Origin of the sequence: Sphingobium sp. TCM1, assembly GCF_001650725.1 — a bacterium.
Classification (GTDB): domain Bacteria; phylum Pseudomonadota; class Alphaproteobacteria; order Sphingomonadales; family Sphingomonadaceae; genus Sphingobium.
On the sequence record NZ_LXVX01000011.1, the window covers coordinates 173,015 to 230,685 of the forward strand.

40 protein-coding genes and 3 pseudogenes (2 of these 43 running past the window's edge) are annotated in these 57,671 nt (G+C 64.7%); 18 read left to right on the forward strand and 25 right to left on the reverse strand.

Annotated features, from left to right (window positions below; all coding sequences use genetic code 11):
- A protein-coding gene (locus A7Q26_RS08375) for a carboxyl transferase domain-containing protein (RefSeq protein ID WP_066858925.1) crosses the window boundary here: on the reverse strand, positions 1-1,088 show its 5' portion. 514 nt of this gene lie to the left of the window's left edge; the window shows 1,088 of its 1,602 coding nt (coding positions 1-1,088); its start codon is at positions 1,086-1,088; the stop codon falls past the left edge of the window.
- Positions 1,085-2,230 carry an isovaleryl-CoA dehydrogenase gene (locus A7Q26_RS08380; protein WP_066858926.1) on the reverse strand — a complete coding sequence of 382 codons (1,146 nt, stop codon included), beginning with the start codon at positions 2,228-2,230 and terminating at the stop codon, positions 1,085-1,087. Before A7Q26_RS08380 ends, A7Q26_RS08375 begins: the two co-directional genes overlap by 4 nt.
- Before the next feature lie 85 nt (positions 2,231-2,315).
- Between A7Q26_RS08380 and A7Q26_RS08385 the strand changes: the two genes are divergently transcribed.
- Positions 2,316-3,185: a LysR family transcriptional regulator gene (locus tag A7Q26_RS08385; RefSeq protein ID WP_066858927.1), complete on the forward strand. Its 870-nt coding sequence runs from the start codon at positions 2,316-2,318 to the stop codon at positions 3,183-3,185.
- 70 nt (positions 3,186-3,255) lie between these two features.
- Here the strand turns inward: A7Q26_RS08385 and A7Q26_RS08390 are convergent, their stop codons facing one another.
- The 4 genes from A7Q26_RS08390 to A7Q26_RS08405 form a co-directional block, all read right to left on the reverse strand.
- Positions 3,256-5,310 carry a glycoside hydrolase family 97 protein gene (locus A7Q26_RS08390; protein ID WP_443018153.1) on the reverse strand — a complete coding sequence of 685 codons (2,055 nt, stop codon included), beginning with the start codon at positions 5,308-5,310 and terminating at the stop codon, positions 3,256-3,258.
- Positions 5,310-6,923, reverse strand: coding sequence for an alpha-glucosidase (locus tag A7Q26_RS08395; RefSeq protein ID WP_066858928.1), 1,614 nt, complete (start codon positions 6,921-6,923; stop codon positions 5,310-5,312). The genes A7Q26_RS08390 and A7Q26_RS08395 overlap by 1 nt, the downstream gene beginning before the upstream one ends.
- A gap of 18 nt (positions 6,924-6,941) precedes the next feature.
- Entirely contained in the window at positions 6,942-8,771 is a 1,830-nt protein-coding gene (locus tag A7Q26_RS08400; protein WP_066858929.1) for an alpha-amylase family glycosyl hydrolase, read from the reverse strand.
- Positions 8,772-8,839: 68 nt separating this feature from the next.
- Positions 8,840-11,560: a TonB-dependent receptor gene (locus A7Q26_RS08405; protein ID WP_157102498.1), complete on the reverse strand. Its 2,721-nt coding sequence runs from the start codon at positions 11,558-11,560 to the stop codon at positions 8,840-8,842.
- 289 nt (positions 11,561-11,849) lie between these two features.
- Between A7Q26_RS08405 and A7Q26_RS08410 the strand changes: the two genes are divergently transcribed.
- Together A7Q26_RS08410 and maiA are read left to right on the forward strand one after the other, a co-directional pair.
- A complete protein-coding gene (locus A7Q26_RS08410) occupies positions 11,850-12,884 on the forward strand; it encodes a LacI family DNA-binding transcriptional regulator (RefSeq protein ID WP_066859053.1) in 1,035 nt (344 codons plus the stop codon).
- A gap of 77 nt (positions 12,885-12,961) precedes the next feature.
- Positions 12,962-13,597: a maleylacetoacetate isomerase gene (gene maiA, locus A7Q26_RS08415; RefSeq protein WP_066859054.1), complete on the forward strand. Its 636-nt coding sequence runs from the start codon at positions 12,962-12,964 to the stop codon at positions 13,595-13,597.
- Between the two features lie 72 nt (positions 13,598-13,669).
- On the opposite strand, the gene A7Q26_RS08420 is transcribed toward maiA, so the two are convergent.
- Complete coding sequence (locus A7Q26_RS08420; protein WP_066859055.1) at positions 13,670-15,445, reverse strand: tetratricopeptide repeat protein; 1,776 nt, start codon at positions 15,443-15,445, stop codon at positions 13,670-13,672.
- A 175-nt stretch (positions 15,446-15,620) separates the two neighbouring features.
- Between A7Q26_RS08420 and A7Q26_RS08425 the strand changes: the two genes are divergently transcribed.
- The 4 genes and pseudogenes from A7Q26_RS08425 to arsB all read left to right on the forward strand — a co-directional run bounded on the left by A7Q26_RS08425 (position 15,621) and on the right by arsB (position 18,006).
- A complete protein-coding gene (locus tag A7Q26_RS08425) occupies positions 15,621-15,971 on the forward strand; it encodes an ArsR/SmtB family transcription factor (protein WP_066858930.1) in 351 nt (116 codons plus the stop codon).
- Positions 15,968-16,390: pseudogene (gene arsC, locus A7Q26_RS08430) on the forward strand (arsenate reductase (glutaredoxin)); the annotation flags it as partial. The gene A7Q26_RS08425 and the pseudogene arsC, both read left to right, overlap by 4 nt.
- Positions 16,391-16,939, forward strand: a complete 549-nt coding sequence (locus A7Q26_RS24540) for a GNAT family N-acetyltransferase (protein ID WP_084439055.1) — start codon at positions 16,391-16,393, stop codon at positions 16,937-16,939.
- Positions 16,936-18,006, forward strand: coding sequence for an ACR3 family arsenite efflux transporter (arsB, locus tag A7Q26_RS08435; RefSeq protein WP_066858931.1), 1,071 nt, complete (start codon positions 16,936-16,938; stop codon positions 18,004-18,006). The genes A7Q26_RS24540 and arsB overlap by 4 nt, the downstream gene beginning before the upstream one ends.
- An 8-nt stretch (positions 18,007-18,014) precedes the next feature.
- Here the strand turns inward: arsB and A7Q26_RS08440 are convergent, their stop codons facing one another.
- Both A7Q26_RS08440 and speB read right to left on the reverse strand, forming a co-directional pair.
- The gene (locus A7Q26_RS08440) at positions 18,015-19,460 is read right to left on the reverse strand and encodes an APC family permease (protein WP_066858932.1); all 1,446 of its coding nucleotides are present in this window, start codon (positions 19,458-19,460) and stop codon (positions 18,015-18,017) included.
- Entirely contained in the window at positions 19,457-20,500 is a 1,044-nt protein-coding gene (speB, locus tag A7Q26_RS08445) for an agmatinase (protein WP_066858933.1), read from the reverse strand. The genes A7Q26_RS08440 and speB overlap by 4 nt, the downstream gene beginning before the upstream one ends.
- Positions 20,501-20,607: 107 nt before the next feature.
- On the opposite strand from speB, the gene A7Q26_RS08450 reads away from it, so the two are divergent.
- Positions 20,608-21,612: an Ldh family oxidoreductase gene (locus A7Q26_RS08450; RefSeq protein WP_066858934.1), complete on the forward strand. Its 1,005-nt coding sequence runs from the start codon at positions 20,608-20,610 to the stop codon at positions 21,610-21,612.
- Positions 21,613-21,633: 21 nt separating this feature from the next.
- Here A7Q26_RS08450 and A7Q26_RS08455 read toward each other — a convergent pair whose 3' ends face one another.
- Positions 21,634-22,515: a helix-turn-helix domain-containing protein gene (locus A7Q26_RS08455; protein ID WP_066858935.1), complete on the reverse strand. Its 882-nt coding sequence runs from the start codon at positions 22,513-22,515 to the stop codon at positions 21,634-21,636.
- Positions 22,516-22,671: 156 nt separating this feature from the next.
- Between A7Q26_RS08455 and A7Q26_RS08460 the strand changes: the two genes are divergently transcribed.
- A complete protein-coding gene (locus A7Q26_RS08460) occupies positions 22,672-23,526 on the forward strand; it encodes an amidohydrolase family protein (RefSeq protein WP_066858936.1) in 855 nt (284 codons plus the stop codon).
- Positions 23,527-23,566: 40 nt separating this feature from the next.
- Here A7Q26_RS08460 and A7Q26_RS08465 read toward each other — a convergent pair whose 3' ends face one another.
- The 7 genes and pseudogenes from A7Q26_RS08465 to A7Q26_RS08495 all read right to left on the reverse strand — a co-directional run bounded on the left by A7Q26_RS08465 (position 23,567) and on the right by A7Q26_RS08495 (position 31,320).
- The gene (locus A7Q26_RS08465; RefSeq protein WP_066858937.1) at positions 23,567-24,862 is read right to left on the reverse strand and encodes an MFS transporter; all 1,296 of its coding nucleotides are present in this window, start codon (positions 24,860-24,862) and stop codon (positions 23,567-23,569) included.
- A 24-nt stretch (positions 24,863-24,886) separates the two neighbouring features.
- Positions 24,887-25,447, reverse strand: a complete 561-nt coding sequence (locus tag A7Q26_RS08470) for a DUF3237 domain-containing protein (RefSeq protein WP_066858938.1) — start codon at positions 25,445-25,447, stop codon at positions 24,887-24,889.
- A 107-nt stretch (positions 25,448-25,554) separates the two neighbouring features.
- Complete coding sequence (locus tag A7Q26_RS08475; RefSeq protein WP_066858939.1) at positions 25,555-26,655, reverse strand: helix-turn-helix transcriptional regulator; 1,101 nt, start codon at positions 26,653-26,655, stop codon at positions 25,555-25,557.
- Positions 26,656-26,737: 82 nt separating this feature from the next.
- Positions 26,738-27,338: pseudogene (locus A7Q26_RS24545) on the reverse strand (phosphotransferase family protein).
- Entirely contained in the window at positions 27,338-27,505 is a 168-nt protein-coding gene (locus A7Q26_RS25850) for a hypothetical protein (RefSeq protein ID WP_232313729.1), read from the reverse strand. Before A7Q26_RS25850 ends, A7Q26_RS24545 begins: the two are co-directional and overlap by 1 nt.
- Positions 27,502-27,711, reverse strand: a pseudogene (locus A7Q26_RS08490) (acyl-CoA dehydrogenase family protein); the annotation flags it as partial. The gene A7Q26_RS25850 and the pseudogene A7Q26_RS08490, both read right to left, overlap by 4 nt.
- Positions 27,712-27,714: 3 nt before the next feature.
- Positions 27,715-31,320: a TonB-dependent receptor gene (locus tag A7Q26_RS08495; RefSeq protein ID WP_066858943.1), complete on the reverse strand. Its 3,606-nt coding sequence runs from the start codon at positions 31,318-31,320 to the stop codon at positions 27,715-27,717.
- Positions 31,321-31,606: 286 nt separating this feature from the next.
- Between A7Q26_RS08495 and A7Q26_RS08500 the strand changes: the two genes are divergently transcribed.
- Positions 31,607-32,356, forward strand: coding sequence for an SDR family NAD(P)-dependent oxidoreductase (locus A7Q26_RS08500; protein ID WP_066858944.1), 750 nt, complete (start codon positions 31,607-31,609; stop codon positions 32,354-32,356).
- 10 nt (positions 32,357-32,366) lie between these two features.
- On the opposite strand, the gene A7Q26_RS08505 is transcribed toward A7Q26_RS08500, so the two are convergent.
- The 3 genes from A7Q26_RS08505 to A7Q26_RS08515 form a co-directional block, all read right to left on the reverse strand.
- Positions 32,367-35,408 (reverse strand): glycosyl hydrolase family 28-related protein, encoded by a 3,042-nt coding sequence (locus A7Q26_RS08505; RefSeq protein ID WP_066858945.1) that lies wholly within the window; start codon positions 35,406-35,408, stop codon positions 32,367-32,369.
- Positions 35,409-35,485: 77 nt separating this feature from the next.
- Positions 35,486-38,458 (reverse strand): TonB-dependent receptor plug domain-containing protein, encoded by a 2,973-nt coding sequence (locus A7Q26_RS08510; protein WP_066858946.1) that lies wholly within the window; start codon positions 38,456-38,458, stop codon positions 35,486-35,488.
- Positions 38,459-38,593: 135 nt separating this feature from the next.
- A complete protein-coding gene (locus A7Q26_RS08515) occupies positions 38,594-41,617 on the reverse strand; it encodes a glycosyl hydrolase family 28-related protein (protein WP_066858947.1) in 3,024 nt (1,007 codons plus the stop codon).
- 170 nt (positions 41,618-41,787) lie between these two features.
- Here A7Q26_RS08515 and A7Q26_RS08520 point away from each other — a divergent pair, with 170 nt between their 5' ends.
- A complete protein-coding gene (locus tag A7Q26_RS08520; RefSeq protein WP_066858948.1) occupies positions 41,788-42,318 on the forward strand; it encodes a gluconokinase in 531 nt (176 codons plus the stop codon).
- Between the two features lie 252 nt (positions 42,319-42,570).
- On the opposite strand, the gene A7Q26_RS08525 is transcribed toward A7Q26_RS08520, so the two are convergent.
- From A7Q26_RS08525 to A7Q26_RS08535, 3 genes are all read right to left on the reverse strand, one after another.
- The gene (locus A7Q26_RS08525) at positions 42,571-42,756 is read right to left on the reverse strand and encodes a hypothetical protein (RefSeq protein WP_066858949.1); all 186 of its coding nucleotides are present in this window, start codon (positions 42,754-42,756) and stop codon (positions 42,571-42,573) included.
- A 240-nt stretch (positions 42,757-42,996) separates the two neighbouring features.
- Entirely contained in the window at positions 42,997-43,674 is a 678-nt protein-coding gene (locus A7Q26_RS08530) for a FadR/GntR family transcriptional regulator (RefSeq protein WP_066858950.1), read from the reverse strand.
- Positions 43,675-43,757: 83 nt separating this feature from the next.
- Positions 43,758-45,104, reverse strand: coding sequence for a GntP family permease (locus A7Q26_RS08535; RefSeq protein ID WP_066858951.1), 1,347 nt, complete (start codon positions 45,102-45,104; stop codon positions 43,758-43,760).
- Between the two features lie 311 nt (positions 45,105-45,415).
- On the opposite strand from A7Q26_RS08535, the gene A7Q26_RS08540 reads away from it, so the two are divergent.
- From A7Q26_RS08540 to A7Q26_RS08550, 3 genes are read left to right on the forward strand one after another with little or no spacing between them, the layout of a single operon-like run.
- Positions 45,416-45,697: a helix-turn-helix domain-containing protein gene (locus A7Q26_RS08540; protein ID WP_066858952.1), complete on the forward strand. Its 282-nt coding sequence runs from the start codon at positions 45,416-45,418 to the stop codon at positions 45,695-45,697.
- A 34-nt stretch (positions 45,698-45,731) separates the two neighbouring features.
- Positions 45,732-46,835 (forward strand): Gfo/Idh/MocA family protein, encoded by a 1,104-nt coding sequence (locus tag A7Q26_RS08545; RefSeq protein WP_066858953.1) that lies wholly within the window; start codon positions 45,732-45,734, stop codon positions 46,833-46,835.
- A complete protein-coding gene (locus A7Q26_RS08550) occupies positions 46,832-47,836 on the forward strand; it encodes an SMP-30/gluconolactonase/LRE family protein (RefSeq protein ID WP_066858954.1) in 1,005 nt (334 codons plus the stop codon). The genes A7Q26_RS08545 and A7Q26_RS08550 overlap by 4 nt, the downstream gene beginning before the upstream one ends.
- A 7-nt stretch (positions 47,837-47,843) precedes the next feature.
- On the opposite strand, the gene A7Q26_RS08555 is transcribed toward A7Q26_RS08550, so the two are convergent.
- Both A7Q26_RS08555 and A7Q26_RS08560 read right to left on the reverse strand, forming a co-directional pair.
- Positions 47,844-48,182, reverse strand: coding sequence for a hypothetical protein (locus A7Q26_RS08555; RefSeq protein WP_157102499.1), 339 nt, complete (start codon positions 48,180-48,182; stop codon positions 47,844-47,846).
- Between the two features lie 127 nt (positions 48,183-48,309).
- Positions 48,310-50,715 (reverse strand): zinc-dependent metalloprotease, encoded by a 2,406-nt coding sequence (locus A7Q26_RS08560; RefSeq protein WP_232313730.1) that lies wholly within the window; start codon positions 50,713-50,715, stop codon positions 48,310-48,312.
- Positions 50,716-50,874: 159 nt separating this feature from the next.
- Here A7Q26_RS08560 and A7Q26_RS08565 point away from each other — a divergent pair, with 159 nt between their 5' ends.
- The 4 genes from A7Q26_RS08565 to A7Q26_RS08580 form a co-directional block, all read left to right on the forward strand.
- Positions 50,875-51,369 carry an Lrp/AsnC family transcriptional regulator gene (locus A7Q26_RS08565; RefSeq protein WP_066858957.1) on the forward strand — a complete coding sequence of 165 codons (495 nt, stop codon included), beginning with the start codon at positions 50,875-50,877 and terminating at the stop codon, positions 51,367-51,369.
- A 364-nt stretch (positions 51,370-51,733) separates the two neighbouring features.
- A complete protein-coding gene (locus A7Q26_RS08570) occupies positions 51,734-54,631 on the forward strand; it encodes a TonB-dependent receptor plug domain-containing protein (protein ID WP_084439043.1) in 2,898 nt (965 codons plus the stop codon).
- A gap of 31 nt (positions 54,632-54,662) precedes the next feature.
- Positions 54,663-56,237 (forward strand): amidohydrolase, encoded by a 1,575-nt coding sequence (locus A7Q26_RS08575; RefSeq protein WP_066858958.1) that lies wholly within the window; start codon positions 54,663-54,665, stop codon positions 56,235-56,237.
- A gap of 17 nt (positions 56,238-56,254) precedes the next feature.
- On the forward strand, positions 56,255-57,671 hold the 5' portion of the coding sequence (locus tag A7Q26_RS08580; protein WP_066858959.1) for an amidohydrolase. The gene runs 170 nt beyond the window's last position; 1,417 of the gene's 1,587 nt are visible here — the first part of the coding sequence; its start codon is at positions 56,255-56,257; its stop codon lies off the right edge, out of view.

Consider the following 57,671-nt stretch of genomic DNA (forward strand, 5'->3'; position numbering starts at 1 on the left):
TCGATGAAATGCGCGCCCTTGAGTGCACTTTCGCTGAAAAGTACGCCGTTATTGGCCAGGATCGCGACCGGCATCCCCCAGATATGGGCGAAGCCGCAGACCAAAGTCGTGCCATAGAGCGGCTTGAACTCGTGGAATTCGCTGGCGTCGACGATGCGGGCGATGATTTCGCGTACATCATAGGGGGCGCGGACATCGTCGGGGATGATGCCGTAGAGATCAATGGCGTCATATCTGGGCGGGCGGGGATCGCGCAGGTTGAGATCGGCTTTGCGATCGGGCTGGAGCGTCGATACGATGTCGCGCACGATGGTGATCGCATGGTCGTCATTTTCCGCGACATGGTCGACCACGCCCGACTTGCGGCCATGCAGGTCGCCGCCGCCCAGATCCTCGGCCGATATGATTTCGCCGGTGGCGGCCTGCACCAGCGGCGGACCGGCAAGGAAGATGGTGCCCTGATTGCGCACGATCACCGTCTCGTCCGACATGGCGGGGACATAGGCGCCGCCCGCCGTGCAACTCCCCATGACGCAGGCGATCTGGGGGATGCCCCGCGCGCTGAGGTTCGCCTGATTGTAGAAGATGCGGCCGAAATGGTCGCGGTCGGGAAACACCTCCGCCTGGTTGGGCAGGTTGGCGCCGCCGCTGTCGACCAGATAGATGCAGGGCAGGCGGTTTTCGAGCGCTATTTCCTGCGCACGCAGATGCTTCTTGACGCTCAGCGGATAATAGGTGCCGCCCTTTACCGTGGCGTCGTTGCACGCGACCATCACCTGTCGCCCCGACACGCGGCCGATGCCGGCTATGATGCCGGCGCCGGGCACTTCATCATGATACATGCCATTGGCCGCGAGTTGGCCGATTTCCAGGAATGGCGAGCCGGGATCGAGCAGCCGCTCGACCCGGTCGCGGGGCAGCAGCTTGCCGCGCGCGACATGCTTCTCGCGGGCGGCGTGTGATCCCCCCCGCGCGGCGGCTGCGACTTTTTCGCGCAATTCCTCCGCCAGCGCGCGGTTGTGCGCGGCATTGGCGCGGAAGCTCTCGCTGTCGGGCGCCAGCTTGGTGTCGAGGACAGGGGCGGTCATGCGCCGATCAACTCGCGACCGATGAGCATCCGGCGAATCTCGTTGGTGCCTGCTCCGATGTCCAGCAGCTTGGCGTCGCGCATATAGCGTTCGACCGGCCAGTCCTTGGTGTAGCCCGCGCCGCCCAGCGCCTGTACCGCATCCAGCGCGACCTTCATCGCATTCTCCGATGCCAGCAGGATCGCGCCAGCGGCGTCGAAGCGGGTCGTCTTTCCGGCGTCACAGGCGCGAGCGACCGCATAGACATAGGCGCGCGCCGAATTGAGCGCGACATACATGTCGGCGACCTTGGCCTGCATAAGCTGGAAGGCGCCGATCGGCTTTCCGAACTGCTGGCGTTCGCGGACATAGGGGACGACAGTGTCGAGACAGGCTTGCATGATGCCAAGCTGAATGCCGGCAAGAACGGTGCGTTCATAGTCCAGCCCCGACATCAGGATGGCCGCGCCGTCATTGAGCGCCCCCATGATATTCTCTTCCGGCACCTCGCAATCGTCGAAGATCAGCTCGGCGGTGGGAGAGCCGCGCATCCCCATCTTGTCGATCTTCTGCCCGATGGAAAAGCCCTTCATATCCTTCTCGATCAGGAAGGTGGTGATGCCTTTCGATCCTTCGCCGGTCTTGGCGTAGACGACCAGCGTGTCGGCATAGGCGGCATTGGTGATCCAGAACTTCGTGCCGTTGAGGATGTAGCGATCGCCCTTCCTTTCCGCCTTCAGCTTCATCGAAACGACGTCGGACCCGGCTCCTGCCTCCGACATGGCGAGGCTGCCGACATGCTCGCCGGAGATGAGTCTCGGCAGGTAGCGCGCCTTCTGCTCCGCATTGCCCCAGCGGCGGATCTGGTTGACGCAGAGATTCGAGTGGGCGCCGTAGGAAAGGCCGATCGAGGCGGAGGCGCGAGCGACTTCCTCCTGCGCGACGACATGCTCCAGATAGCCGAGGCCCAGGCCGCCAAACGCCTCCTCGACGGTGATCCCGTGCAGGCCGAGTGCGCCCATTTCGGGCCAGAGTTCGCGGGGAAACCAGTCCTTCGCGTCGATCTCCGCTGCGAGCGGGGCAATCCGGTCGGCAGCGAAGCGGGCGGTGCTGTCGCGGATCATGTCCGCGGTCTCGCCCAGGGCGAAGTCGAAATTGCTCATTGGCCTCTCCTTTGCCCGTCAGGCTAACAAAGCGGCCAGCCAAATCAAAATTGAAATATTTTTGGGTCTGTTATAGATAGCATCTATGATAGAACGCTATCAGCTCCGTTATTTCCTGGCCGTGGTCGATCAGGGCAATTTTTCGCGCGCGGCGGCACATTGCAATGTCGCGCAGCCCACATTGTCGGTCGGCATCGCCAAGCTGGAACGCGCGCTGGGCGGCCCCTTGTTCCTGCGTTCGGGGCATCGGGTCGAACTGACGCAGGCAGGATCGCGCCTGCTGGCCCATGCACGGCGGATCGAGGGCGAGTTCAACCTGGCGCAACAGGCGATGGCGGGCACGGCGCAGGGTCCGCTGACGCGCATGGGGGTGCTGAAAAGTCTGCCCGGCGCGACCATAGGCGCCATCGCGCGGGAAGCTCGCCGGATCGACCCGTCGGCACGGCTCGAACTGGTGGAGGGGACGGAGCGCGAACTGCTGGGCCATGTCGCGCGGGGGCGGGTCGATTGCGCGCTGACCCTGGTGGAGCGGGGGAGCGACCGCTTCCTCGAGGAGCCGTTGCGGCAGGAGGGCTATGCGCTTGCCGTTCCGCTCGATCATCCGGCCGCGGCGCAGGCATCCGTCGCAGCCGAGACGCTCAACGAGGATGTCATGATTGTGCGGCGCCATTGCGAGGCGCTGTCGGAAACCAGCCGCTTCTTCACTGAGCGCGGCGTCCGGCCGCATTTCGCCTATCGGTCGGTCAATGACGAGCGGGTTATGCAGATGGTCGCCGCGGGCATCGGGATCACATTGATGCCTGAATGCTATCAGGCGGGCGACGTCGCCCGGCCCAGGCTGGCCGGCTTTGACCTGCGGCGGACGATCGGCCTGGTCTACGCCGCGACGGCCGAGGCACTCGCCGCATCGCCGTCCGCGATGGTGAAGGCGTCGCGCGCGCTGTTGGGCGGATGAAAAGGGCGCCGCCGGATCGGCGTGCAGTCCAATCCGGCGGCGGGGAAGACCGGCCTCAAAGGCCGGAAACTTATTTCGCTGCGGCGACCAGCCGCATCGCCGCGCCGCCGCCTGGCGCGAGCCAGAGGTCATAGCGGTCGCCCTTGCGGATGGTCCGCGTCTCATAGGCGATCTTGTGCCGGGCATCGGTCAGGTAGGTCGCGCCGTCGCCATCCTTGTAAATGGTGGCGGTGTAGCTCTTGCCCGGCTCCAGATAGTCGAAATTCAGCGTTACCGTCCGTGCGGTCGCATCGTTGACACCGCCGACATACCAGTTCTCGCTCTTGCGATCCTTGCGCGCGAAGATGGCATAATCGCCCACCTCGCCGGCGATCAGATGGCTTTCCGCCCAGTCTGCCGGCACCTTTGTGATGAAGTCCAGTTCCTTCGGATATTTGGCGAGCGTCTCGACAAAGTCCGCCGCCATCTGGATCGGCGAATAGAGAGCGAGGTAGAGTCCGAGCTGCTTGGCCAGCGTGGATGCCAGCGGCACATGCTCCGCCCCCTCCAGGCTGAGTATGCCGGGCGTGAAGTCCATCGGCCCGGACAGCATCCTTGTGTAGACCAATGTCGGTTCATGGTCCGGGCCGTTCGCGAATTGGCCCCAGGCATTATATTCCATCCCGCGCGCGCCCTCGCGTCCGACCCAGTTGGGATAGGTCCGGCGCAGGCCCGTATCCTTGATCGGCTCATGTGCATTGACTGCGACCTTGTATTTCGCCGCCGTTTCCACGACGCGCAGATGGTGCTGCGCCATCCGCTGCCCGTCATGATATTCCATGCGCGTATCGCCCGGCGTGTCTCCGGGCGCGATAATGCCGCCCATGTCCGCGACATAGCCCGTCTTCACCACATCGACGCCAAGCCCGCCGTAGAGCTTCATCGCATCATCCAGCTGCGCTTCATAATTGGCGATATTGCCGCCGGTCTCATGATGGCCGATCAGGTGAACGCCCTTCCTCTTCGCGTATGCGGCAAGGCCCGGCAGGTCGAAGTCCGGCGTCGACTGGGTGTAGCTGAATTCATCGCCATGGCCGAACCAGTCGCCGTTCCAGCCCTTGTCCCAGCCTTCGACCAGCACGCCGCGGAAGCCATGTTTGGCCGCGAAGTCGATATATTGCTTCGTCCGCGCGGTGGTGGCGCCATGTTTCGGCCCTTCGGCCCAACTCCAGTCGCCGCGGATCATCCCCCACCAGATGCCGATATATTTGGCCGGCTGGAACCAGCTGACGTCACCCAGCTTGTTGGGTTCGTTGAGGTTCAATTCCAGGTCGTTTTCGACCAGCCCGGCCGCGTCGTCGGCGATGCGGATGGCCCGCCAGGGGGTGTTGAAGGGCAGGTCGCGGATCACGCGCGGTCCGCGCGAGGATGGCGACAGGGTGGTGCGGAAGGTCTGGCCCGATGCACGCTTCAGCCAATAGGCCGAATAATCGACCAATGCCGCCTCATGGAAGCTCAGATGCGTGCCGTCGTCCAGCCGCATGGTGATGGGCGTGTGCGCGGTCGATACTGCATCGATCGGGCTGTTCTGGTAGACCTGTTCATAACGGTTCCATTCGCCGCCCGGAATCCACCAGGCCATTCCCTTGGGTGCGATGTCGAACTCGGTCGTTTCATCCGCGATCTTCATCGTCTTGAGATTGGGCTGATCGGGCAGCTCATAGCGGAAGCCGACGCCGTCATCGAACAGGCGGAACCGGACATTCATCAGACGCGCGCCCTGCACGTCCGACTGCTTGAAGCGGACCAGCAGCTCATTATGATCGTCCGTGACGAAACGGCGTTCGCCCCACGGCTGTTCCCATGTCTCCTTGCTGCTGCCTTTTTCCGATCCGGCGATCGAAAAGCCGCGCACCATGTTGAGGCCGTCGGTCAGGATGAAACCCAGCTTCGACGGCGCAATCAGCAACTTGCCCTTGCGCGACAAGGACCAGGTGGGTCGGCTGTCATTGTCGGTTGTGACGGAGAGCGTGATGCTGCCGTCCGGCGAGGTCGCTGAGACAGAAGGCCTGGCCTGCTGCGCGACAGCGGGCGTGGCCGCAAGCATGGCGAGCGTGAACATGCCCTTCGTGACGACATGACCCATCAGTTGCTCTCCTCGATCAGAACCGCGCCATAGGGCGGGAGCGAGCCATTGTCGGCTCCATTGATGCAAACGTTTGCCATTCCCATGACAGCCTTGTCAAGCGGCCATTCGAGGGCCTCGCCGGACAGGTTGAAGACGCAGAGCATGGATTGTTCCGCGACGCGCCGGCGAAACACCAGCCGGGCCTCATCAGCCACGATGATCTCCAGGCTGCCCAGTCGCAGCGCCGGATTCTCCCTGCGCAGCGCCAGCATTGCGCGGCTGTGATTGAGCAACGACGCGGGGTCGGCTTCCTGCGCATCGACCGCCAGCGCCAGATGATCCTCGCCATGGGGCAGCCAGGGGTCCACTGTCGAGAAACCCGCCTGTGTCGCGTCGGCGGCCCAGGGCAGTGGCGTGCGCGCGCCGTCGCGCGACAGGGTCAGCGGCCAGTTGGCGATCGCTTCTGGATCCTGAAGCCGCTCGAACGGAATATCGACCTGGGTGAGGCCCAATTCCTCGCCCTGGTACAGGATCGCGTTGCCGCGCAGCGCGACCAGCAGCGCCATCTTCATGCGCGCGAAGGCGTCCCGGTCTTCGGGCGCACACCATCGTGAAAGCGCGCGGGGCGCGTCGTGATTCTCGAAGGCCCAGCTCGGCCAGCCCATCCCCGGCTCGTCGGGCCAGCGCGCGACCGTATCCGCCACCAGCTTCGGCGTCAGTTTGTCGGCGTAGAGGAAGTTGAACCCATAGGCGCTGTTGAGATGGGCTTCGCCTTCCGTATAGGCCTTCATCTCCCTCTCTGACAGGTCGCCGCCGACCTCGGCCACGGTGAAGATCGCGCCATATTCGTCGCACAGCGTGCGGATGCGCTTGATGAAGTCGACGACGCCGGGATGCGACTGGCTATAGGTCTTGGTCTGGAAGTCGAAGGGGCGGGTGCGCGGCTTGCCGGTGTCTGGCGCGGGCGGATTGTCGCGCAGCAACGGGTCATGCATGGAATGGTTGAGCGCGTCGAGCCGGAACCCATCGACGCCCCGGTCCAGCCAGAAGCGCATGGCGCCCAGCAACGCATCCTGCACTGCTCCGTTGTGGACATTGAGCTGCGGCTGGCTGCTCAGAAACTGGTGCATATAATATTGCCCGCGCCTTGCGTCCCAGGTCCAGGCCGGACCGCCGAACACCGACTGCCAGTTGCTGGGCGGGGTGCCGTCGGCCTTTGGATCGGCCCAGACATACCAGTCGGCCTTGTCGCCAGTCCGGCGCGCGCGACTGTCCCGGAACCAGTCGTGGAGATCGGATGTGTGGGCATAGACCTGGTCGATCGTGACCTTCAGCCCCAATTCGTGCGCCCGCGCCACCAGCGCATCGAAATCGGCCAGCGTGCCGAAAATCGGATCGACATCGCAATAATCGGCAATGTCATAGCCGAAGTCGCGCATCGGCGAGGTGAAGAAGGGTGAAATCCAGATCGCGTCAGCGCCCAGCCGCGCGATATGCTCCAATCGCTCGGTGATGCCATTGAGGTCGCCGATGCCGTCATGATTGCTGTCCTGGAAGCTGCGCGGATAGATCTGGTAGATCACCGCACCCTTCCACCAGGGCTGATCGGTCGATGTCGTCGCAAGCGTCATGATGGGGCGTTCCGGCGGTTAGGGGTTGGCGGCGCAAACGGCGTAACCGAAAGCGGGGAGGGAGAGGGCAAGGCTGCCCGGCGCTTGCGGAGCGGCCGGGCAGGTGCCGGCCAGCGACGTAAAGCCGCCGCTGGCTGGATCGACCGCGACATTGCCCGACAGCGGAGCGGCCGATGTATTGAAAGCGACCAGAACCTCCCGCCCCGTATCGGGATCGATGCGGGAGACGGCGAAGAGGCCGGGCTTGTCCGAACCGGAGCGCAGGATCGTCGCGCCGCGCGACAAAGCGGGCGTGTCGCGGCGGACCTTCGCCAGTGCCGCGATCGCGCGATAGAGCGGGTGGTCGGCGTTGAAATTGTCAGCGGCCGTGGTCGCCTGCGTGCCGACCAGCCGGTCCGCATTATATTCCGCGACTTTCGACGCGAACATGTCCTGCCGTGCCTGCTGGTCATTGCCGGTGCCAGCAAAGCCCTGCTCGTCGCCATAATAGATGGTCGGAACTCCCCGTAGCGTCAGCAGCATCGCATGGCCGAGCAGGGCGCGCGCCAGTTCCTCCTGCGCGCTCATGCCGGGCTTCGCCTGACGCAGGAAGAAGGCGAAACGGCCGGCATCATGATTGCCGAGGAAGGTGGGCAGTTGCATCGCCGCCGTCTTGCCGCCGTCGTAGAGCGCATCATCCTCGCCAAGGCGCGCAAGCATGTCGGTGCCGGTCTTGCCGCTAGCCGCATCGACGGCGGCGCGCATGAAGGCGAAATCCAGCACGGCGGGGAAGGCCGCGTTGCGGGTCCAGCTTGCCAGCAGCGCGGGATCATAATCGCCGGTCGCGACCTCGCCGAAAACATGGAAATTGGGGATTCCCTTGCTCGCCGCATGGGCTCGGATGGCGGGGATGAAGGCGCGCCAGAATTCGGGATTCACATGGCGCGCGGTGTCGATGCGATAGCCGTCGATGCCGAACCGATCGATCCAGCCCTTGTAGATGGCGATGAAGCCTTCGACCACGCGCGGGTCTTCTGTGGCAAGGTCGTCCAGACCGACGAAATCGCCATATTGCGAACTCTCGCCCTTCCAGTCGGTATCGCCGCGATTATGATAATAGATAGGGTCGTTGAGCCAGGCGGGGACTTTCACCTTTGCCTCGCCCTTGGGCACGATCGGCGTATAGGCGAAGGACGGGTCGGTGAGCTTGCTCCAGTTGGCGGCGCTGCCATCGCGGTCCCCGACGAACCCCGTGTTGATGGGCTTGTCCGCCGCGCCGCCCCGGCGCGACCAGGGAAAGTCGCCCTTGCCGCGATAGGGCGCCGCGCTGGTCGGGCTTTCGGCATATTGGATCACATCCGCCGTATGATTGGCGATGATGTCCATATAGACTTTCATGCCTCGCGCATGGGCGGCGTCGACCAGCGCCTTGAAGTCCTTGTCCGTTCCGAAATGCGGATCGACGGTGGTGAAGTCCGTCACCCAATAGCCATGATAGCCCGCGCTTTCCTGGCCCTTGGCGCCTTGCACCGGCTTGTTCCTGAAGATCGGCGCCAGCCAGATCGCGGTCGCGCCCAGCCCCTGGACATAATCGAGCTTCGCCGTCAGGCCCCGGAGGTCGCCGCCATGATAGAAGGCGCGTGATGTGGGATCATAGCCGGTCTGGAGCGGGCCGCCCTTGAGGCCGCCCTTGTCATTCTTCGGATCGCCGTTGGCGAAGCGATCTGGCAGGACGAAATAGACGATCTCCTGCTCCGGGGTGCGCGCGCGCAGATCGCTCAAGCTGTCCGCCTGCGCGCTCGTGACGCCCATCAGGGCCGCGCCGATCCCGGCGGCCGTCACGAGCAGTTTCGTGGCCGTTCGACCCATAGGGCATCCCCTTTGATTTGAACCTGTGAAGGCCCGGCGGCGGCGCGGCCGCCGGGTCAGTCTACACATCAGAAGCGGTAGTTGAAGCCCGCCATGAAGCGGCGGCCATAGCTTTGATAGTTGCGGATCTGGATCGACGCGCCGGTGTCCACCGACACGAACGGCTCGTCGGTCAGGTTCTGGCCCTGGAGGAAGACCGACAGGCCTTCCAACGCGCTGCCCTTCTGGAAATCATAGCCGATCTGGGCGTCGACGATCGTTTCCGCCAAGGCCCGGCGCAGCTCGCGCTCGCCCCCGAAGCCGACGAACTGGCCGACGAAAGCGGAACGGTAGCGGACCGATCCGCGCGCCGAGAAGCCCCATTTCTCGAAGAAGAGCGTCCCGTTGGCGACCCAGCGCGAATAGTCGGGCAGGTCTTCCGCCGATGCACCGACGCCCGGCTTGATGCTGGTCTTGGTATAGCCCGCGCCGCCCGTCAGGCCGAAGCCTTCCAGCGCCGGCGTGATGACGTCGAACGGAACGGTGCCGGCGACCTCGAAGCCGTAGAGCTTGCCGCCCTGGCCGTTTACCGGCCGGGTGATGGTGCCGACCATGTTGGTCACGCCGGGCGGCAGGGTGACGGGCAAGCCGGTATAGTCATAGGGCACGGTTTCGCGATAGACGTAGCTTTCCAGCTTCTTGTAGAAGAACTGGAGGCCCAGATAGCCCTTGGTCCCGAAATATTTTTCGAAATTGAGGTCCGCTGCCCAGGCGCGATAGGGACGAAGCGTCGGGCTGCCGCCGGTGCCGGTGATGACCCCGCTGGCCGTGTTATAGCCATAGTCGAGGCTCACCTTCATATCCTCGAAACGCGGGCGCTGGATCTCGCGCGCGCCCGACAGGCGGATGACGAAGTCGGTCGGGAAACGCAGCGACAGGTTCATGCTGGGCAGCACGTCCCAGTAATTGGCGCCGCGCGTGGTCGGCACCAGGTCGGCCGCGGCCAGGTTCACGAAGCCGCGCGACTTCTGCTCGGTATTCTGGGCGAGCACGCCGACATTGCCGGTCAGTTCGGCCGATCCGACGGCCGCTTTGATGTCGGCCATCAGATAGGCGGACATCACGCGCTCCGTCACCGAATAGGCCTTGGCCGGCACGTCCTTGCTGGGATTGAGCGTCTTCACATAGACGCCATCGGCCAGCAGCTGGAATGGATCATAGGAAAGGATCGGGCCGACACCGATGAAGCTCAGGTCCGTGGCGCTCAGTCGATATTGCTGCGGTAGGACGAGCGAGGTCGCGCCGTTCGCCAGGTTCAGGAAATATTCTTCCGGCGTCTTGGACTTGGTTCGGTCGGTATAGCCCAGGCCCGCCGTCACCTTCGACAGGAAGCCGCTGTCGACTTCCTTGCCGAACTCCAGCTGGTAGCTCTTGAGTTCGTCGTCGATGATACGGTCGTTATAATAGCCTTCCTGGTGGCCGAGCGGCGCGCCTGCGCCCCAGCCGAGCGGATCGGTCAGCACCATCAGGTCCGGGTTGCTGTAGTCCAGCTGGCTCGACGTGAAGCGCGTACCCTTGCTGCCGCTGACGAAATCGAGCGTGTCGGTCGCGCCATTGCCCGCGCCCGCCCCGGTGCCCGCATTGGATTCGAGCGACAATTCGCTGCGGTCGGTGCGCGAATAGCCGAAGTCGAAGCTGGCCGACCAGCCGTCATCGCCAGTATATTTGGCATTGAAGCCGCCTGAGAAGATGGTCGACGTGCGCTCATAGCCATGGTTGTTCACCACGGCCTCGACATTGGTGAAGGTGCCGCTCTTGATGAAATTGCCGTCGAGCGCGGTGCTGCCCGGCACCAGGCTCGCGCCGCTCCAGTAGAGCGGGAATTCTACGCCGCGCTTGATCTGCTTGTCCGTGAAGTCGCCGTAGAAACCGTCGAAGGTCAGCATCAGCGTATCAGTCGCCTGCACCTGCACGGCGCCCTGGATGCCCAGGCGCTTGAGCTGGGTCGACACGCCGAACGGCTTGATGCCCCCGATCACCTTGTTGCCGTCGGCGGTGTCGGCATAGCCCCAGGCTTCGAACTCCTTGGACTGATAGGGTTCGTCGCTATAGGCGACGGACAGGGCGACGCCGATCCGGTCGCCAGCGAACTGGTCGACATAGGTGCCGGTCAGGCGATAGCCCTTGTCCTTGCTGTCGGCATTGACTTTGCCCAGGTCCGCATAGACGCCACGCGCACCGACGGCGATCAGCCGCTTGCCATAATCGAGCGGGCGGATCGTGCGGATGTCGACGGTGCCGACCAGACCCTGGTGAATGAGGTTCGCCTGCGGCGTCTTGTAGACGTCGACGCGGCTCACGACTTCGGCGGGATACTGGTCGAACTCCACATTGCGCTGTTCGCCGGTCGATGTCTGGGGACGACCGTTCAGCGTGGTGGAGGACAGGTCCGCGCTGGCGCCGCGGATCGCGATCGAGTTGGCGCGACCGAACAGGCGCTGCGACGTCAGGCCGGGCAGGCGGGCGATGGATTCGCCGATCGATGCGTCCGGCAGCTTGCCGATATCCTCGGCCGACACGGATTCGACGATCGTCTGCGCGTTCTTCTTGACGTTGACCGCGCTTTCCAGCGCCGCGCGGAAGCCGGTGACGACGATGGTGCTGTTGGGATCATCCTGGGGCGCGGTTTCGGCCTGCGGTGTTGCGGCTGGCGCCGTCTCCTGGGCGAAGGCGGGAGCCGCCCCGGTCGCCGCGACGATCGCAAAGATGGAAGCGCCCAGCAAATGAGCGCGGTCGAACTGGTTGGCCACTTAATCCTCTCCCCTGTGACACCGGACGGACCCTTATCGCCGGCGCGGAAACCCTTGCGTTCCGCGAGCATGGCCGTGCAGCGCCACTTCCCCGCGGTGGCGCCGTCTTACGCCCCGTCCGGCCCGCCAGGCCATATGGCATACGTATACGCATAATATGCGCCCGCGCTTCGACAGCGCCGACTGTGGCCGGGATGCCACGACGCCGTCTGCCCGAAAGGACGCGATTGCCTTGTTTTCCGCAGGCTTCTACCATGGCGGGGCGCAGGGCATCGCGCGGGAGACACAGATGGGCCGCCAGCCGAGCAGCAAGCCGACCAGCTTCGACATCGCCTATCTGGCGGGCGTGTCGCAGCCCACCGTCAGCCGTGCGCTGCGCGGTTCCCGGTCGGTAAGCCTCGCCACGCGCGAGCGGATCGAGGCGATCGCACGCGAACTCAACTATTCGGTCGACAAGAATGCGTCCTCGCTCCGGTCGCAGCGCTCGAACACCATCGCGCTGCTCTTCTTCGAGGATCCGACCCCCGACGAATCCAATATCAATCCCTTCTTCCTCTCGATGCTGGGATCGATCACCCGGCAATGCGCCGCGCGCGGGCTGGACCTGCTGATCTCCTTCCAGAAAATGGAGGATGACTGGCATGTCCGCTACCAGGACAGCCACCGCGCCGACGGATTGATCCTGCTCGGCTACGGCGATTACACGCTCTACAAGCAGCGGCTGGAGCAGCTCGTCGGCCACGGCACGCATTTCGTGCGCTGGGGGTCGGTGGACGATCGCAATATCGGGGCGACGGTGGGATCGGACAATGTGGGCGCGGGGCGGCTGGCGGGCGGGCATCTGCTGGGGCAGGGCCGGCGGCGGATTGCCTTTCTCGGTCATGCCGACGAACATTATCCTGAATTTGCCGATCGTTATCGGGGCCTGTGTGACGCCATGGCGGAGCAGGGCATCGCCCCGGACCGGGCGTTGCAGGTCGACGCGCTGACCGCCGAGGATGCCGGCCATGCCGCCGCCCGGACGCTGATCGCGCGCGGCGCGACGTTCGACGCCATCTTCGCGGCCAGCGATCTGATCGCCATCGGCGCGATGCGCGCGCTGGCCGAAGCGGGGCTGGCGGTGCCGCAGGACGTAGCCATCGTCGGCTTCGACGACATCCCCGCCGCCAGCCTGACCAGCCCGCCGCTCACCACCATCATGCAGGACATGAAGGGCGCGGGCGAATTGCTGGTCGACACGGTGCTGGCGCAGGTCGAGGATCGGCCCTTGCCGCCGACCATGCTCCCGGCGCGGCTGGTGGTGCGCCGGAGCACGGTCGGTTGAGCGCGCGACGTTACCCCTGGAAGGAGTCGAATGCGTGACCACATTGTCGGAGCGGCAGGCACATGGGCCAAAAGCCGATGACTGAGCCCGTCCTTCACGGCTATTTCCGCTCGACCGCATCCTACCGGGTGCGGATCGCCCTCAACCTGAAAGGCGTCGCCTATGCCGACGCCTTTCACCATCTGCGCAAGGGCGAGCAGCGGGCGTCGGACTATCTGGCGCTCAATCCGCAGGGACTGGTGCCGACGCTGGAGATGGACGGGGCGGTGCTGATCCAGAGCCTCGCCATCTGCGAATATCTGGATGAGACGGTCGCCGGACACAGGCTGTTGCCCGACGAACCGATGCGCCGGGCGAAGGTCCGGGCGGCGGCGCAGATCATCGCCTGCGACATCCACCCGGTGCAGAACCTTAGGATACTCGACCGGCTGCGCGGCTTGGGCCTTGCGGAGGGGCAGGTGAAGGCGTGGGCCGCCCAGGTGATCGACGAAGGGCTGGATGCCTTTGATCGGTTGATCGCGGGGGAGGAAGGGCCGTTCTGCTTCGGCGATCAGGTGACATTGGCTGACATCTTTCTCGTCCCGCAACTGGTCAATGCCAGGCGTTTCGGCGTCACACTGTGCTGGCCGCGTCTGGCGGCGGTGGAGCAGGCCTGTCTGGCGCTGGATGCCTTCACCAAAGCCGCACCGCAGAATCAGCCCGACGCGGAATAGCGGCGGCATGTCGAGCCGCACGGACCGGGCGGTCTCTTCACCAGACACCCCAATAACCGGTTTCGCGTGCGCCTACAGCCGGTCCATCTTCAGCCAGTCGGGATCGCCCACCCACGCGCGCTTCAGCGCGCCGTCGGCCGCTTCGGCGTGCGCCTTGCGCCCCAGCGACCGTTGCGAGGCAGCGACGCCGTAAAGCGCCCACCCATTGTTCGGCGATTGCATCAGCGCGGTGTTGAATGCCTGCGCCGCTTCGTCATATCGGCGTTGCCGGTACAATGCCGCGCCTAGCGACTGGTGAACGGGATAATACCAGAAGGGCGGCTCCATATAGGGTATCTTCTCTTCGGTCGCGATCGCCTCGCGGTAGAGATTTTCCGCCTGCCGATATTCCCCATTGGCATAGGCCCACCGGGCGCGCGCGACGGTCTCGGCCAGTTGCATCAGGTCGCGGGCCGGCACGCCCTGCGCGATCATCGGCAGGACGGCGTCGCCGTCGCGCACCGCGCGCAGCGCGGTCAGTTCCTGCTCGAAACCCGCCTTGTCGCGTTGCCGCGCGCGCGCGACGGCTCTGGCATAATGACGCATCGCCACGGCATAGGGCAGCCGCGCATCGGGCGGGCGCATCCCCAATATCTGTTCGGGCGTGGCGAATTGCGCCGCCGCGAAATAGGGCGACGCATGGATCGCCTGTATCCAGGCGATCTTGCCGCTGATGGCCGGACTGAGGATCTGGTTCAGCTTGCCCGCTTCCCGCAGCGCGGTGCCCATGTCCCCGGCCATTTGCGCCGACGTGACGATGAAATGGACATTGTGCGGATAATAGCCGTAGCGCACCAGTCCGGTGTCGCCGCTTGAGCGGATCCACGCCTCGTCCGCGCGTGCCGCCGCGATATTGACCCGGATCGAATCCTGCCAGCGACCCAGTCGGTAGTAGATATGCGCCGGCATATGGACCAGGTGCCCGGCGCGGGGCGCCAGCGGCTTGGAGAGCCGGTCCGCGGCCGCTTCCGCCCGCTTCGGGTCGGGGCCGTTCTCCATCAGGTGGATATAAAGATGGGCCGCCTGGGGATGGTCGGGATTGCGGGCCAGCACGGTTTCTACCAGCGCGATTGCATCGCCCAGTCGGGGTTGGGGCGTCCGGCGGTCCGCCAGCCAATAATCCCAGGGCCGCGTGTCCATCGCGGCTTCGGCGGCCAGCAGGCCGACATCGTCATGGGTGGGATGGGCAGCCGCCGCAGCGAGCATCTCGTCGGCATAGGCGGCGTCCAGCGCCGGTCGGTCCGCGTTCGGCTCGGCCGAATAGCGTGTCGTCATTGCCGCGGTTAGAGCCTGCTCGGCGGGAGTGGCCTTGCGTGCGAGCCAGTCGGCATAGCGCGCGAGGCCCACCGCCCGCGCGTTGGCGGCGGGGTCCATCGGCGCATTGATGTTCGGACCGTGCGCCAGCGCCTCGCCCCAGAAGCACATCGCGCAGTCGGGGTCGAGCCGCTGCGCTTCACGGAAGGACGCGATCGCCCCGGCATGGTTGAAGCCGTAGGCGAGTGCGAGTCCCTGATCGAAGTATCGCTGGGCGAGGGGATTGGCGGTCGTGATCGGGAACCGGACCGTTCCCAGTTCCTCATAGAGCGGCGCACGCCCTTCCGGCGTGGCCGACACCACAGTGGCGGCCAGCGCGATCCTCGAACGCATTGAAATACCGGCGGTCTTTCCGCCGCAAAGCGTGCGGACCAGCCGGGTCGGATCGAGCGACGCCATGACTGCGGGTGAATAGCTTGCTCCCGGTGTCGCATTCACGCTCATCAACAGGCCGGCTCCAGCCGTGAGCGCCACCGAATGAAGGATGTTCGTCATCGCCATCTCCCAATCCAGAGCGGGTCGATGGTCGGTTTCCTTAGCATGAAACCAGCCGGACCAGTAGTCCATTCGATCATGGCGGGCGCTTGGCCATTGCCCGCTTCACCGAAACAGGATGGACTGCGCGCCTATATTACGATATTTCCGCAATCATCGAATCGTGAGGTGCGATATGGATCAGGACAGGGCTGTCGGGGCGCTCGGCGCACTCGCGCAGCATACGCGGCTGTCGGTGTTCCGCCTGCTGATGCAAGCCGGTCCCGATGGCATGATCGCCGGCGCTCTGGCGGAGGCGATGGACGTCCCCCCCTCCACCATGTCTCATCATCTGGCGAAGCTGGAGCAGGCCGGGCTCGTCACCTCCCGGCGCACAAGCCGGCTCATCCATTATGCCGCCGATTATTCCGGGATGCAGGCGCTTCTCGCCTTCCTCACCGCCGATTGCTGTCAGGGTGATCCGCGCGCCTGTGCCGATCTTCTGACGACTGCGGCCTGCGGCGTCGCGGCGGAGGCCGGTGCATGACGGCCGACCTCATCATCTATCATAATCCGGAATGCGGCACGTCGCGCAACGCGCTCGCGATGATCCGCAATGCGGGGATCGAGCCGCATGTCGTCGAATATCTCAAGACGCCGCCGTCGCGTGCGATGCTCGAAGACCTGATCGCCCGGTCCGGCATGACCACCCGTGCGCTGCTGCGCGAGAAGGGGACGCCCTATGCCGAATTGGGCCTCGCCGATGAAAGCCTGTCGGACCAGGCCTTGGTCGATGCGATGATGGCCCATCCCATCCTCATCAACCGGCCGCTGGTCGTTTCGCCGCTGGGCGTGCGGCTCTGCCGCCCGTCCGAAGCGGTGTTGGCGCTGATCCCGGCGGCGCAACGCGTCGCTTTCGCCAAGGAAGATGGCGAACGGGTGATCGGCACCGATGGTGGCCGCATAATGGCGGATGTTCGACCGACGGTCATGGTTCGTCCGGCGACACATGCCGATGCGCCCGCCATTGCCGCCATCTATGCCCATCACGTCCGGCATGGCACAGCGAGCTTCGATACGGTGCCACGATCCCCGGCCGAGACCGAGGCAAGGGTCCGGGACTGTGTGGCGCGCGGATGGCCCTTCCTTGTCGCGGCAGCGGACGGCGAGGTGGTCGGCTATGCCTATGCGACCCAGTTTCGCGATCGTCCCGCTTATGCCTCGACCTGCGAGAATTCGATCTATGTCGATCCCCGCCATCTCGGCCAAGGCGTCGGCAAGACGCTGCTCGCGGCCCTTCTGGCGCGGGCGGAGGCTGCCGGCTTCCGCCAGATGATAGCCGTAATCGGGGGCGGCGAACCCGCGTCGGTCGCCCTTCACGCCAGCCTCGGCTTCCAGCATAGGGGCCGGATGCGCTCGGTGGGACGCAAGTTCGGTCGCTGGCTCGACACCGTCTATATGCAGATTCCGCTGGGTGCCGGCGATGCGGCTCCCCCTCCCGAGGAACCCGAATGACCCCTTGCCCACGGCCGCGCCTGTCCTTTCTGGACAGATATCTGACCCTGTGGATCTTCCTGGCCATGGCATTGGGGGTCGTCCTCGGCACGACGGTGGAAGGATTGCCTGCGGCGATCGACAGCCTGTCCTGGGGTGCCACCAATATCCCGATCGCCATCGGCCTCATCCTGATGATGTATCCGCCCCTCGCGCGGGTCCGCTATGAGGAATTGCCCCGCGTGTTCGAAGACCGGCGGGTGCTTGCGATCTCGCTGATCCAGAACTGGATCATCGGCCCGGTGCTGATGTTCGCACTCGCCGTGATCTTCCTGCGCGACGAGCCGGAATATATGACCGGCCTCATCCTCATCGGCCTCGCCCGCTGCATCGCCATGGTGATCGTCTGGAACCAGCTGGCGCGCGGCGACAATCAATATGTCGCGGCGCTGGTGGCCTTCAATTCCCTCTTCCAGATCCTGTTCTTCAGCGCCTATGCCTGGTTCTTCCTCGCCTTCCTGCCGCCGCTGCTCGGCTTGGAGGGCAGCGTCATTGACGTCAGCTTCCGGACCATCGCCGAAGCGGTCGGCATCTATCTCGGCATCCCCTTTCTTGCCGGCTATCTGACCCGGACATGGCTCGCCGCCGCCAAGGGCCAGGACTGGTATGAGGGGGTGTTCCTGCCCCGGATCGGGCCGATCACGCTGGTCGCCCTGCTCTTCACCATTCTCGCCATGTTCAGCCTGAAGGGCCGGGACATCGTTACCCTGCCGGTGGACGCCATCCGCATCGCTATCCCACTTGCTGTCTACTTCGTTGTCCAGTTCACGATCAGCTTCGTCATGGGCAAGCTGATTGCCAGCGACTATCCACGCACGACCGCGGTCGCCTTCACCGCTGCGGGCAATAATTTCGAACTTGCGATCGCCGTGGCCATCGCGTCTTTTGGCCTTGCCTCACCGGTCGCCTTTGCCGCCGTCATCGGCCCGCTGGTCGAAGTCCCCGTGCTCGTCCTGTTGGTGAGCGCAGCCTTCTGGTTCGGGCGGCGATGGTTTCCCGATACGCTCTCGGCCCGCGAAGGGGCGTGATATGGCGATCAGGCGCGCGACATGCCTTGCCGGTCGATGCGGGTCAGAACCATCGCGGCCCAGAGCCGACGCAGCGAAACGAGCATCGCACCCAGTAGCGCCCAGCCAAGCATCAGCCAGATTTCCACCGGGACGCCCGCAGCCACTCCAAAGGGCGCGACGACGGCGGCGATCGCGACGATCGTCGCGCCCAGCGTGATCGACAGCAGGAGGGGCCGGCCACCCGGCAGGACATAGGCGGGCGCGCTTCCGCCCTCGTTCATCGCCCGCAGGCGCATCAGCACCAGCAGCGCGACCGCGGCAATGGCGGTCGTGCAGATGGTGCCCATCGCGATGATCGGGCTGATGGCGCCGCGCCCGGCCAGCACCCCGACGCAGGTCCATCCGCCGACCAGCAACGCCGCGCGGCGCGGCGCCCCGCTTCTGGCATCGACATGCGCCAGCATGGAGGGGAGGAAGCCCGCGCGCGCCTGCGCCAGGATGACGCGCGTTGCGGACAGGTGCATGGCGTTCCAGGTCTTCAGCAGGGATGCCATCGCGACCAGCAGGATGCCCTTGGTTGCGATGCCGCCGGCCAGCGCCTGATCGAAGGCGGCCGCGACGGGCAGCGCGCCGGTCGTAAGTGCGCGCCAGGGGAGCAGTGAGGTGGAAGCGAGAATGATGAGGCTGTAGAAGAGGGCGGCCATCAGCACTGCCAGCGTCATGGCCTTGGCGACGGTGCGGAAACTTGTGCCGGGGGCACGTTCCTCTACCGCCGAGGCCGCGGTCTGGAAGCCCGACAGCCACATGCCCGCGACACCCAGCATGACGAACATGCCGCCGATGAAGCTCCGATCCTGCGCCGATTCGAACAGGGGACGCCAATTGGCCGGATCACCCTGCGCGAAACCCAGAAGGACAAGCATGGCGGATGCGGCGAGAAAGCTGAACGTCACTACCTTCTGGAAACCCACCGCGATCGTTGCCCCGGCCGCGTTGAGGACCGTCATCACGGCCGCCCCGGCCAGTCCTATGGCGAGGTCGAGGATGGTGATCGGCTTGCCCAGCAATGTGTAGAGCGGCGGCTGTCCGGCGACCGAGGGCAGGAGATTTTCGAGGAACCAGGACAGCGCCAGCCCCTCGAAGGCGCAGATGCCGACGAAATAGAGGGTCAGGAACCATCCGGTGATGAATCCGGGCCAGGGACCAAAGGCCTTTTCCACGAAAACGAACTCTGCCCCCGCGCGGGGTACGCGCGCGACCAGTTCGGCATAGGCCGCGGCGACCGGCACCATCAGCAAGGTCATGCCAAGGAACGCGAGTACCGCGCCTCCCGGACCGGCCGGGCTGACCCATTCGCCCATCAGCACCATCCAGGCCGACCCGACGATCGTGCCGAAAGCCAGCGCGAAGAAGCCGGGGCCGGTCACGCCGCGCCGCAGCGCTGGTCCGGCGGGCGCACTGCCCTCGCTCATCGCCGCAACTGCACCAGACAGAGCAACTGGAACAGCATCTGCGCGGCCGCCTGCGCCGTCACCGTGCCGGGATCATATTCGGGCGCGACTTCCACTACGTCGCCGCCTATGATGTCGATGCCGGCAAGCCCCCGCAGCAGATGCAGCGCCTCGCGCGTGGACAGGCCGCCGACTTCGGGCGTGCCCGTTCCCGGCGCATAGACGGGGTCGAGCCCATCGACATCGAAAGTGACATAGGTCGGTCCGTCGCCCACAACCTCCAGCGCCTTCGCGATCACCGCGTCCATGCCCATCGCCGCGCAGTCCTCTGCGTGGATGACCGTCATCCCGGATGCGTAGGAAAATTCCCACAGATATTCCGCGCCGCCGCGAATGCCGATCTGGATGGAGCGCCTCGGGTCCAGTACACCCGCCAGAACGGCCTCGCGGAAGGGTGCGCCATGATGGAATTTGGAGCCTTCGTAGATGCCGCCGGTGTCGCAATGGGCGTCGAAATGCACCATCCCCATCGGCCCCTTGGCGCGGGCCAGTCCCTTCATGATCGACCCGGTGATCGAATGGTCGCCGCCGACCGACAGCGGAATCGCGCGGGTCTCGCCGATCATGGCATAACAACCTTCGATATCGGCATGGCAGAGCGCCAGATCATAGCGGCTCTGCATCGGCACGTCGCCCACGTCCGCGACCTTGAGCTGGTTCATCGGCGCGACCCGCAGCGCATGTTCGTAGGGACCGATCCGATCCACCGCGCGGACCGCGCGAGGACCGTAACGTGCCCCCGGCCGGTTCGTTACGCCCAGGTCCATGGGCACGCCGATCAGCGCGACATCCAGCGCATCCAGCGTCAGGGCCGTCAGTCCGTCCGCGATATAGGGCGCGTCGAGCAGCGTGGAAGGTTGCGCGAAGGGCCAACGCCGTTTGTCGCCGTTCTTGAACTGCAACCCGGCGACTTCGCGAAAATGAGGATCATGAATGTCCGCCCCGCCGCTCCCGGCATAGAGGCGGCGAAGGTCGTCGAGATCGAGCGGATCGGTGGGCATGGCGACCAGTCTGTACGGCGCCGAAGGGGCGGCAATGGGGCAAATGGCGTATGGCTTCATGCAGGCAGGGCGTTGCCTCGCCGGCCGAAGCGGGGGAGGGTAGTGGCATGACGCACATGGATTTCGAAGCGCTGGTGGCGTTGCTGCGTCGCATCTTCCTGGCGAACGGCACGTCGCCGCTGGTGGCGGATAGTCTCGCCCGCAACTGCGCGGGCGCGGAGCGCGACGCTGCCATGAGTCATGGCCTCTTTCGGATGGCGGGCTATGTCGCGACCCTGCGGAGCGGTTGGGTTGACGGGCGGGCAACGCCAGTTGTCGAGGATGCCGGCGCGTCTTTCCTGCGGGTCGATGCCGCCAATGGATTCGCCCAGCCCGCACTGGCCGCGGCGGCGCCGCTGGCGATGGCGATGGCGCGAAAGACCGGCGCCTGCGTCGTGGCGATCCGCCGTTCGCATCATTTCGCGGCGCTCTGGCCCGATGTCGAGCCTTTCGCGGAGGCGGGCCTGGTGGCGATCGCCATGGTGGACAGCATGGCCGTGGTGGTGCCGCCCGGCGCCCGGCGTCCGGTCTATGGCACCAATCCGCTTGCCTTCGCCGCGCCGCGCGAAGGTGGGCGCATCCTTGTGTTCGACCAGGCGGTCAGTGTCCTCGCGCATGGCGATGTGCAGATCGCCGCGCGCGACGGGCATGAACTGCCGCCCGGCGCGGGCGTGGATGCGGCGGGCCAGCCGACCCGTGATCCACGCGCGGTTCTGGACGGCGGCGCGCTGCTGCCTTTCGGCGGGCACAAGGGCGCCGCGATCGCGATGATGATCGAGATCATGGCGGGTGCGCTCACCGGGGGTCTCTACTCGCACGAGGTCGACTGGTCGGCGCACCCCGGCGCGCAGACGCCCTGCACCGGCGAGTGTCTGATCCTGATCGATCCGGCGCGTGCTGGCCCCGCGGCAGGTTTCGCCGCCCGCGTCGAGCATCTGGTAGCTACGCTGCGTGCGGCAGGGCAGGACCGTATGCCCGGCGATCGTCGCTTCGCCGCGCGGGAAAAGGCGCTGCGCGATGGCGTCCTGGTCAGCGCCGCCATGCTCCATCATCTGGAGAGCCTGATGGGGTGATCCGGCCTGGCGCGTCGACGGTCAGGACGATCTCGTCTGCCGCTCCATGCGATAGGCGCGCGGCGAGCGGCCGATGTGGCGGGTGAAGAAGCGGGAGAAATAGGCCGAATCCTCGAAGCCTACGGCATAGGCGATCTCCGTCACCGACAATTGGGAGTAAAGGAGCAGGCGTCGTGCTTCCAGCAACGCCCTGTCGTCCAGCATCTGGGCAGGCGAACAATTGGCGACGCGGGCACAGGCCTGGCGTAGTGCGGTCAGGCTGGTCCCCAGCGCCTTCGCATAAACCGGGATCGCCTCACGCTGCCGGAAGCGCTGTTCGATCCGTTCGCGCAGGCGTGCGACCAGCGCGGCCTGGCGCGCGGTGCCCGGTTGCGTGCTTCTGGCAAGGGTCGCGTGGCGGACAGCCAGCACCATCAGCAGGAGCAGAGTGGATTCCACCGCGGAACGCTGGCCTGGCCCCGACCAGCCAAGCTCTTTCGCCATTCGGGCGATGATCGCCTCGGCATCCGGACCTTCCTCCTGGGGCAGGGTGACGGCATGGGCGTGGGTGAATAGCGGGGTCAGGTCGGGATCGCGCGCCACAAGGTCGCGCAGATAGGTATCGGCGATGGTCGTGACATAACCGCGCGATTCCCGGTACCAGGTGAAGCCATGGACGACGCCGGTCGGGATCAATAGCAGGCAGGGCGCCTCGAAGCTGACGCGCATGGCCTCCGCCTGCATCGCGCCTCCGCCCTCGGCGATGAGGATGATGTGGTTGAGGTCGCGATGGATATGCGGCCTTATGGTCCATTCGCTCGGCCGGGACCGGTCGTCCAGGCTTTCGACATGCACGAAACCTTCCGCGACGCTGCGCTGGGGTTCGCCATAGAGGTAGAAGCTGGGAACGGAGGCCGTCGACATCGTTCGACCATAGGGGGGATCGGACGGGCCAACAATGTCGAGCGTGCGGACCTTTTACCCCGGCCCGCGCCAATGCTATCGAACGCCGTCGCCGATCTTGCACGCAATCGATCGGGTTTGCAGGGATGGAGAAGAAGCCCGGGTGGGGATGATGGCATGAAGAGACCGCAAATCCTCGATTCGCACCAGCATTTCTGGCGCATAGGCGGGCCTGGCCAGACGTGGCCGGATGCGGATTGGCCCCTGCTCCATCGCGACTTCCTGCCCGACGACCTCTTTCGTGCGACGGCGGAGATCGACATGATCGGCAGCATTTTGGTTCAGTCCCAGCCGGACGACCGCGACACTGACTGGATGCTGGACCTGGCGGCCGATGATCCGCTCGTGATGGGCGTGGTGGGCTGGGTCGCGCTGGACGACGTGGCGGCTCCGGCGCGGATCGCCCGGCTCGCCGCGCATCCCAAACTGGTCGGCCTTCGGCCGATGCTTCAGGAAATTGCCGACAGCGCATGGATGTTGCGCGATGATCTGACGCCCGCGATCGAGGCTATGCTGCGGCACGGCTTGCGGTTCGACGCCCTGATCCAGCCACGCCATCTGCCTGCCATGGCTCGCTTCGCCGAACGCTGGCCCCAATTGCCCATCGTCATCGATCATGGCGCCAAGCCGCGGGCGGCGGCCATGATCCTCGACCCGTGGCGGGACCAACTGGCCCGGCTCGCTGGCTATCCCAATATCTGGTGCAAGCTGTCGGGACTGCGCACCGAGCAGGCTCTGGGGCAGGCGGCGGATGCGCTGGCTCCCTATGTCGAGCATATCCTGACATGCTTCGGGGCCCGCGCCATGTGGGGCAGCGACTGGCCGGTGCTCCTGCACATGGGCGACAGCTATGTCGACTGGGTCGATGATATGGTGCGGCTGGCAGGCGATCTGGATGAAACGGCGAGGGTCTCGCTGTTCTCGGGCGCCGCTCGAGCCTTCTATGGGCTGGATGGCGCGGAGGCCGCATGATCTGGCGGGCCCCCGCTCCAGCCCCCGACGCCGCGCCGCGTCAGGCAGTGCGTGGCCGCAGCATGGCCAGCAGCAGCGCGCCCGCCAGCGACCCGAGCGCCATGACGAATGCGACCAGCGGCAGGCCATAGTCCATTGCGAAGAGGAATCCGGCCAGGATTGGCCCGAGCGCTGCGCCGCCCCGCCCGACGCCGATGACGATACCCGTGCCGCCCGCCCGGACGGAGGTGGGGAAGGATTGGGCCACGAGCGCATAGAGGCCGACCACTGCGGCATTGGTGCAGAAGCCGCCAGCGCCGGCAACGAAGCTGAGGCCCGCCAGCGTCGTCTGGGTCTGACCGAAGACCGTCACCATGATGGTGGATCCCATCATGGCGACGAGCACGAGCCCGCGTACCGGCAGGCGCCAGCTCAGGGCGCTCAGCAACAGCGAACCCAGCAGCCCGCCGACATTGGCCCAGACCAGCACGCCGCCTGCGGCCGAAGGGGCATAACCCATGTCCACCACGATCTTGGGGATCCATTTCAGGATGAAATAGAAGGTCATGATGTGGCAGAAATAGGCCAGCGTCAGCAGGATGGTCGTCCTCGCCAGGCCTGGCGCGAACAGCGCCGCGAAGGATGGTTTGGGCGCGGCATGGTCGACGGGCGGCAGGGTTTCGGCGCGGGCATGGCCCATGCGGTCGAGCAGGCGGTTGATCCGCGCCAGAGCATCGGTCGGTCGCTTTTGCAGCAGGAAGCCGATCGATTCGGGCAACAGCATGAGCGCGACCGGCAGGAAGAGCGCGGTCACGAGGCTGCCGAACAGGAAGATGTCCCGCCACCCTCCCGCGACCAGAAGTTGCGAGGCGACCGAACCGCCCAGGATCGCTCCGACCGGGTAGCCGGCCGCCATAATCGCGACGGCCAGGCTGCGGGCGCGGGCGTTCGCCAGTTCCGCGACCATCGCATTGGTGCAGGCCAGCATCCCACCGATGCCCAGCCCCGTGACAAGGCGCACAACGGATAGGGACAGGACGTTCCACGACTGTGTCGCAGCGCCCATGCCGACTGCCATCACGACCAGGCAGCCCAGGATGGTCGGGCGGCGTCCGATGCGATCGGCGAGATTGCCGAGCAGGACCGATCCCACCGCCATGCCGATCAGCTCCATCGAGAGGACGAGGCCCAGCGCGGCGCGATCGATTCCCCATTCGGCGGCGATGCCTGGCGATGCGAAGCTGATCGCCAGCACGTCGAACCCGTCGAGCGCGTTGAGCAGCACGCACAGGATGATCCCGGCAATCTGCAATCGTCCCATGGACGCCTCGTCCAGTTGACGCCTGATATCGGTCATCCTCGCTCCATGTCGTTTTTTTGTTCAGCCGACTTCAAAAATATCGAGCCGTACATGGTCCTTATAGCGTGCGGCGCTGCACAGGAAGACGGTGCGGCCGAGCCAGGCGTGGGGACTTTCGCTCGCCACCTCGAAGCGCGGGGTCGTGCGGAAGTAATAAAGAGCGGGATCCACGGCCTCGCCCGCCGCGATCCGGGCCAGGACCGGAGCGGGGCCGCGCCGATAGCCGGGATTGACGATGGAAAGGATGCTGCCGTCGCTTGCCTCGATTGAATAGCGGGCGAGGATGTCGGCCGTGCCGTCGGAGCGGATTGTCTGCCAGTCGGCGCCGCCGGGCAAGACCCTTCCGGTCAGGCGCGGGCCGTCAAAGCTGCCCCCGACAATCGGGATGACCCGCTTGCGCGCACCGTCCACCATGCCCAGTTCCTGCGCCGGGCCGATCAGCACCCGCAGCCGCATGGCGAGGATCAGCGGCGGCGCGGGCAGGGCGTCGGTTTCCTTGGCCTGGGCTGTCGGCACGCCGCCGGCCAGCGCGAGAAAAGGCATCGCCTTGAGCAGGCCACGCCGATGCAGCGGCTCTTCCATATCCTCTCCCCCTGTCATTCCGTGTCATGGAAGTAGCGGATCATCTCCCGCACGTCGATCTTTCCGGCCGCTGTGCTCGTCGTGACATGGGCCGCCGCAGCGCCCGCTCAGGGGTTGCCTGCTATCGACAGCACGCTGGTCAGGATATTGCGCACCAACTCGGCCTGGCCGCGTGCGCCGGTCTTGGCGTAGACTTTCTTGGAATAGTTGCGGGCCGTTTCCACTGTGATTCCGAGTTCCACCGCGGCTTCCTGGATGGAAAAGCCGCTGGCAATAGCCCAGGCCAGCCTCGCTTCGCTGGGCAGCAGCCCGAACAGATCGGCCAGCTGGTCGCATCGATCGGCATGGGACCAGCGGTCTCCGCTCAGATAGGCGATGGCGACAGGCTTGGAATGGGGTGATGCGAAGCGACTGTGGACGGGCGTGACCAGCATGTCCATCCAGGGGTCGCGGCTCAGGTTGAACGCACGCGGGCGGCCCTCGCCCGCTTCGGTATAGGATTTGACGAGCGCGGTCAGCGTGCGATCCACTGCGGGCGACGCAGGCGTCAGGCGATCATAGCGGCCCCGGCGCAGGACGGCCGTGCGTTGGAACAGCTGCTCCACATGGGGGGTCATGTCGATGATGCGGCAGCGCGCATCCAGCGTCAGCCAGCCGAAGTTCAACCGTCCGAAAGCGTCGGATGTCAGGGAGGAACGGAACCGTTCGCGCTCCAGTGCGATGAAGCTGCGCAGCGCGATCCGCACATGCGGCACCAGCGCCGTCAGCAGGGCGCTCACCGTCGATCCGATCCGATGGTCGCCCGCACAGGTCAGCCACGCATCGACGCCGCTGGGTTCCGCGACCCGGACCGATCGCATGTCGGCGATGCCGAGGCCGTGCAGAAAATCGTCCCGATAGGCGCGCTGCACCGGGTCGAGGGGGTTGAGCAACTCGTCCAGCGTATAGACGCGCGCCTCGCGCATGTCCCTGTAGGGCAACGGATCGCGCCGATCATATTGTTCGCTGAACAGCCGGTCCAGATGGGGCGGCGTGGCCGGGCCGGTATGCAGCTCGACGATCGCCTCCTCGTCGATCGGACGGAATGCAAGCGCGACATAGAGGGCGCCGGTCCGCGCGCGCAGTTTCTCCAGGAAGCCGTGCCAGAGCGGCTGCTCGAATATCCCCTCGTGCAGCGCGGCCAGCAATCCATTGTCGTCCAGTCGCATGGCATGGCATTATAGCCTCCCATTTGGGAGGTGCAATCCCGCCGGCGCAGGGCAGCGCGCCGCTTCGTCCCCGCATCAGCGCTCAAGGCCGCGCCGCGCGATGGCTGCCAGCCGGAAGAAGTTGGAGGCGATGTAGAAAAGCCAGTGATCGACCCCGACCCGGCCGGTCCGCGCCGGCCAGCCCCGCGACGATCTCGGGTGGCATCCGGTACATCATCGCGTGATAGGCGAAGTCGGCCAGCGGAAGGCCCAGCGTTGACAATTCCCGGTCCAGCACGGCCAGCACACGCGGCTCGCGGGGGTGGAATATCATGTTGTCACAGCAGAAATCGCCATGGACGATCGCGCTTTCGTCGTCCGGCGGGATGTTTTCGGGCATGGACATCGACACTGTGAAGCTGGGCCATGGCGGCGTTCATCGCATCAAAATAGGCCGGACGCTCGTCGCGCGGGACGTCGGGCAGGTTAGCGTCCCAAAAGATCCGCACCTCGACCAGGTCCATGACGTAGAAGGGCGTGCCCATCTGGTCGCCATCCTCGCAGCGTCCGAAAATATGGGGAAGGGGGAAGGCCGCCTGCTCCCGCGTTGTCAGTACCTTGACCTCGCGCTCGATCGCATGGGCGCCGTTGAGAAACAGGCCCGGCGGTTTGCGCCGCAAGACATAGGAACGGGCCGGGGTCACTAGCCGATGGTCGGATTGGATTGCCCCCCCTTGAACTGCTCGACCGTCAATGGCCCGGAAAAGTCGGGGATGTGCGCCCGAATCCAGTCGGCGAGCGCGCCCTCGTCGAAGGCATAGCCCTCGCGCACGGCCGTCGTTCCGGCATTGGCGTCCGCGCCGCTGCTCATACTGCCTGCGCCTTCAGAAAGTCGCGCTTGATCTTCTTGGCCAGGCTCCATTTATGCACTTCGGTCGGGCCGTCATAGATACGGAAGGCGCGGACCTCGCGGAAGATTTGCTCCACCACGGTGTCGCCCGAAACGCCCGTGCCCCCCATCACCTGGACGCATTTGTCCGACACGCGCATCAGCGCCTCGCTGACCGCGCCCTTCGCGCCTCAATTGCCGAACTGGATGCGGATGCCGCCCATGATGCGACGGCCGCCATAGGACAGGCGCATCACGCGTGGCGTGCCGTCCGCGAACGGAACATAGCTGCCGGTCGATATCGTGGCGGCCTCCCGCGTCATGTTGCGTCCTTCCATGTAGATCTGGAAGTTGCGCGTGACGTTGTAGGAAATCTTCGCATCGATGAAGGTAGTCGAGTCGATGAAGCGCGGTACGCCGGGATTATATCCGGGCGCGACCAGGCGGACATTGGTCCATTGTTCGCCGGGATAATTGATGTCGATATTATTCCCGCCGCACGGTGTGATGCAGGAGAACCGCGCGCTGCGTTTCTGGTAGGCGACGCGCATGTTGAGCTTGCCGTCGTCATACCAGAGCGACGCATTCAGGTAGCGCTTCGATTCTTCGGGTGGTGCCATCACGTCGCCGGTCAAAGGATCCTGCTGCCCGGTGGTGGCTGAGGAACCCAGGATCGACATATTCACGTCCGCGCCGGTATATTTCAGGAACCAGGGCAGGAAGGTGAAGGCAGTCTTGGCCGAAAACTCCCAGATGGATCGCTTGTAGCCCGGGCCATTGTCCCAGGTGGGATAGCTGAACTCATAGTCGGATAGCGGCTGGCCGGTCGCCGGGTCGACCTGATCGCTGCCCGCGAAGGGGCGGGCGATGCGGGTCACGGCGATCGGATTGCCGGTCTTCACGTCCAGCTTGCCATAGGCAACCGACAGCAACGTATCGGCATTGGGATACCATTCCAGCGATGCGTTGTAGCTCCAGGCGGTAAAGGGCTTCAGCCCCGGATTGCCGACCCGGCCGGTGCAGCCGAAAATATCGTCGCCCGATGTGTCGAGCAGGCTGCGCTGGTCGATGGTGCAGGTGCCGCCGGCGATCAGGCGGTCCATCGACGGCCGCGCCACGGTCTTGCCGCCATAGAGGCGCAGCGCCACCGTGTCGTTGAAGCCCCAGAGGTTGAAATTGAAGCTCGGCAACCAGTCGCTGGTGCTGGCGTTGAGCGTCGTATTCTGGCTGAAGGTCTGGACGATGATACCGCCCGGATTGTCGGGGTCGGCCGGATTGAAGGTCGGGGTGGTGCGGATGGTGCTCAGCGTCAGCAGCGCTGAACCGCTGACCTTTGCGAACACGCCGCGTACGCCGACATTGCCGTTGAAGACCAGGCCCCAGGGCAATTGTTGTTCGAAGTCGAGCATCGCGTAGATATTCTTGATCTCTTCGCGGACGCGCGTGACCGGCTGGTCATACATCTGGCCGTCGCTGCCCATGCAGGTCTTGAGGCAATCGAAATTCATATATTGCGAAGCGCCGAGCGCATCGAACAGTTCGTCGGTACGGATGCCTTGCCAGGCGGGCGGCAAGTTGCCGCGGTTGGGCAGGCCGCCGAAATATTGGGAATCGCTGTCCTCCAGCGTCCGGCGGAACAGCGCTTCCAGATCGCCTGGCGTCAGCGTGTCCACCCCCGATCGGACGTTCAGCGGGTTGGTGCTGGGAACGAAGCCATAATTGCAGCCAAGCCCGCCGGGCGCCGAAGAGCCCGCCGTCGGCTGGCAGGCGCGCAGCGTGCCGCGGACGTTGGCGGTCGGCACGATGACGGCGGGCACATAGCCAGGCTGGCCGAAGGTGCCCACCGCGCTGCTGACCGTATAGCCGCCGCCGCCCCAGCGATCCAGCTTGTTCTTGCGGTACATGCCGCCGACCTTCACCCGCGTGATGAAGGGCAAGAACTCGTCCGTCTTGTAAGCGATGTCGAGCTTCGCGATACGTTCGGAGGATTCGCCCAGCTGCGGTGAATAGGATACGCCGAACGATGGCGTGGTCAGCGGCATCTGCCCGACCGTGTAGGCCGGCGTCGCCGGGCCGTTCGGGCCGGCGGCCACGGCGGTCTGGCCGATGCAGGTCGGCGCAGTGCCGCCGCCGATGCAGGTCGGCGCGTTCAGCTGGACGAAGTTCGCCGGGTTGGTCTCATCATAATTGTCCGGTAGCGCGACGTCCCAAAGCCCGTTGGGCTGAAGCGTCAGCGTCGCGTCGCCATAGGCGTAATTGCGCGAGGTTCGCATGTCGCCCCGGCTCGACCGCGCCTGCGTCATCCCTGCCATGGCGTCGATTTCCAGCCGGTCGCCGCGATATTCTGCGCCGAACTGGCCATATTTGGTCTTGGTGTCGATCGTGTTTTCGATCTGGTCGATATTCACCGCATTGTTGGTGAGGGTCATCTGCGTGACATTGTGACTGTCGTCCACCACGACACTGCCGGGCACGACGTTCAGCACATTGCCAAAAGTCGCATTGTTACCGACATTGTTCAGGCCGTCGAACAGATAATAGCCTGCGGGCGCCGTCGGGGACACGGTGCGCCTGCGCGGATAGCCTGTCGTGCTGTCGACGAAGGTGCCGTTGATATTCTGCCCGAACAATGTCACCGGGTTGCGGCTGCGATTTTGGTCATGCACCTTGCGATTGGCCATGGTGCCCTTCGCGAAGACGGTCAGATTGTCGGTCAGCCGATAGTCCAGGCGGGCGTCGATCGCGTAACGCTCGTCGGTCTGGGTGTTCATGAAATTGCGCAGCAGCGACGGCGTATAATCGTTCCACTGGTTAAGGCAGCTCTGCTGTTCCAGGATGCGCTGCGATCGCTGGCCGGTCGTTCCGGTCGGATTGTGCGGGAACAGGTTGAAGCAATCCGCCTTGCTCTGGGCCGAAGCGGACTTGGTGATCAGCGATCGCGGCGTTTCGCTGCTGTTGGGGAAGAGGACGTCGGCGGCATCGGTGCCGATCACGCTCGGATTATATTCGAACGTTTTTTCCGGTGACTGGTCGAAGTCGAACAGGCGGGCATAGCCGCGATTGTTGCTGGTCGTCGTCTCGTAGCCATGGCCGTTATTCTGGATTTTGGAATAGCTGCCGCTGACGATGACGCCGAGGCGGTCGTCGAAGAATTTGCGCGCCGCGACCGCATTGAAGTCGGGAGTCCAGTCCTTGCCCAGCGAATTCTGGCCCGCGCCGCCCCGGAAGGAGAAATAGGGCTTCTTGAAGTCCAGGCCGGTGCGGGTCTTGATCTGGACCGATCCGCCGAGCGACCCTTCGGTCATGTCTGCGGTCGAACCCTTGACCACGTCCACGCTCTTCACGATTTCGGCCGGCAGTTCGCGCAGGTCGGCGCTGCGCCCGCCCGACGTGCCCAATGCGAGGCCGGTCGTGCTCTGCACACCGATGCCGTCCAGTTCGACGCGGGTCAGGTCGGGGCCGTTGCCACGCACCGCGACGGATTCGCCCTCGCCAAATTCGTTGCGGCCCAGCGCGACGCCGGGAATACGGGAAATGGCTTCGTTGACGTTGCGATCAGGGAAGGAGCCGATGTCATCTGCGACGATCGAGTCGGTCGCGGTCTTGGCGTCCTTCTTGCGATTGTTGGCGGACTGCTGGCTCGCGCGCGATCCGACCACGACGATGTCGGCTTCGCTTACGCTCGATGATCCGGTCGATTGCGCGGCGACCTGCCCCCCCGATAGCAAGGCCAGCCCAAGCGCCGACCAGGACGCGGTCGCAACCATGATATGACGGACATCGATTCGATGTTTCATGCACCCTCTCCACCCTGTCGCCGGGACTGACATCCGCCGGGGGAGTTTGCCCCTCTCTACGGACTTGGAGCGACCCTTGGTCAGCTCCCAGCATATAACCCCACGAACCCCTATTTGGGATTCTGTGATGATGGGTGACACGCCTTGTCGGACAAATCAATCCGAAAAATCATATTGGTCTTTCCAAAATGATCGGGTGATTGGAGCTGTCCGACGCGGATAAATCGCTCTATGTGGTTGAGGAGCGCTACCATTTTGGGTTTGCAGCCCGGCGACAGGAGACGACATGACGACCAGAACCGCCTTCATCACGGGCGCGACCGCCGGGATTGGTGAGGCCGCCGTTCGGGCGTTCGCCGCAGCGGGCTGGCGGGTAATCGGCACCGGTCGCCGGGTAGATCGGCTGGAAGCACTGGCGGCCGAGATCGGGCCGCAAATGCAGTCGCTCGTCTTCGACATGCGGGATGAAGCTGCGCTCGATGCGGCGCTGGAATCGCTCCCCGACGATTTTCGGGGCGTCGATCTGCTCGTCAACAATGCCGGACTGGCGCTCGGCACCGCGCCGGCGCAGCAGGCTGACCTGACCCAATGGCAGCAGATGATCGATACCAATATCAGCGGGTTGGTGGCGATCACGCACAAGCTGCTGCCGCGGCTGGTCGATCGCAAAGGCGCGATCATCAATCTGAGTTCAATCGCCGCGACCTATCCCTACACCGGGGGCAACGTCTATGGCGGGACCAAGGCGTTCGTGAAGCAATTCACCCTTGGCCTGCGGTCCGACCTGCACGGTACTGGCGTGCGCGTCACCTCGATCGAACCGGGCATGGTGGAAACCGAATTCACACTGGTGCGGACCGGCAGCCAGGCGGCGTCCGATACGCTTTACGGCAATGCCAATCCGATGACCGCGGACGATATCGCCCAGACCCTGTTGTGGGTCGCGCAGCAGCCAGCCCATCTCAATTTCAACAGCATCGAACTGATGCCGGTCAGCCAGTCCTTCGCGGGCTTTCAGGTCGCGCGCGAAGGATAGGCGGGCGCACTCAGGGCTGCCGCCAGGCATACAGGCCGTGATGGGCCAGGATGAACAATGTCTTGCCATCCGTCCCGCCGAAAAGGATCTGAAGCGGGCGTTCGGGCACGTCGATCCGACCGATCGCCTTACCATCGCGTGCGTGGACGAAAATCTGGCCATTGGCGACATAGACGCGTCCATCGGCGTCGGCCGTCACGCCTTCGCCGCCACGCTCCGCAAAGACCTTCAGGTCGGTGATGGCGCCCCCGGAACCGACCAGGCCGCTATAGGTCCGGTTTTCCGAGCCATTGGTGACGTAGACCCGCCCGCCTGGTTTCCCCTGGATGAAGCCATAGCTGTCGAGCGAATGGGAGAAGCGCAGGCCGCGATGGTCGGCCGGTCCCTGCGCGAACACCCGCCAGGCGGGGAGGACGATGCTGCCGTCGGGCGACACATATTCCTGGGGGTGGGGGACCGCCATGTCGCGCGCGAACATCTGGGCAAGCGTCGTGAACTCATAGGTCGTGGGATCGATCTGGTCGCGGAATTCACCGTTATTCCACCAGTTCACCGGCAGCACCGTCGAAGCGCCGGCATGGCCGGTCGCAGGCGTTGCGGCGATGACGCGGATCTCGCTGTCCGGCGCGTCGGGCTTGACGCTGTAGACCGTGCCGTTGCGTCCGTAGGATGACAGCACCAGCAGATTGCCGGATCGGTCGATCGTCAGGTTGACCGGGTCCAGCGCGGCGTCGCGCACCAGTTCCAGTTTCCGGTCGTCCGACCAGCGCCAGATGCGCTGGAAGCGGCGATCGATGAAGTAGAGCCGGCCCTGCACATCGACGGCGCCGCCGCCGATCGAATGAAAGCCCTCCGCCAGCGTCTCGACCCTGCCGCCCAGGAACGCCGACGGCGTCACCGGATCGGGCCGGGCCGGCACGTCGAGCACGGCGAACTCGCGCTCGCGCACGTCCAGGCCATGGGTCACGTCGCGAATGGCGTTCTCGAACGGGAATTTGGTAAGTCGCAGGAAGGTGGCGCAGCCTTTCTCGTCGCAGGTGCCAAGCCCGCTCTCGCCATTCACATGGACGTTGCGGAACCGGATGTCGTGCGAGTTGTAGAGGGTGACAGCGGCGGGCGCCGGTTCGCGCGTGCGGGTCACGCGGTAGCCATGGAAATTGGCGACCAAGATATTGCGGGAATCCCGGATTTCCAGCGCTACGGCGTCGCCGCTTTCGCCTGCCTCTCCCTCCGTCTGCGGCGCGAGCAGTTCCCAGTTGGCGACGCGGTTCAGGCCGATTTCGGTGCGGACATGATGCTCGACCGACGCCTGGATGATGCGACCGGGTGTCTGGGTGTCCGAAATCAGGATGCCGGGGTGGCCGAAGGTACTCGGACTCCAGATGTTGGCGAAGGTGCCGCCGCCGCCCTGCGTCACCCACAAGCTGGCATATTGCCCCGCCCAGCGCCGGGCCGCGTCGGGATCTGCGGTGGCGTTGTTGTTGTAGGGGTTGACGCGGCTGCCATCGAACCGGTCCGTGCCATGGCCGCCTTGGAACTTGACGTCATTCACCATCGAAGCGGCGCCGGCCTTCCAGAGCAGGGCCGTCGCGCGCGGATTGGCACCGTTCGTGTCGAGGCCGAGGCCCGCAACGATCGCATCGCCGCCCTGCGCGCTCTCAACCAGTGCCTTGGGCGCGCCTATGCCCTGCCAGGCGGGCGTACCGTCGGGCAGTACGATCTGCGTCAGGCTGGGATGCAGGCCCAGCAGGACGGTATCGGGGCGAAGGCGCAGCGTGTCGCTGACCCGGTAGAAACCAGCGGGCAGATAGACGACGCGGTGCTTGTCGATCGCCTTTTGGATTGCGGCCGTATCATCCGTGCGGTCATCGCCTTTTGCACCGAACGTCCGCACGCTGACCCATTCGGACACGGGCGGCAGCGGCCGGATGGCCGGCGCGGCCGGCGCGGGCAGGCTGGCGACGCGCTCCGCCTGCATCTCGGTCTTGTATTCGCCGATCCGGCCCAGGCCCGGCAGCGTCAGGCCATGGGTGAAGGACGAAACCTTGTAGGCCGCGCCAGCGCCAGCCACGGTCCGGCCGCTTTCGCGGAAACGGGCGAAGGTCGGGGTATTGGCTGCCAGCACATTCTGGAAACCAACCTGGGTGTAGACGTTGCTTTCATTGGAGATGATGACCCCCGCCTTCGAAACATTCTCGAAACGGACATCCTGGCCCCACAGCCAGTCGCCATAGCCCCGGTCGATCTCGATCCCGACCGGCACGTTGCGGAATGCGACGTTGACCAGCGTCAGCCCCGCTTCATGCTCGCGGATGGCGGCCTCGCGCTGTCCCTCGAAGGTCGCGTCCACCAAGGCAAAGGGCCAGGCCGGCGATGGCTTCTCGGCCAGGATTCCGTAGCGGCCGCCCTTGAAATGCAGATCCTCCGCCTCGTTCGCGACATGGTAGAGACCGGCCAGCCCCGATCCGATGTCGAAATCGACATGGCTGACGAAACTATGTTGCGCCGAATGGAATCGGATGGCGGTGGCCGCCGGGTTGCCGTCCATGATCCGGAAATCGATATTGCCCAGCGCGGAATAGAATGTGCCGGGGTTGGCATCGGCTATATTCTTGTTGAAGGGCACGCTGCCCGCGGGTGGAAAAGCGGCGGGCGGGCTGTCCTTGTCGGTCTGGCGAGCGCTCCCGGTGAACATCAGCATATGGGCGACGCCGCGCTGGAATCCCGGCGTATTCTCGCCCAGCAGGATGACCGGGCGCTGCGCGCCGATGCCGAAGATGCGGATGCCGGGCCAGAGGAAAAGGGTGCGGCTGATCCGATAGGTGCCGGCCGGCAGGAAGACGATCCCGCCACCGCCCTTTTCGGCCGCCTTGTCAATCGCTTGCTGGATCACCGCGCTGTCGTCGGCGCGGCCGTCGCCCACGCCTTGCACCGTCACCGCCCGCGGCTCGTCCGGTGCTACTGTATAGACGGACGGAGAGGCGAGGGCGGATTGCGCTGCCGCCAGGGACAGCAGGACAGATGCACAGGCTCCGCTCAATCCGCGATACATTGATGAGGCTCCAGCAGGAATAAATGTCCCGGCCGTGCAGGGCCGGGACCAGGTTGGGGGGAGGTTAGGATGGTTGGCTAGAAATTGAAACGGACGCCCGCCCGATAGGTGCGGCCCAGCGTGTCGTAGAGCGCAGGATTGACGTCCAGACCGGTGTTCGTCTGGGGCGAGGGTTCAGGATCATGGTCGAACAGATTGTCGACCTTGAAGAAGGCGCGAATATTGTCCGTCACTTTATAGGAACCGCCAATGTCGACATAGAAGGCGCCCTTCATGAAATTGCGGTCGATCGTCGGATTGTTGCTGGTCGACGTCGGGCAGCTTCCGGGCTGACAGACGATATATTGGTTGCCGAATGTGCCGTCGCTGAACCAGCGTTCGGTGACGGTAAAGCTGAACCGGTCATTCTCATAGGTCTGGATCGCCAGCCATTTCCAGTCCGGTGTAGCCCCCGCATTATTGCCTGCGGTATCGACCGGGGTGACGCGGGGGATGCCCGTATCAGTCACGAACTTGCGGACATGGGTGGCAAGGGCGCGGACCGTGAAACTACCGTCCAGGCCCAGCGGATTGCGCCACTGGTAGCTCGCCTCGATGTCGAAACCGTCCGTGTCGATCGATGCGAGGTTGAAGGACTGGACGTTGACGAACTTGAATGTCGGATTGTCCAGGTCGAACGCACCGCAGGTGGAGGTGATGCCTTCGAGATAGCAGAAATTGACGATTTGCTGCGCCGAGAGGCTCGAAATCACACCCTTGAGCTTGATCTTGTAATAGTCGACCGACAGGCTGAAACCGGGCAACCAGGACGGATTGGAGAGCACTGCGCCGATCTCGGTATTGCGGGCGATTTCCGGCTTCAGATCGGGGTTGCCGACGGTGTTCTGAATGATCAGCACCTGAGACCCGCCGTTGCGCGGATCGGTGAAGTTGGGAACTGTCGTCGTCACCGGCGCGGCGAACAATTCCGAAAGGTTGGGCGCGCGCACGTCCCGTGATGTCACGGCGCGCAGGCGGAAGCCGTCGAGCGGCGTGTCCCAGGTGCCGCCGACCTTCCACGACCAGACGGTGCCCGACGTGCTGTAGTCGGTGACGCGCGCCGCCGCGTTCAGATTGGCGCGCCCCATGGCATCGGAATTGATAAGCGGCACGTCGACTTCCACGAAGCCCTCGATCACATGATATTTGCCGCGGCCGTTTTTATAATTGCCCGCATACCAGTTGCTGCCGTTGACGGCGTTGAGGATCGGGTCCGCCGGATAGTCGGCGTTGTTGGGGCTCAGGCTTGATACCCCCGCGCCGTAGGCGTCGGCGTTCACGCGGTAGAATTCGCGTCGATATTCGCCGCCGAACGCGACCGAAACCGGACCGGCCCACAACTCGAACGGATTGCCGGAGAAGTTGAGGCTGGCGACGTCCTGAGTCTGCCTGGTATGCTGGAACGGCCCGTTTTCCGGGGTGACATAGGCCAGCGCCGCGGCCGAAGGCGTCGCCCCGCCGAACACGTTGATCGGCTGGCAACCATTGGCACGAGCGACTGGATCGGCGCAGACGATCGCGCCATTCAGTTCGATCGCGTTGATCGCCTGTCGGAAGCGGGCGGGGAGCATGATATCCTCGACATTGATGTCGGTGATGTTGATGCCATGCTCATAATAGGCGTCATAATTCCAGTTGGTGCCGGCCGCATCGAACCTGCCCTTCGCGCCGCCCACGAAACGATATTGGCGGCGATTGGTGTAGACCCGGATATTCTCCGGTAGAATGGCGTTGCTCAGGCCATATTGAAAGCTGGTGATCCCCGCTGTCGCGCACGCGGTCCTGACCGATGCCGGCAGATAGGGATTGGCGCATTGCATCGTCAGGCCGGTCGTTGCCGCGCCGGGATTAGGCTGGTTGTTGGTCTTTACCCGCGCAATGTTGATTGTGGTGTATAGTTCGTTGTCGTCGGCGAACTCGTAACTGAGGCGGGTATAGCCGTTGATGCGCTCCAGGGCCGACTGGAGCGAAGTGCCCGATCCGACATGGCCCGACATGTCGCCGCCTACGCAGAAGCCGACATAGCATCCGGTGACATTGCCCGCCGCATTCCGGGCGGGCACGCCGTTCGAACCATAGTTGAAATTATAGGGCTGTCCGCTCTGGTCGAAGGCGATGCCTTGCAACGGCCCGGCGCTTATCAGGCCATATTTTGCGTACTGATAGGGCTGGCCATAGTCGCGGTAGAGATATTGCGGGTTGCTGCTGGTGAGGACGCCGGTATTGACCAGCGTCGTGGCGCGATACCAGTCCCGGCTGCCGGCCAGGTCTGTGCCGAAATCGCCGGGACCGACCCCTTCTTCATGGTCATATTCGCCACTGACGACCAGGTGGAAGCGGCCGAACGACTTGCCATAGGCGCCCTGCACCAGCACCTGTTCATTGTCGTTGTAGCGGGTGATTCCGCCCTGGATATTGCCCTTGAACCCTTCGAACTTGGTGTCGGTGATGAAGTTGACGACGCCGCCGACCGCGTCCGATCCATAGGAAGCGGACGCGCCGCCAGTGACGACATCCACCCGTTTGATGAGCAATTGCGGGAAAAGGCTGATGTCGGGCACACCGGTCACGTTCGCGCCGACCACGCGCTGTCCGTCGACCAGGGTGAGCGTGCGGATCGGGCCAAGGCCCCGCAGCGAGAAGGAACTAAGGCCCTGCGTGCCGCTCGACGTGCTGAACGTCCCCGTGGCGGCGCCAGTCGATCCCTGCAACGAAGGCAGCTGGGCGACGGTGTTGAAGATATTGGGCTGGGCATTGTTGGCGATCTGTTCCTCGCCGATCACCGTGGTCGGCGTGGGCGCGTTGAAGCCGCTGGTGGTGATGCGCGATCCGGTGACAACAATATCGGCGTTGCGGGCGGCGGCTTCGTCGCTCTGCGCCTGCGGTGCTATGGTCGGGGCTGGCGCCGCGGCCGCCGTCTGGGCCTGCGCTGCGCCTGCCAGCACCATGGTCGCCATCGCCGCCAGGCTGACGCTGGCCAGTTGCCGATGGATTGCGATCGTCACTGTCATTGATCCTTCCCCTTTTATGACCGGCCGCTCTCCCGGAGCCGGCAACGCCCGTGTCGGGCGATCCTGTGAAGAGTATCCCCTGGCTCTCGCTCCTGCACTTACGACATAGGTCGTAGGCGCGCAGGTGACGGTTTTTCAGGGCTTTGCGGCATACAGTGCATGATGCGTCAGGATGAACAGGGTCCGCCTGTCCGCGCCGCCGAACAGGATCTGCAACGGACGTTCCGGAACATCGATGCGCCCGGCTTCCTTGCCATCCGGCCTGTAGACGAAGATCTGTCCATTCGCGACATAGACGCGGCCCTGACTATCGATCGCCACGCTCTCGCCGCCGCGATTGGCGAAGCGCTGGAGGTCGGTCAGCGTGCCGCCCGGACCTACCGTACCGCTATATGTCGCATTCTCCGATCCATTGGTGACGAAGAGCCGGTCGCCAACCTTGCCGCCGATCAGGCCGTTGGCGTTCAGACTGTCGGACCAGCGCCAGCCACTATGGTCGACCGGCCCCTGCTGCCATACGCGAAATGCCGGCAGCGACAGGCTGCCGTCGGGTGAGAGATATTCCTCGGCCTTGGGCGTGCCGACGTCGCGGGCGAACATTTCCGCCAGCGTGGTGAACTCATATGTCCTGGGATCGAGCTGGTCCCTGAATTCGCCATTGTTCCACCAGTTGACCGGCAACAGTGTCTTTGCAGCGCCGCCGGCCCGCACGGGGGTCGGCCGAATCAGGGTAATCTGGTCGGGCGGCCCGTCCGGATCGACCGAGTAGACACCAGCCTTCGGTCCCAGCGAGGAAAGGATCAACAGATGGCCCGACGCGTCGATCGCCAGATTGACCGGATCGAGCGCATTGTCCCGAACGACCTCCAGTCCCTTGTCCTCGCTCCAGCGATGGATGCGCTGGAAACGGCGATCGATGAAATAGAGCGTGCCTTTTGCATCCACCACCGCGCCGGAGATAGACCAGAAACCGTCCTCCAGCTTCTCCACCTTCGCGCTGGTGGGCAGCGGCGGCGCGATCTTGCGGTCGGCGGCGGCTATGTCCAGCCTCGCAAATTCACGCTCGCGCACGAACAGCTTGCGGCTCACATCCTCGATCGCATTGTCGAACGGATATTTGCTCGCCCGCAGGTAGGTACCGCAGCCTTCCTCGTCGCATGTGGCAAAGCCGCTTTCGGCATTGATATGGATGTTGCGGAAGCGGATGTCGCTCGAATTGGTCAGCTTCACCGCGCTCTTCTCCGGCGCGTAGGTGCGCGTCACGCGATAGCCATGATAGTTGGCGAACAGCAGATTGCTCGAATTGCGGATGTCGAGCGAGATGGCGTCCGGCCCGTCTTCCACCTCCTGCTCGGTCTGCGGCGCCAGGAATTCCCAATTCTGCACATTGTCGAGCACGATTTCGTTGCGGGCATGATGTTCGACCGACATTTCGTAGATATGACCGGGCGTGCTGGTGTTGGTGACGTGAAGGCCAGACTGTGCAAAGCTGTTGGGACTCCAGACATTGGCGAAGGTGCCGCCGCCGCCATCGGTCACCCAGATGCTGGGATATTGGGCGTCCAGCCGGCCATCCGTGACCGGATCGCCGGTATGCACCCGCAATGCGCCCAGCATCTTGCCGTCGGCGGTCGGGGTGCCGCCACCCCCCATGATCTTGACGTCCTCGACCAGGCTCTTCTCGCCCGAACGCCACAGCAGAGCGGACGCGCGCGGGTTGATGCGCCCGGTGAAGAGACCGAGGCCCGAGAGGATATTGTCGCCATCCCTCTGGCTTTCCAGGATCGGCAGCACCGGGCCAAGACCGGCATGGGCTGGATTGCTATCAGGTATGTAGAGCTGCGTGATGGCGGGGTGCAGACCGATCAGCACGCTGTCGGGCCGCAGCGTCAGCTTGTCCGTCACCTTGTAGAAGCCGGTCGGGAAATAGAGGATGCGGTGGCCATCGATCGCCTTCTGGATCGCGGCAGTATCGTCTGCCTTGCCGTCGCCCATTGCGCCCAGGGTGCGGACATTGATCCATTCGGTCATCGGCGGCAGATCGCGGATGGCGGGTAGACGCGGGGCGGGCATGGCGGGCAGGGGCTGGATGTCGGCTTCGGTCCGGTAGTCTCCCATGTGGCCCAGGTCCGGGACGGCGAGGCCATAGGAAAAGGCGGCAACCTTGTAGGCCTTGCCCTTGCCCGCCACGGTCCTGTCGCTGTCGCGGAACCGGACGAAGACAGGGCTGTTGACGGCGAGCGCATTGTCGAAACCGACTTGGGTGAACACATTCTTCTCGTTCGAGATGACGACACCGGCCTTCGACACATTTTCGAAGCGGACATCCTTGCCCCAGAGGCTGTCGCCATAGCCGCGGTCGATCTCTATCCCCACGGGCGTGTTGCGGATCGAGACATTGACCAGGGTCAGCCCCGCTTCATGCTCGCGGATGGCGGCGTCCCGCTGCCCGTCGAAGCTGGAATCGAGCAGGGTGAACTGCCATGCGGGCGAGGTCTTTTCCGTGACGATGCCATAGCGGCCGCCCCGGAAATGGACATTCTCGATGACATTGCCCGCCTGATAGACACCGGCGAAGGCCGTCCCCAGCCGGAACTCCATATGGCTGAGGAAGGCATGTTGGGCCATGCGGAAGCGCACGCCCGCCGCCGCTGGATTGCCCGCGCCGATCTCTATGTCGACGTTGCTCATCGCCGAATAGAAGGTGCCCGAATTGGCGTCGCGGACCTGCCGTTCGCGAGGCACCACGGTTGGCACCGGAACGGGTATTTTGCCGACATTATACTGGTCGCCCCCGGCGAAGACGATCATCGTCGAGACGCCCTGCTGAAAGCCGGGCGTATTGGCGCCCAGCAGGATGACCGGCCGCGTTGGTCCGACGCCATAGACGCGCACCCCCGCGGGCACGACCAGGGTGCGGGTGATGCGGTAGGTACCCGATGGCAGGAAGACGATGCCGTGGCCGGTCCTGTCGCGCGACTGGTCGAGCGCCTGCTGGATCGCGGCGCTGTCATCGGCCTTGCCGTCGCCCCTGGCTTTGACCGTGACGGCATGAGGCTCGTCGGGGGCGATCGGAAAGATGGAGGTGCCGGCCGCCCAGGCCGGCGCCCCCATGCTGGTCGCCGCCAGCAAAGCCGCGATCATGCTGCGTCCGATCATAGCTGCCTCTCCATGCAGTCCTAAACCCTGTATCGCAGGGCTAGAAGGGCAGACCGACCTTTGCACTTGCGACAAAGGTCGTAGTTTCCATGGCACTGCCTGCGTCGGTATAGCCGGGCTTCATCATCGTGATGCCCATGGGGCATCGACCGTCTGCAAGGGACGCCGCTTTGCCGTCATCAGCCGATCCTGCCCCGCCGCCGCCCCTGGCCGTCATCGTCATGGGCGTCAGCGGTTGCGGAAAGTCGACCCTGGGCGCATTGCTGGCCGACGGGTTCGACTGCCCCTTTCTGGAGGGCGACAGTTTCCATGCGGCCGAGGCGGTGGAAAAGATGCGCAGCGGCCGTCCGCTGACCGACGAGGATCGCTGGCCCTGGCTCGACCGGCTGGGGCAGGCGGTGGCGGCGAGCATCTGGACGCATGGCGTTGCGGTCGCGGCCTGCTCGGCCCTGCGCCAGGCCTATCGCGATCGGCTGCGGGTGGCGATCGGCGCGCCGGTCCGTTTCATCCTGCTGGAGGCCAGCCGCGACCGGTTGCTGATGCGGCTCCAGAACCGCCCCGGCCATTATATGCCCGCCAGCCTGCTCGACAGCCAGCTCGCGACGCTGGAGCGGCCTTCCCCGCAGGAGCGGGCGATGATCCTGAACAGCGATGCGCCGCTCGCCGAGTTACGTGACCGCTCTTTCGCCTGGCTGTGCTGAAATAAGCATCTCCTACGAAGTTCACACTGTCGCTGGCCTTTTCGAACCGGACGCGTCAGCGACGCGTCCGCGACGCGCTGCCCCGTGACCGGCCCGTATGTGCCGGATGGGCGTTTTTCGACACTTCAAGGAACGTCGCAGGATAGGCCTGCCGATCGGCAATAGGACAGGGGAAAGTCTTCGCCGGGATGGTTTTGGCTGCGCTTGCAGCTAGTGGGTGACGGTGGAATTTTTCCAGCGGCGCCTCGGGTGTCAGAGCGGCTCCCGGACGGGCGTGGTCGGGACGTTCACTTCTTCACAAAATATGGGCAGGACAAAGAAAGCGGGCTGCCCGGTCAGGCCCGGCATGACGTAAAGAGTATGGCAGGCGACGAGCAGAAACTGTCGCTTGTTGCCGACGCTGCACAACCAGAAGACCGTTATCGTCTTGATCGTCACGCCAGCGAAAGCTGGGGTCTCAGGCGATGGCGGGACAAGGCTGGGAAAGGTCAAACCCTACGGCTGTGCGCCTTCGCCTGAGACGCCAGCATTCGCAGGCATGACGGGATTTTATGTCCGCCTTTGCACGAGCATGTTTCGAAAGTCGTCCTTCCGCAATCCAACACTTCCGTTACTCAATTGACATTGCCGTTCGTTCAGCGCGAAGTCGGGCGAGGCCGGGCGACCGGCACAGCGGCGTTACGGCATCAGGCGGCGTCGCCCTTCCCATAGATGCCAGCGCATCGCGAGGGCCGCGCCTTCGGGGTCTTGCGCGTGGATCGCGTCGACGATCTGCTCATGCTCGCGCAACATGGTCGCGATCACCTCCGGCGGGCGCGAGCGGCTGATGTCTACGCCCGCGCGCATGATCTTGTCGACATCGGCATGCAGCGCATCGAAGGCGATCAGGAAGGCGGGATTGCCCGTCGCCTCGGCGATGCGACGGTGCAGTTCCATATCCTCGGCATGGGCCGGTTCGCTCGACAACAGGGCGTCCCGCAGCAATCCCATGCCTTCCTCGATATGCGCCATCTCCGGCGCGGTACGCCGTGTCGCCGCCAGTCGCGCAGCTTCCGCCTCCAGCACGAAGCGCACTTCATAGCTGCCGAGCGTGGTCGGCAGTTCGGTCGCAGGCATGAAGGCGGACAGCCGGTCGGAGGGGCGGCTCTTGACGAAGGAGCCGGCGCCGCGTCGCGCCTCGGTAATGCCGTCGGACGCCAGCCGCATCAGCGCTTCGCGCACGATCGAGCGCGAAACGCCGAACATTTCCGCCAGTCGCGCTTCCGAGGGCAGGCGCGCGCCGACCTCCATCCCTTCGGACTTGATGATCTCCACGATCGCCGCATAAACATGGTCGGAAAGCCGCGCCTGGCTCATCGGGGCACCTGTCTGTCCATCGCTCTCATCATCTACCCCTAGTCAGAAGATGCCGCCAGGGACAAGCACTGGCAGCGCCTTGCTCAGAAGATGCTGCTGGCGACGAGCACCAGCAGCAGGCCGACCACCGCGACCACCGTTTCCATGATCGACCAGGTCTTGAAGGTGCCGGGCATGTCGGTGCCCAGATAGCTTTTCACCAGCCAGAAGCCGGGGTCGTTGACGTGCGAGAAGAACAGCGATCCCGCGCCGATGGCGAGCACCATCCATTCCGGCTCCACGCCCGATGCGGCGACCAGCCCCTCCATCACGCCCGCCGTGGTGATCGTCGCCACGGTTGCCGACCCGGTCGCGAGGCGGATGCACACCGATACGCCCCAGGCAAGCAGCAGCGGCGAGATCGCGCCGCCGTCGGCCAGCCGCACCAGCATGTCGGAAAGGCCCGCCGTCACCAGCACCTGCTTGAGCGCGCCGCCCGCGCCGATCGCCAGGATGATGCCGCCCGCCGGCGTCATCGCCTCGGTCCAGATCGCGTTCTGGATGGTGCGGTCGGTAATGCGGCGGCCGAAGAGCAGGGGGAGGGCGGCCAGCACCGCCACCAGCAGCGCCACCACCGGATCGCTGACCCAGCCGAGCCAGTGGAAATGCGCGGCGACCGCCGGCGGCATCAGCGCCACGGCCTGTCCCGCCGCGATCAGCACCACCGGCAACAGCACGGCCGTCAGCGCCCGGCCGACCGACGGGGTGGGGACGTCGGCCCTTACCGGATCAAGCAGGGGCGGGCTGAGCCTGACGCCGGGCGCGGTGAAGCGCGCCAGCAGCGGGCCGGCGATGATCGCGGTGGGGATGCCGACGATCAGGCCGTAGACGAGGGTGAGGCCCAGATTGGCGCCGAGCGCATTGACCGCCAGCAATGGCCCCGGATGCGGCGGCACCAGCGCATGGACGACGGATAGGCCCGAAAGCGCGGGCAGCATCAGCCGTAGTTTGGCGGTATCGTCATTCTGACCCTGCGGCAGCGCGGCGGCAGCCGAGGCGACGATCGGCAGCAGCAGCACCAGGCCCGTTTCGAAGAAGAGCGGCAGGCCGATCAGGATCGCGGTGAACAGGCTGGCCCAGGGAGCGCCCCGCACGCCCGACAGGTGAAGCGCTCCGCGCGCGAGGCCGCCTGCGCCATCCGACAATTGCAGCATGGCGCCCAGACCCAGACCCAAGGCGACCACAAGGCCGGTGCCGCCCAATATGGCGCCCGCGCCCTTTTCCACCGCCTTGGCAGTTTCCTCCATCGGCAGGCCGGCGAGCAGCCCCACGGTGAAAGCACCACACAGCAGTCCGACGAACGGGTGGAGCCGTCCACGGATGATGAGTGCAATGGAGAGGGCGATGCCGATGATGGCGGAAAGGACGAGCCGATAGTCCGCCGGGGTCATCGGGCGATGATCCTGTCCATGGCGTTGAAGGCCGGCATGACGCCGAACGGCGACGGTCGACGAACTGGTAACGTCATCCTCTCCCCTTTCTCTTCTGCGCAAATTCACCGATTCGAGTGATCGTTCCGCAAAACCTGTTGGACAGGTATAGGCAGAAATTCCGTCAAAACTAGAAAAAAATCGTCGATATCGGGAAATTTCTCTTGAATCTGTCGGACTGATTCTCTTATCGTTAGCGCTACCGAATCCGATGCAGCCGGCAGGCCAAAGAGGCCGGCGCGCCCATGTCGGATCGAACAGGGAGAGGACGGATGCACTTCGCCACGGATCTGCACGATATTCTCGATCACCCGGCCCATGGGACGCCGGAACCGGCCCCATTGACGCCGACCCAGATGAAGGTCCTGCACTGCGTCCATTCCGGGCTGCTCAACAAGCAGATCGCCTATGAGCTGGGAATGGCGGAGGCCACGGTGAAGGTCCACATGACAGCGCTGATGCGCAAGCTCAATGTCCGCAATCGCACGCAGGCCGCCATTACCGCGCGCAACCTGGGATGGCTGCGGCCGGCGCTGGGCCGCGCGACGGACTGACATCTGCGATATTCAGCAGGGAAGGGAGGTTCGCATGGCGACAGGTTCCCGCAGGGCGCTTTTGGGCGGGCTTGGCGCCGGGATGGTTCTGGCGGGCATGAACGGACGCAGCCGCGCCGCGCCCGCGCGCCGGATTGGCTATGCCATCGTCGGCCTGGGCTCCTATGCCACGCGGCAGGTCATGCCCAACTTCGCCGGATGCGACCATGCGCGGCTGGTCGCGCTGGTGAGCGGCACGCCCGCCAAGCTCGACCAATATGGCGCGCAATACGGCATCCCCGCGACCCATCGTTACAGCTATGCCGATTTCGAGCGCATTCGCGACAATCCGGACATCGACGCGGTCTATGTCGTGCTGCCAAACAGCCTCCATGCGGAATATGCGGTCCGCGCGGCGCAGGCGGGCAAACATGTGCTATGTGAAAAGCCGATGGCGACATCGGTGGCCGAGTGCGCGGCGATGATTGCCGCCTGCCGCAAGGCGGGGACGAAGCTGATGATCGGCTATCGCTCGCGCTTCGAACCCTACAACCGCCTCGCCATCGATCTGGCGCGCAGCGGATATGTTGGTCGCACGCGGCTGATCACGGCGGAACATGGCTTTGCGATCCGGCCGGACCAGTGGCGGCTCGACCGGGCGCTGTCGGGCGGCGGATCGATGATGGACATCGGCATCTACAGCCTCAACGCCGCGCGCTACCTGACGGGCGAGGAGCCGGTGGAGGTGAGCGCGATCGAGTCGACCAACCGTTCGGACCCGCGCTTCCGGACGGTGGAGGACCGGATCGGTTTCCAGCTGCGCTTCCCCTCCGGCATCCTCGCCAACTGCCTCTCCAGCTATAGTTCGGGCCATAATGGCTATCGCGTCATCGGCGCCCAGGGCTGGATCAACATGGAGCCGGCCACGCCCTATTCGGGGCAGAGCATGATGATCCGCAAGGATGGCGTCACCGCGCCGCGCATCCTGCCGGTGGCGGCGAAGAACCAGTTTGCCGGCCAGCTCGATCATCTGGCCGAGTGTATCCTGAATGGCGGCACGCCGATCGTGCCGGGCGAGGAGGGGCTGGCCGACCTGCGGGTGATCGAGGCCATTTATCGTTCCGCCGCCGAGCGGCGGCATGTCGCGATCAGCACGTGATCGCGCGCCGGACGGTTGTGCGCGGCCTTGTCAGCCTGCCGATGTTCACTACGCGCGGGCTGGCGGCGCCGGTAGGCGGGGTCGAGCGGATCGATCCGGCGCTGGACTCGATCATCGATCCGTCGGCATCGGTGACAATGCTGGCGAGCGGCTTCCGCTGGGCCGAAGGGCCGGTCTGGGCGCCCGCGCTGGACTGCCTGCTCTTCGCCGATCCGCCGGCCAATATCGTCTATCGCTGGAAGGAAGGGGCAGGGGCCAGTCCCTTCCTGTCGCCGTCGGGTCTTCAGGGACCGGTTCCGGCGGGCCAGCGCGAAGCGGGACTGAACGGGCTGGCGATCGGTCGCGACGGTGCGCTGGTGGCGGCCGACAGCGGAACGCGCGCCATCGTGCGCGTCGACCTGCATACCCGCCAGCGCACGATCCTGGCCGATCGCTACCAGGGCAAGCGGTTCAACAGTCCCAATGATCTGTGCATCGCGCCGTCAGGGGTCATCTATTTCACCGATCCGCCCTATGGACTGACCGGAGGCGACGATTCTCCGCTGCGCGAACTCGACCATTGCGGCCTCTACCGGCTCGCGCCCGATGGAGAGGTGGTGCTGATCGACAGGAGCCATCGCCGTCCCAATGGCGTTGCGCTCTCCCCGGACGGGCAAACCCTCTACCTGGCGCTGTCGGACGAGCAGCAGCCGGAGGTGCTCGCCTACCGGCTCGATGTGCGCGGCCTTCCCGTCGATCAGCGCCTGTTTCGGGACATGCGGCCGCAGCGCGCGCAGGGACTGCCCGGCCTGCCGGACGGGATCAAGGTCGGCCGGGACGGCCATCTGTTCGCGACCGGACCGGGCGGCGTCCATGTTTGCACCGCCGATGGCGTGCTGCTGGGCATCGTGGGCACCGGCAAGGCCGTCGCCAATTGCTGTATCGACCCGGAAGGGCACCGGCTCTTCCTCACCTCCACCGACATGCTGGCCATGATCGCGCTGAAGGCTGGGCTTGGCTGAAGCGCGCTCAGTCCGTTCGGCTGGTGACGATCGCCTGCCCGCTGGGCGGAATGGAGATGAGGTGCATGTCGCCGCTGTCGCACTGCACCTTCCATTCGCCGTTCGTCGTCTTGCTTTCCAGCGGCTCTGCCGACGCGATCTTCTGGCAGGGCAGGCCCGCATCGCGAACGGCGCGCAGGAAGACGCCGTTGCGCTGCCCCGGCGGCAGGGCGGCGACGGCGGCGACATAGTCGACCCCGCCCGCATTGGCCGCTGCGTTCGCCGGCTCCGCCTTTTCCGCCGTTTCGGGGCTACCGCAGGAGGCCAGCGCCAGGCTGGCCATGATGATCGCCGGCAAAAATCGCATGATCTGTCTCGTCTGATGGCGGCACGCGACGATGAAGCGCATCATCCGGCCGGAGGGAAGCTGCCCGCATCATGCGCCAAATGGCGCATAGTTCAAGCCTTGACCGCTTCCCTTGGCGCCTGCCGGTTCAGCCGCCAATCGGCATCCCCGGCGGAATGACCGGCTCGGGCCGGCTGGCCTTCCCGATCTCCCTCGCCAGCCGTGCGTCGTCGCGCAGCATCGCCGCCACGCTGCGCTGCCAACTCGCATCCTCGCCTTCTCCCTTCGCCTGGGCGAAACGGTCTGCAATCAGCCGCAGCCGACCGTCCAGAATGGCGGCGACGTCGATCGAGGTGTCGGGCGACTGGCGCGTCCTGGCGATCGACAGGATGGCGCGATGGGCGATACGCCGCTCGACCGCCGATCCGCGCCGGTCGATCACACCACCCTGCAAGCGGTCGAGCAACTCGCCCAGGCCGAGCTGTGCGGGGTCATTGCCATGCTGGATATGGATACGGGCAAGGCGCGCAGGCGCCAGCAGGCTTTCGAGCGTCACCTGCGCCGCGACATCGGCCGCGACCAGCGGATCGAACGCCGATGCGCCCGCCGTGTCGAAGATTTCGGTATCATATTGGGGGTCCGATCTGCCGTTGACCCCCGAAGAGAGCATCAGCGCGAGTTGCGGCGAGACGGTCAGCGCGTCGGCCGACAAGGTGCCGATCAGCGCGTCGAGCGCGGCGCGTTGGTCGCTGGCGGCGGTGACGGTGGGCGCGGGCGTGGGCGCGCCGGCGACGGCATAACGATAGTCGATGCCGCCCACGATCTTGCCGATCGCCGCCACGGCATAACGGTGGAACAGCCAGACGGGCACGAATTTGCGCCGCAGGTCGGACAGCGGCTCGCCCGCGCGCAGCACGGCGGGGCCGAAATTGGCAAGCGCGATCCGGCGCACCGCCATGACATGCGCCAGATCGGCGGGCGTATCGGTGCCCTCTGTCCACATATTCGTGCCCGGCACGGCGAGGTCCGATGCGCGGCCGTCGATGTCGGTCGAATAATGGAGACCTGCCGCCTCGATCGCCTCTGCTTTCCGCGCGGCGTCCGCATCGGCATCGGCGCCCGGCGCCGGTTCGCCATAGAGCCAGTCGACCGTATATTTGTCCCACTTGCCGATACCCACGGCATAGGCGTCGGACAGGTCCAGCTTGCCGTCGGCGATCTTCACCAGCGGTCCGGGATAGTCCATCACCGATGCGCGATCGTCGAGGCTGGCCTGGAAATTATGGACGAAACCAATGGCATGGCCGACCTCGTGCGCGCCCAGCTGGCGGATGCGGGCCAGCGCGACGCGGACGGCATCATTGGCGCCGCCGCTGTCATTCTGGGCCGTGCCGACCAGCCCTTCATACAGGATGATGTCCTGCCGCAGCCGGAGCGACCCCAGCACGACATTGCCCTTGATGATCTCGCCCGTGCGGGGATCGATCACCCCGCCGCCATAGGACCAGCTTCGGGTCTGGCGGTTGGTCCAGTTGACGACATTGTAGCGCACATCCTGCGGATCGACGCCCGGCGGCAGGATCTTTACCTGGAAGGCATCGACATAGCCCGCCGCATCGAAGGCCTGGTTCCACCAGGCGACGCCTTCGGCGAGGGCGGTGCGGATCGGTTCGGGCGCGCTGTTGTCGATGTAGAAGAGGATCGGTTTCTTCACGCGCGACCGCGGGGCGGACGGGTCGATCTTGTCGAGGCGGAAGCGGTTGGCGAACTGCACCATGACCGGGTCGCCCAGCTTGCTGCCGAAGTCATAGGCCTGGGTCGCGTGGCTGCCCGACCTTATGTCGAACCGGCGCGGACGAAATCCGGGCGCGGGCAGGCGCACGAGCGAATGATGCACGGTGAAGCTGACCTGCCGCCCGTCGGGCGCGATCGTGTCGACCTCCTGACCCGGCGTGTCGGAGGCGAAGGTCTGGATCGCCTCCATCTCGATATTGTCGGGAAAGACCTTGACCGATGCCGGATCGGCGGCGCTGAGCTTTTCGGCCAGCTTGAACCCCTTGCCGTTGGCGTTGAGGGCATCGGCCAGTTTCATCGTGTCGCTCGTGAGGAACGGCGCGATGTCGATCGTGACGCCGCCGCCAGCAGCGGGCGCGATCACATCGAGCATCGCCACCGTGCTGAACGGAAAGCTGTTGGTGCCGCCGCGCTGCACGTCGGCGTCGCCGGTGGCGCGGTAGCGGGGATTTTCATAGGTGATCGCGACCTTCCTGCCCAACCGGCGGAAGGCGAGCAGCTGGGTTTCGCCCTGCATCCCGCGATCGATGCGGATCGGCGCGGAGCCAAGGCCGGTCTTGATCGATCCGGTATAGAGGAAGCGGCCGGACACGCCTTGCGCATCGGGCGCGGGCAGGGTCAGCAGGATGCGGCCGTCGGCCATGTCGACCCGGACCGGCAGCAGGGCGCCGTCGGCGGAGCTGGCGATGGGAACCGGCTCTGCGCGGGCGGGAGTGGCGATCGCACCCGCCGCCAAAGCGATCGCCCCGGCCGAAGCCATGCTCGTCATCCGTCGCGATAATTTCATGGATTTCCCTTTTTTACGCCGGTCGCGTCACGACCTATGGCGGATCATATCATGCGATCCGTTGAGCATGTCGGCATATTCGTAAGCAATCGACAGCGAAATTGATGATTTTCAACAGGATGGAGGCGTTTCGTGACGGAATTCCACGAGCTTGAACTGGATCGCACCGACCTGCGCCTGCTGCGCGAGATCGTTGAGGATGGGCGGATTTCCGATGTCGCGCTGGGCGAGCGCGTGCATCTGTCGAGTACCGCCGCCGCCCGCCGTCGCAAGATATTGGAGGAACGGGGCATGGTGCCGCGCTATGCCGCCAGTCCCGACCTTGTCCGCCTGGGCTTCGGCATCGTCGTTCACGTATCGATCGAACTGGTGTCGCAGACCGAACAGGTGCTGACCGAGTTCGAGGAAGCGGTCGTGAAATGTCCGTCTATGAGCTATTGCAGCTTCGTGTCGGGCGACACGGATTTCATGATGACGGTCCATGTCCGGTCCTTCGACGATTATGACCGTGTCTATCGCAAGGAATTATCGACCCTGCCGCATGTCGCCAAGATCCGCAGCAGCTTCGTGATGCGCCCGGTGGCCCAGCGCAATGTCCCGCCCGCGTTGTTCGAGGGGCTGCGGTGAAGGACGAATCAGTAATGCAAGGGCGGGGCGACGCGCAGGATTATGACGCGTATCAGTCTGTACGCATCGGAATCGATCAATATTAGCCGGCTTTCCTGCCGAGTTTCGCGGGAAGCGCTAACGGCTCTTGTGTACCATCGCCAAGTCATCGGCAGGCCCGCAGGAGGGACAAGCGGCCGCCGGGACAAGGGTTAGCGCAGGTGCCCGGAAAACCGGGGCCATATACGGGGTCACATCCGGGGGACAAGTCGAGATTCGAAAGAGCGCCTGCCCCTGGCGAATGCGTGCCTGCAAGGCGCGATCCCTGACGCATGACCGGAGGAGGATGAAAGGCCCGACTGGACGCGCTTACAGGGGAAAGACAATGACGCATATCGTGCCGGGCTATAATTTCGACCGCCGTCGCCAGTTGGGTCGCAACTTGCTGAAAGCGACTGCCGCGCTGATTGCGGTATCTGCCACGCCGACATTCGCGCAGGACGCAACGGTCGCAGCCGCGCCGCAGCAGGAAGCCGCCGAGGACCAGATTGTCGTCACCGGCACTCGCATCGTGCGCGACGGTTACAGCGCGCCGACCCCCGTGGCGGTGATGAGCAAGGCCGACATCGTCGCGCAGGCACCGGCCAATATTTCGGACTTCGTGAACCAGCTTCCCTCGATCGCGGGTAGCGGCACGTCCGGCTCCTCGTCGGGCGGGTTGTCCAATGCCGGCGCCGGCATCAACTCGATCAGCCTGCGCGGCCTGGGCGTCGGGCGCACGCTCGTGCTGCTCGACGGCCAGCGCTCGGTCGCCTCGACCGTGGGCGGCGTGGTCGACATCAACACCATCCCGCAGGATCTGGTCGAGCGGGTCGAGGTCGTCACCGGCGGCGCATCGGCGGCCTATGGCTCGGACGCGGTCGGCGGCGTCGTCAACTTCGTCCTCGACAAGGGGTTCAAGGGGTTCCGCATCGGCGTCGACCAGGGCATCAGCACCTATGGCGACGGCCGCAACTACAAGATCACGGCCAGCGCGGGCCTGTCGCTGCTCGACGACCGGCTGCACATGCTGTTCAACGGCGAATATTTCAAGCAGATCGGCGTCGACACGATCGACCGCGACTGGAACGACAGCGGCTATTTCATGATCAACAATCCCGCTTACAATGGGACCAATGGTCAACCACAGCGGCTGGTGGGGTCGGGCTTTGGACCTTCGGGCTATACGACCGGCGGCCTGATCGGCGCGGGTCCGCTGCGCGGCACCTATTTCCTGGGCGCGGGGCAGACCGGGCAACTGACCTATGGCACCGTACTCAGCCCCTGGATGGTCGGCGGCGACACCGATGTGACGCTGGCCGGTCATGTCGGCACCAACTCGCTGGTCCCGCATGACGAACGGCTGAGCTTCTTCAACCGTACCGCCTTCGACATCGCGCCGGAAATCACCATTTACGGCCAATTCGCCTATAATCGTTCGACCAGCCGCAGCTATTATCAGCAGACGCCCAGCACCGGTGTCACCATCCGGTCCGACAATGCCTATCTGCGCACCTATTATCCGCAGGTCGCCGCGCAGATGGCGGCGCAGGGGTTAACCTCCTTCACCATGGGGACCAGCAATGCCGGCTTCCCCGTGCCCGGCAGCGACATCAAGCGAGAAGTCTATCGCTTCGTTGGCGGCGCTGAAGGGCAGTTCGAGCTGTTCGATCGCAAATGGGAATGGAACGGCTATTATCAGCATGGCGTCACCAAGGCGCATGAGGAGCTGACCAACACCTGGAACAACGCCCGCATGGCGTTGGCGCAGGATGCGGTGTTCGCGCCCAATGGCAGCATCGTCTGCCGCTCCACGCTGACCGATCCGACCAATGGCTGCGTGCCGATCAACCGCCTCGGCACCATGGGGCCGTCGGCCGAAGCGCTGGCCTATATCTATGGCGCCGAGCAGCCGCAGCGCGAACAGACGATCAAGCAGGATGTGGCGGCGCTCAGCTTCAGCGGCGAAGTGTTCGACCTGCCCGGCGGCGCGGCCGCCGTGGCATTCGGCGCGGAATGGCGCAAGGAGCAGATCGACGGCAAGGTCGACCCGCAGTTCAATTCAGGCTGGCTCTACGGAAATTTCCTGGTCAACAAGGGCGACTATAATGTGAAGGAAGGCTTCCTGGAAGTCGACTTGCCGGTGGTCAAGGGGCTGAACGTCAACGCCGCGGGGCGCTTCACCGATTATTCGACGTCCGGATCGGTCCAGACCTGGAAGCTCGGCGCGACTTTCCAGCCGATCCGCGATGTCCGTCTGCGCGGCAATATCAGCCATGACATCCGGGCGCCCAACCTTCAGGAACTGTTCGCGGCCGGCACCGCGCGCACCAACACGGTCATCATCCCGACCGGCGCCAATGCTCCCGCGACCGGATCGCTGCAATTCGTGCAGAACCAGGTCGGCAATCCCAATCTGAAGCCGGAGGTCGCCGACAGCTGGACGCTGGGGGCGGTGCTGACGCCCAGCTTCCTGCCCGGCTTCTCCGCGTCCTTCGACTATTATGCGATCAAGATCGACAAGGCGATCGGCAACGTCACCGCGCAGGATACGGTCGACCTCTGCTATGCGGAGGGCATTTCCTCCTATTGCAGCAACATCATCTTCAATGGCAGCACGCTGACCAGCATCGTCCTTCAGCCGATCAACTTCGCCAAGCAGACCACCAAGGGCTTCGACATCGAGGCGAGCTACCGCCTGCCGCTGTCCGATATTTCGGACAGCCTGCCCGGCACCTTCACGCTTCATTCGGCGGTGACCCATTATATCGAGAATGTTATCGACAACGGCATCAGCTTCCCGATCGATTATGCCGGGGTGAACGGCGGATCGCTGGCCGGCACCTACAGCTCGCCCGACTGGGTCTATCGCGTCAGCGCTTTCTATGAAGCCGATCCCTTCACCGTCAATCTGGTGGCGCGCGGCTTCAGCGATGGGGTTTATGGCAACGATTATATCGAATGCACCAGCGCCTGCCCGGCGTCGACGACGCAATATCGCACGATCAATGACAACCATATCGACGGCGCCATCTACTTCGACGCTTCGATCGGTGTGAAGTTCAAGGCCTATGGCGGCAACGGCAAGCTGACCTTCATCGTCAACAATCTGCTCGACCGTGATCCGGAACTGATCGGCAACGGCCCGGACGGCAACAATGTTCCTGCCTACGCCCAGACCAGCCGGGGTCGCTATGAGGTGATCGGCCGCTCCTTCCGCGTCTCCGCCAAGTTCCAATTCTAAGACCGACAAAGGGTAACATCCCATGACACGCATGAAGACGATCGCCGCCAGCCTTGCGCTCGCCAGCACGCTGCTGACTCCGGTCGCGCAGGCCGCCGCGCCCAAGGCGATGAAGACCGCCGCTGCAGCCGCCGTCGATGCGCAGGCCAAGCAGGTGCAGGTGATGGTGGACCAGGTGTTCAGCTTTGCCGAACCTGGCTTCCAGGAAGTCAAGACATCCGAATATCTGACGAAGATACTGGAGCAGAACGGCTTTACCGTGACGCGCGGGGTCGCGGGCATCCCGACCGCCTTCACCGCGACCTGGGGGGAAGGCGGCCCGCTGATCGCGCTGGGCAGCGATATCGACGACGTGCTGGGCGTGTCGCAGATTCCCGGCATCCCCAATATCAAGCCGCTGGTGGAAGGCGCGCCGGGCCATGGCGAGGGGCACAATGCGGGGATGCCGCTGGTCATCGCCGCTGCCATCGCGGTCAAGCAGGTGATGGAGAAGAACAGGATCCCCGGCCGCCTGATGCTCTGGCCCGGCGTCGCGGAGGAATTGCTGGCGACGAAGGCCTATTATGTCCGCGACGGCCTGTTCAAGGATGTCGATGCCTGCATCTTCACCCATGTGAGCAACGACTTCAACACCGGCTACGGCGAGATGGGCAATAACGGGATGGTGTCTGTGGAATATACGTTCCACGGCAAGACCGCCCATTCGGCAGGGATGCCGTGGGAAGGGCGCAGCGCGCTCGACGGCGTGGAACTGATGGACGTCGCCTGGAACATGCGGCGGGAGCATCTGCCGATCACCCAGCGGTCGCACTATATCATCTCCAACGGGGGTGGTCAGCCGAACGTGGTGCCGGACAAGGCGTCGGTCTGGTATTATTTCCGGGAGCGCGACTTCAAGTCGATCCGCGACCTGTACGACCTGGGCAACACCCTGTCCGAAGCGGCGGCCAAGGCCAGCGGAACCACCGTGACGCGTCAGGTTCTGGGCTATGCCGCGCCCAATTTCGGCAACAAGCCGATGGCCGAGGCGGCCTACGCCAATATCAAGGCGGTGGGAATGCCCCAATGGTCGGCCGACGACCAGGCCTTCGCCAAGGCGGTGCAGGAAGCCAATCAGCGCAAGGTTGAGCCACTGCGCACCGAAATCGGCGAGTTGTCGACGCCGGAAAACCGCAAGCCATCGACTGGTGGCGGGTCGGATGACATTGGCGATATCATGTGGACGGTGCCGACCATCACCATCCGCTTCCCTTCCAACATCCCCAACATGATCGGCCATAATGTGACTTCCGCCATCGCCATGGCGACGCCGATCGCGCACAAGGGGGCGGTTGCGGGCGCGAAGGCGCTGGCGATGACGGTGCTGGACCTCATGACCACGCCCAAGCTCGTGGCCGACGCCAAGACCTATTTCAAGGACGTGCAGCTCAAGACCGACAGCTATGCCCCTGTCCTCACGGAGCAGGACAAGCCCGCCATCTGGCTCAACGAAAAGACGATGCAGCTCATGCGGCCGCAGATGGAGAAATATTATTACGATCCAACCAAATATGAGACCTATCTCGAACAGTTGGGCGTCAAATATCCGACTCTGACGCCGCAATGATCTCCTACGCTCCATTCATGAAGAGGACGCAGCCTTTGGGTCGCACCATCGCACTTGCCCTCGCCCTGTCGGCGGCGGCGCTTTCCATGCCCGCGCAGGGGGCCTCACCCCAGACGATGAAGGCGCAGGCCGCCGCGGGGGTGGAGGCCCAGGCCAAGCAGATCCAGGTCATGGTCGACCAGGTCTTCAGCTTCGCCGAGCCGGGCTTCCAGGAAATCCGCACCTCCGAATATCTGGCGAAGATATTGGAGGACAATGGCTTCACCGTGACCAGAGGCGTCGCGGGCATCCCCACCGCCTTCACCGCGACCTGGGGGGAAAGCGGCCCGATGATCGCTCTGGGTAGCGACATAGACGATTTGCTGGGCGTGTCGCAGATGCCGGGTGTTCCTACCGTCAAGCCGATCGTCGCGGGAGCGCCTGGCCATGGCGAGGGTCATAATTCGGGTATGCCGATGATGATCGCCGCAGCGCTGGCGGCTAAGAAAGTCATGCAGGATAATGGGATCAAGGGGCGGCTCATGCTGTGGCCCGGCGTTGCGGAGGAACTGCTGGCGACCAAGGCCTTCTACGTGCGGGCGGGCATGTTCAAGGATGTCGACGCCTGCATCTTCGGCCATGTGAACACGGGTTTCGGCACGGCCTATGGCGACCTTGGCCTGAACGGCATGGTGTCGGTCGAATATGAGTTCAGCGGCAAGACCGCCCATTCGGCCGCCATGCCATGGGAAGGGCGCAGCGCCCTTGACGCGGTGGAATATATGGATGTGGCCTGGAATTTCCGGCGCGAACATCTGCCGCTCACCCAGCGGTCGCACGACGTCATCACCAATGGCGGCGGCCAGCCCAATGTCGTGCCTGACAAGGCGTCGGTCTGGTATTATTTCCGCGACAAGGATTTCGCTGCCGTCCGTTCGCTCTACGAAACCGGCACCAGCGTGGCGGAGGCGGCGGCGCAGGCCACCGGCACCAGCGTCAAGCGGACGATACTCGGCTATGCCGCGCCCAATTTCGGCAACAAGCCGATGGCGGAAGCCGCCTATGCCAATATCAAGGCGGTGGGGATGCCCCAATGGTCCTCCGCCGACCAGGCCTTCGCCAAGGCGGTGCAGGTTAACAACGGGCTGAAGGTGCAGCCGCTCGCGACGAGCATCACGCCGCTCTCGAAACCTGAAACGCGCGGTGCGGGCGGCGGCTTAGGAGGTTCGGACGATATTGGCGACGTGATGTGGAGCGTGCCGACCATTACTATCAATTATCCCGCCAACGTCCCCAACATCATCTTCCACCACGCCACGGCCGCCATGGCGATGGCGACGCCGATCGCGCACAAGGGCACGGTCGCGGGCGCCAAGGCGGTTGCGATGACCGTCATAGACCTGATGACCGATCCCAAGCTGCTGGCCAGCGCCAAGACCTATTTCCGGGACGTCC

What these genes read in the sequence shown, in the direction of transcription:
- A7Q26_RS08515 (WP_066858947.1), bottom strand. Translation starts at nt 41,617, where the DNA reads ATGATCGGACGCAGCATGATCGCGGCTTTGCTGGCGGCGACCAGCATG.
- A7Q26_RS08535 (WP_066858951.1), bottom strand. Translation starts at nt 45,104, where the DNA reads ATGACCCCGGCGGACTATCGGCTCGTCCTTTCCGCCATCATCGGCATC.
- A7Q26_RS08545 (WP_066858953.1), top strand. Translation starts at nt 45,732, where the DNA reads ATGGCGACAGGTTCCCGCAGGGCGCTTTTGGGCGGGCTTGGCGCCGGG.
- maiA (WP_066859054.1), top strand. Translation starts at nt 12,962, where the DNA reads ATGACTGAGCCCGTCCTTCACGGCTATTTCCGCTCGACCGCATCCTAC.
- A7Q26_RS08390 (WP_443018153.1), bottom strand. Translation starts at nt 5,310, where the DNA reads ATGGGTCATGTCGTCACGAAGGGCATGTTCACGCTCGCCATGCTTGCG.
- A7Q26_RS08495 (WP_066858943.1), bottom strand. Translation starts at nt 31,320, where the DNA reads ATGAAACATCGAATCGATGTCCGTCATATCATGGTTGCGACCGCGTCC.
- speB (WP_066858933.1), bottom strand. Translation starts at nt 20,500, where the DNA reads ATGCCCACCGATCCGCTCGATCTCGACGACCTTCGCCGCCTCTATGCC.
- A7Q26_RS08385 (WP_066858927.1), top strand. Translation starts at nt 2,316, where the DNA reads ATGATAGAACGCTATCAGCTCCGTTATTTCCTGGCCGTGGTCGATCAG.
- A7Q26_RS08460 (WP_066858936.1), top strand. Translation starts at nt 22,672, where the DNA reads ATGAAGAGACCGCAAATCCTCGATTCGCACCAGCATTTCTGGCGCATA.
- A7Q26_RS08560 (WP_232313730.1), bottom strand. Translation starts at nt 50,715, where the DNA reads ATGGCTTCGGCCGGGGCGATCGCTTTGGCGGCGGGTGCGATCGCCACT.
- A7Q26_RS08505 (WP_066858945.1), bottom strand. Translation starts at nt 35,408, where the DNA reads ATGTATCGCGGATTGAGCGGAGCCTGTGCATCTGTCCTGCTGTCCCTG.
- A7Q26_RS08410 (WP_066859053.1), top strand. Translation starts at nt 11,850, where the DNA reads ATGGGCCGCCAGCCGAGCAGCAAGCCGACCAGCTTCGACATCGCCTAT.
- A7Q26_RS08470 (WP_066858938.1), bottom strand. Translation starts at nt 25,447, where the DNA reads ATGGAAGAGCCGCTGCATCGGCGTGGCCTGCTCAAGGCGATGCCTTTT.
- A7Q26_RS08395 (WP_066858928.1), bottom strand. Translation starts at nt 6,923, where the DNA reads ATGACGCTTGCGACGACATCGACCGATCAGCCCTGGTGGAAGGGTGCG.
- A7Q26_RS08400 (WP_066858929.1), bottom strand. Translation starts at nt 8,771, where the DNA reads ATGGGTCGAACGGCCACGAAACTGCTCGTGACGGCCGCCGGGATCGGC.
- A7Q26_RS08465 (WP_066858937.1), bottom strand. Translation starts at nt 24,862, where the DNA reads ATGACCGATATCAGGCGTCAACTGGACGAGGCGTCCATGGGACGATTG.
- A7Q26_RS08510 (WP_066858946.1), bottom strand. Translation starts at nt 38,458, where the DNA reads ATGACAGTGACGATCGCAATCCATCGGCAACTGGCCAGCGTCAGCCTG.
- A7Q26_RS08570 (WP_084439043.1), top strand. Translation starts at nt 51,734, where the DNA reads ATGACGCATATCGTGCCGGGCTATAATTTCGACCGCCGTCGCCAGTTG.
- A7Q26_RS08440 (WP_066858932.1), bottom strand. Translation starts at nt 19,460, where the DNA reads ATGAGCGAGGGCAGTGCGCCCGCCGGACCAGCGCTGCGGCGCGGCGTG.
- A7Q26_RS08425 (WP_066858930.1), top strand. Translation starts at nt 15,621, where the DNA reads ATGGATCAGGACAGGGCTGTCGGGGCGCTCGGCGCACTCGCGCAGCAT.
- arsB (WP_066858931.1), top strand. Translation starts at nt 16,936, where the DNA reads ATGACCCCTTGCCCACGGCCGCGCCTGTCCTTTCTGGACAGATATCTG.
- A7Q26_RS08500 (WP_066858944.1), top strand. Translation starts at nt 31,607, where the DNA reads ATGACGACCAGAACCGCCTTCATCACGGGCGCGACCGCCGGGATTGGT.
- A7Q26_RS08475 (WP_066858939.1), bottom strand. Translation starts at nt 26,655, where the DNA reads ATGCGACTGGACGACAATGGATTGCTGGCCGCGCTGCACGAGGGGATA.
- A7Q26_RS08450 (WP_066858934.1), top strand. Translation starts at nt 20,608, where the DNA reads ATGACGCACATGGATTTCGAAGCGCTGGTGGCGTTGCTGCGTCGCATC.
- A7Q26_RS08575 (WP_066858958.1), top strand. Translation starts at nt 54,663, where the DNA reads ATGAAGACGATCGCCGCCAGCCTTGCGCTCGCCAGCACGCTGCTGACT.
- A7Q26_RS08380 (WP_066858926.1), bottom strand. Translation starts at nt 2,230, where the DNA reads ATGAGCAATTTCGACTTCGCCCTGGGCGAGACCGCGGACATGATCCGC.
- A7Q26_RS25850 (WP_232313729.1), bottom strand. Translation starts at nt 27,505, where the DNA reads ATGAGCAGCGGCGCGGACGCCAATGCCGGAACGACGGCCGTGCGCGAG.
- A7Q26_RS08555 (WP_157102499.1), bottom strand. Translation starts at nt 48,182, where the DNA reads ATGCGATTTTTGCCGGCGATCATCATGGCCAGCCTGGCGCTGGCCTCC.
- A7Q26_RS24540 (WP_084439055.1), top strand. Translation starts at nt 16,391, where the DNA reads ATGGCGGATGTTCGACCGACGGTCATGGTTCGTCCGGCGACACATGCC.
- A7Q26_RS08530 (WP_066858950.1), bottom strand. Translation starts at nt 43,674, where the DNA reads ATGAGCCAGGCGCGGCTTTCCGACCATGTTTATGCGGCGATCGTGGAG.
- A7Q26_RS08540 (WP_066858952.1), top strand. Translation starts at nt 45,416, where the DNA reads ATGCACTTCGCCACGGATCTGCACGATATTCTCGATCACCCGGCCCAT.
- A7Q26_RS08455 (WP_066858935.1), bottom strand. Translation starts at nt 22,515, where the DNA reads ATGTCGACGGCCTCCGTTCCCAGCTTCTACCTCTATGGCGAACCCCAG.
- A7Q26_RS08420 (WP_066859055.1), bottom strand. Translation starts at nt 15,445, where the DNA reads ATGACGAACATCCTTCATTCGGTGGCGCTCACGGCTGGAGCCGGCCTG.